54 protein-coding genes and 1 pseudogene are annotated in these 55,718 nt (G+C 71.8%); 31 read left to right on the top strand and 24 right to left on the bottom strand.

From position 1 onward, the window contains the following. Positions 1-86: 86 nt before the first annotated feature. The 3 genes and pseudogenes from ABZV94_RS16820 to ABZV94_RS16810 all read right to left on the bottom strand — a co-directional run. Positions 87-1,241, bottom strand: a pseudogene (locus ABZV94_RS16820) (ABC transporter permease); the annotation flags it as partial. 20 nt (positions 1,242-1,261) lie between these two features. After that, on the bottom strand, positions 1,262-2,014 hold the full coding sequence (locus ABZV94_RS16815) for an ABC transporter ATP-binding protein (protein ID WP_356341054.1): 753 nt from the start codon (positions 2,012-2,014) through the stop codon (positions 1,262-1,264). Next, positions 2,011-2,526 (bottom strand): PadR family transcriptional regulator, encoded by a 516-nt coding sequence (locus tag ABZV94_RS16810; RefSeq protein ID WP_225809135.1) that lies wholly within the window; start codon positions 2,524-2,526, stop codon positions 2,011-2,013. The genes ABZV94_RS16815 and ABZV94_RS16810 overlap by 4 nt, the downstream gene beginning before the upstream one ends. Before the next feature lie 123 nt (positions 2,527-2,649). Here ABZV94_RS16810 and ABZV94_RS16805 point away from each other — a divergent pair, with 123 nt between their 5' ends. The 5 genes from ABZV94_RS16805 to ABZV94_RS16785 all read left to right on the top strand — a co-directional run bounded on the left by ABZV94_RS16805 (position 2,650) and on the right by ABZV94_RS16785 (position 9,263). Next, positions 2,650-3,921, top strand: a complete 1,272-nt coding sequence (locus ABZV94_RS16805; protein WP_356341053.1) for an ABC transporter substrate-binding protein — start codon at positions 2,650-2,652, stop codon at positions 3,919-3,921. Between the two features lie 157 nt (positions 3,922-4,078). After that, positions 4,079-5,689: a glycoside hydrolase family 13 protein gene (locus ABZV94_RS16800; RefSeq protein ID WP_356341052.1), complete on the top strand. Its 1,611-nt coding sequence runs from the start codon at positions 4,079-4,081 to the stop codon at positions 5,687-5,689. 32 nt (positions 5,690-5,721) lie between these two features. Then, complete coding sequence (locus ABZV94_RS16795; RefSeq protein WP_356341051.1) at positions 5,722-7,047, top strand: ABC transporter substrate-binding protein; 1,326 nt, start codon at positions 5,722-5,724, stop codon at positions 7,045-7,047. 10 nt (positions 7,048-7,057) lie between these two features. Beyond that, the gene (locus ABZV94_RS16790; RefSeq protein WP_356341049.1) at positions 7,058-8,413 is read left to right on the top strand and encodes an ABC transporter permease subunit; all 1,356 of its coding nucleotides are present in this window, start codon (positions 7,058-7,060) and stop codon (positions 8,411-8,413) included. A gap of 10 nt (positions 8,414-8,423) precedes the next feature. After that, positions 8,424-9,263 (top strand): carbohydrate ABC transporter permease, encoded by an 840-nt coding sequence (locus ABZV94_RS16785; protein ID WP_356341047.1) that lies wholly within the window; start codon positions 8,424-8,426, stop codon positions 9,261-9,263. 47 nt (positions 9,264-9,310) lie between these two features. Here ABZV94_RS16785 and pgl read toward each other — a convergent pair whose 3' ends face one another. Genes pgl through tkt form a run of 5 tightly spaced genes read right to left on the bottom strand, consistent with a single transcriptional unit; the run spans position 9,311 to position 15,972 of the window. Next, positions 9,311-10,093, bottom strand: coding sequence for a 6-phosphogluconolactonase (pgl, locus tag ABZV94_RS16780; RefSeq protein WP_356341045.1), 783 nt, complete (start codon positions 10,091-10,093; stop codon positions 9,311-9,313). Next, positions 10,090-11,181: a glucose-6-phosphate dehydrogenase assembly protein OpcA gene (opcA, locus tag ABZV94_RS16775; protein ID WP_356341043.1), complete on the bottom strand. Its 1,092-nt coding sequence runs from the start codon at positions 11,179-11,181 to the stop codon at positions 10,090-10,092. Before opcA ends, pgl begins: the two co-directional genes overlap by 4 nt. Then, positions 11,178-12,716 carry a glucose-6-phosphate dehydrogenase gene (gene zwf / locus ABZV94_RS16770; RefSeq protein ID WP_356341042.1) on the bottom strand — a complete coding sequence of 513 codons (1,539 nt, stop codon included), beginning with the start codon at positions 12,714-12,716 and terminating at the stop codon, positions 11,178-11,180. Before zwf ends, opcA begins: the two co-directional genes overlap by 4 nt. A gap of 1 nt (position 12,717) precedes the next feature. Next, on the bottom strand, positions 12,718-13,836 hold the full coding sequence (tal, locus tag ABZV94_RS16765; RefSeq protein ID WP_356341041.1) for a transaldolase: 1,119 nt from the start codon (positions 13,834-13,836) through the stop codon (positions 12,718-12,720). Positions 13,837-13,869: 33 nt separating this feature from the next. Then, entirely contained in the window at positions 13,870-15,972 is a 2,103-nt protein-coding gene (gene tkt, locus ABZV94_RS16760; RefSeq protein ID WP_356341039.1) for a transketolase, read from the bottom strand. 379 nt (positions 15,973-16,351) lie between these two features. Between tkt and ABZV94_RS16755 the strand changes: the two genes are divergently transcribed. The 4 genes from ABZV94_RS16755 to ABZV94_RS16740 all read left to right on the top strand — a co-directional run bounded on the left by ABZV94_RS16755 (position 16,352) and on the right by ABZV94_RS16740 (position 19,739). Then, on the top strand, positions 16,352-17,308 hold the full coding sequence (locus ABZV94_RS16755; RefSeq protein ID WP_356341057.1) for a heme o synthase: 957 nt from the start codon (positions 16,352-16,354) through the stop codon (positions 17,306-17,308). Between the two features lie 69 nt (positions 17,309-17,377). Continuing rightward, complete coding sequence (locus ABZV94_RS16750; protein WP_356341038.1) at positions 17,378-17,698, top strand: hypothetical protein; 321 nt, start codon at positions 17,378-17,380, stop codon at positions 17,696-17,698. Between the two features lie 178 nt (positions 17,699-17,876). Beyond that, a complete protein-coding gene (locus ABZV94_RS16745; RefSeq protein ID WP_356341036.1) occupies positions 17,877-18,983 on the top strand; it encodes an amidohydrolase family protein in 1,107 nt (368 codons plus the stop codon). A gap of 18 nt (positions 18,984-19,001) precedes the next feature. After that, positions 19,002-19,739: a nucleotidyltransferase domain-containing protein gene (locus tag ABZV94_RS16740; protein ID WP_356341035.1), complete on the top strand. Its 738-nt coding sequence runs from the start codon at positions 19,002-19,004 to the stop codon at positions 19,737-19,739. Here ABZV94_RS16740 and ABZV94_RS16735 read toward each other — a convergent pair. Genes ABZV94_RS16735 through ABZV94_RS16720 form a run of 4 tightly spaced genes read right to left on the bottom strand, consistent with a single transcriptional unit; the run spans position 19,723 to position 23,353 of the window. Next, a complete protein-coding gene (locus tag ABZV94_RS16735; protein ID WP_356341033.1) occupies positions 19,723-20,751 on the bottom strand; it encodes a COX15/CtaA family protein in 1,029 nt (342 codons plus the stop codon). The genes ABZV94_RS16740 and ABZV94_RS16735 overlap by 17 nt on opposite strands. Positions 20,752-20,810: 59 nt before the next feature. Then, positions 20,811-21,527: an ABC transporter permease gene (locus ABZV94_RS16730; RefSeq protein ID WP_356341056.1), complete on the bottom strand. Its 717-nt coding sequence runs from the start codon at positions 21,525-21,527 to the stop codon at positions 20,811-20,813. A 56-nt stretch (positions 21,528-21,583) separates the two neighbouring features. Then, entirely contained in the window at positions 21,584-22,507 is a 924-nt protein-coding gene (locus ABZV94_RS16725) for an ABC transporter ATP-binding protein (protein ID WP_356341032.1), read from the bottom strand. A 30-nt stretch (positions 22,508-22,537) separates the two neighbouring features. Then, positions 22,538-23,353 (bottom strand): AAC(3) family N-acetyltransferase, encoded by an 816-nt coding sequence (locus tag ABZV94_RS16720; protein WP_356341031.1) that lies wholly within the window; start codon positions 23,351-23,353, stop codon positions 22,538-22,540. Positions 23,354-23,535: 182 nt separating this feature from the next. Here ABZV94_RS16720 and ABZV94_RS16715 point away from each other — a divergent pair, with 182 nt between their 5' ends. Genes ABZV94_RS16715 through ABZV94_RS16680 form a run of 8 tightly spaced genes read left to right on the top strand, consistent with a single transcriptional unit; the run spans position 23,536 to position 30,083 of the window. Beyond that, a complete protein-coding gene (locus ABZV94_RS16715; RefSeq protein ID WP_356341030.1) occupies positions 23,536-24,267 on the top strand; it encodes a metalloregulator ArsR/SmtB family transcription factor in 732 nt (243 codons plus the stop codon). Then, positions 24,264-25,685, top strand: a complete 1,422-nt coding sequence (sufB, locus tag ABZV94_RS16710) for a Fe-S cluster assembly protein SufB (RefSeq protein ID WP_208031589.1) — start codon at positions 24,264-24,266, stop codon at positions 25,683-25,685. Before ABZV94_RS16715 ends, sufB begins: the two co-directional genes overlap by 4 nt. Positions 25,686-25,743: 58 nt before the next feature. Further along, positions 25,744-26,928, top strand: coding sequence for a Fe-S cluster assembly protein SufD (sufD, locus tag ABZV94_RS16705; RefSeq protein WP_356341028.1), 1,185 nt, complete (start codon positions 25,744-25,746; stop codon positions 26,926-26,928). Continuing rightward, positions 26,925-27,245: a non-heme iron oxygenase ferredoxin subunit gene (locus ABZV94_RS16700; RefSeq protein ID WP_014671978.1), complete on the top strand. Its 321-nt coding sequence runs from the start codon at positions 26,925-26,927 to the stop codon at positions 27,243-27,245. The genes sufD and ABZV94_RS16700 overlap by 4 nt, the downstream gene beginning before the upstream one ends. 7 nt (positions 27,246-27,252) lie before the next feature. Then, a complete protein-coding gene (sufC, locus tag ABZV94_RS16695; protein WP_014671977.1) occupies positions 27,253-28,017 on the top strand; it encodes a Fe-S cluster assembly ATPase SufC in 765 nt (254 codons plus the stop codon). After that, positions 28,014-29,270 (top strand): cysteine desulfurase, encoded by a 1,257-nt coding sequence (locus ABZV94_RS16690; RefSeq protein ID WP_356341027.1) that lies wholly within the window; start codon positions 28,014-28,016, stop codon positions 29,268-29,270. Before sufC ends, ABZV94_RS16690 begins: the two co-directional genes overlap by 4 nt. Positions 29,271-29,286: 16 nt before the next feature. Beyond that, positions 29,287-29,754 (top strand): Fe-S cluster assembly sulfur transfer protein SufU, encoded by a 468-nt coding sequence (gene sufU, locus ABZV94_RS16685; protein WP_030642422.1) that lies wholly within the window; start codon positions 29,287-29,289, stop codon positions 29,752-29,754. Next, the gene (locus ABZV94_RS16680) at positions 29,751-30,083 is read left to right on the top strand and encodes a metal-sulfur cluster assembly factor (RefSeq protein ID WP_103812962.1); all 333 of its coding nucleotides are present in this window, start codon (positions 29,751-29,753) and stop codon (positions 30,081-30,083) included. The genes sufU and ABZV94_RS16680 overlap by 4 nt, the downstream gene beginning before the upstream one ends. A gap of 55 nt (positions 30,084-30,138) precedes the next feature. Here ABZV94_RS16680 and ABZV94_RS16675 read toward each other — a convergent pair whose 3' ends face one another. Beyond that, positions 30,139-30,882, bottom strand: coding sequence for an AbfB domain-containing protein (locus ABZV94_RS16675; RefSeq protein WP_356341025.1), 744 nt, complete (start codon positions 30,880-30,882; stop codon positions 30,139-30,141). 106 nt (positions 30,883-30,988) lie between these two features. On the opposite strand from ABZV94_RS16675, the gene ABZV94_RS16670 reads away from it, so the two are divergent. The 3 genes from ABZV94_RS16670 (at position 30,989) to dapD (ending at position 32,899) form a co-directional block, all read left to right on the top strand. Next, positions 30,989-31,312 (top strand): multidrug efflux SMR transporter, encoded by a 324-nt coding sequence (locus tag ABZV94_RS16670; protein ID WP_356341023.1) that lies wholly within the window; start codon positions 30,989-30,991, stop codon positions 31,310-31,312. Then, a complete protein-coding gene (locus ABZV94_RS16665) occupies positions 31,312-31,848 on the top strand; it encodes a TetR family transcriptional regulator (RefSeq protein ID WP_356341021.1) in 537 nt (178 codons plus the stop codon). The genes ABZV94_RS16670 and ABZV94_RS16665 overlap by 1 nt, the downstream gene beginning before the upstream one ends. 64 nt (positions 31,849-31,912) lie before the next feature. Further along, positions 31,913-32,899, top strand: coding sequence for a 2,3,4,5-tetrahydropyridine-2,6-dicarboxylate N-succinyltransferase (dapD, locus tag ABZV94_RS16660; protein ID WP_030642430.1), 987 nt, complete (start codon positions 31,913-31,915; stop codon positions 32,897-32,899). 44 nt (positions 32,900-32,943) lie between these two features. Here dapD and ABZV94_RS16655 read toward each other — a convergent pair whose 3' ends face one another. Beyond that, complete coding sequence (locus ABZV94_RS16655) at positions 32,944-33,447, bottom strand: hypothetical protein (RefSeq protein WP_356341020.1); 504 nt, start codon at positions 33,445-33,447, stop codon at positions 32,944-32,946. A gap of 137 nt (positions 33,448-33,584) precedes the next feature. Here ABZV94_RS16655 and ABZV94_RS16650 point away from each other — a divergent pair, with 137 nt between their 5' ends. Both ABZV94_RS16650 and ABZV94_RS16645 read left to right on the top strand, forming a co-directional pair. Then, positions 33,585-34,136 (top strand): SigE family RNA polymerase sigma factor, encoded by a 552-nt coding sequence (locus ABZV94_RS16650; RefSeq protein WP_356341018.1) that lies wholly within the window; start codon positions 33,585-33,587, stop codon positions 34,134-34,136. Beyond that, on the top strand, positions 34,133-35,344 hold the full coding sequence (locus ABZV94_RS16645) for a WD40 repeat domain-containing protein (RefSeq protein WP_356341017.1): 1,212 nt from the start codon (positions 34,133-34,135) through the stop codon (positions 35,342-35,344). The genes ABZV94_RS16650 and ABZV94_RS16645 overlap by 4 nt, the downstream gene beginning before the upstream one ends. Here ABZV94_RS16645 and dapA read toward each other — a convergent pair. Then, positions 35,331-36,233 carry a 4-hydroxy-tetrahydrodipicolinate synthase gene (dapA, locus tag ABZV94_RS16640; protein ID WP_356341015.1) on the bottom strand — a complete coding sequence of 301 codons (903 nt, stop codon included), beginning with the start codon at positions 36,231-36,233 and terminating at the stop codon, positions 35,331-35,333. The two genes, ABZV94_RS16645 and dapA, sit on opposite strands and share 14 nt — an antisense overlap. A 167-nt stretch (positions 36,234-36,400) precedes the next feature. Here dapA and ABZV94_RS16635 point away from each other — a divergent pair, with 167 nt between their 5' ends. From ABZV94_RS16635 to ABZV94_RS16620, 4 genes are read left to right on the top strand one after another with little or no spacing between them, the layout of a single operon-like run. After that, complete coding sequence (locus tag ABZV94_RS16635) at positions 36,401-36,550, top strand: hypothetical protein (protein WP_356341014.1); 150 nt, start codon at positions 36,401-36,403, stop codon at positions 36,548-36,550. After that, positions 36,547-37,242 (top strand): hypothetical protein, encoded by a 696-nt coding sequence (locus ABZV94_RS16630; protein ID WP_356341012.1) that lies wholly within the window; start codon positions 36,547-36,549, stop codon positions 37,240-37,242. The genes ABZV94_RS16635 and ABZV94_RS16630 overlap by 4 nt, the downstream gene beginning before the upstream one ends. 53 nt (positions 37,243-37,295) lie before the next feature. After that, positions 37,296-37,715 carry a phage holin family protein gene (locus ABZV94_RS16625; RefSeq protein ID WP_356341011.1) on the top strand — a complete coding sequence of 140 codons (420 nt, stop codon included), beginning with the start codon at positions 37,296-37,298 and terminating at the stop codon, positions 37,713-37,715. Then, the gene (locus ABZV94_RS16620; RefSeq protein ID WP_356341010.1) at positions 37,712-38,245 is read left to right on the top strand and encodes a DUF3618 domain-containing protein; all 534 of its coding nucleotides are present in this window, start codon (positions 37,712-37,714) and stop codon (positions 38,243-38,245) included. Before ABZV94_RS16625 ends, ABZV94_RS16620 begins: the two co-directional genes overlap by 4 nt. Positions 38,246-38,510: 265 nt before the next feature. Here ABZV94_RS16620 and ABZV94_RS16615 read toward each other — a convergent pair whose 3' ends face one another. Further along, complete coding sequence (locus ABZV94_RS16615; protein WP_356341008.1) at positions 38,511-40,337, bottom strand: endonuclease/exonuclease/phosphatase family protein; 1,827 nt, start codon at positions 40,335-40,337, stop codon at positions 38,511-38,513. Between the two features lie 265 nt (positions 40,338-40,602). On the opposite strand from ABZV94_RS16615, the gene ABZV94_RS16610 reads away from it, so the two are divergent. Both ABZV94_RS16610 and ABZV94_RS16605 read left to right on the top strand, forming a co-directional pair. Next, complete coding sequence (locus ABZV94_RS16610) at positions 40,603-42,030, top strand: hypothetical protein (RefSeq protein ID WP_356341007.1); 1,428 nt, start codon at positions 40,603-40,605, stop codon at positions 42,028-42,030. A gap of 188 nt (positions 42,031-42,218) precedes the next feature. Further along, positions 42,219-43,673 carry an alkaline phosphatase PhoX gene (locus ABZV94_RS16605; protein ID WP_356341005.1) on the top strand — a complete coding sequence of 485 codons (1,455 nt, stop codon included), beginning with the start codon at positions 42,219-42,221 and terminating at the stop codon, positions 43,671-43,673. A gap of 47 nt (positions 43,674-43,720) precedes the next feature. On the opposite strand, the gene ABZV94_RS16600 is transcribed toward ABZV94_RS16605, so the two are convergent. Next, on the bottom strand, positions 43,721-45,169 hold the full coding sequence (locus ABZV94_RS16600) for an MFS transporter (RefSeq protein ID WP_356341004.1): 1,449 nt from the start codon (positions 45,167-45,169) through the stop codon (positions 43,721-43,723). Positions 45,170-45,319: 150 nt separating this feature from the next. On the opposite strand from ABZV94_RS16600, the gene ABZV94_RS16595 reads away from it, so the two are divergent. Next, on the top strand, positions 45,320-45,892 hold the full coding sequence (locus ABZV94_RS16595) for a TetR/AcrR family transcriptional regulator (protein ID WP_356341003.1): 573 nt from the start codon (positions 45,320-45,322) through the stop codon (positions 45,890-45,892). A gap of 93 nt (positions 45,893-45,985) precedes the next feature. On the opposite strand, the gene ABZV94_RS16590 is transcribed toward ABZV94_RS16595, so the two are convergent. From ABZV94_RS16590 to ABZV94_RS16560, 7 genes are all read right to left on the bottom strand, one after another. After that, positions 45,986-47,191, bottom strand: coding sequence for a TerD family protein (locus ABZV94_RS16590; RefSeq protein ID WP_356341001.1), 1,206 nt, complete (start codon positions 47,189-47,191; stop codon positions 45,986-45,988). Positions 47,192-47,254: 63 nt separating this feature from the next. Continuing rightward, positions 47,255-48,244 (bottom strand): zinc-dependent alcohol dehydrogenase family protein, encoded by a 990-nt coding sequence (locus ABZV94_RS16585; RefSeq protein WP_356341000.1) that lies wholly within the window; start codon positions 48,242-48,244, stop codon positions 47,255-47,257. Next, positions 48,241-49,068 carry a carbohydrate ABC transporter permease gene (locus ABZV94_RS16580; protein WP_356340998.1) on the bottom strand — a complete coding sequence of 276 codons (828 nt, stop codon included), beginning with the start codon at positions 49,066-49,068 and terminating at the stop codon, positions 48,241-48,243. The genes ABZV94_RS16585 and ABZV94_RS16580 overlap by 4 nt, the downstream gene beginning before the upstream one ends. Continuing rightward, the gene (locus tag ABZV94_RS16575; protein ID WP_356340997.1) at positions 49,065-50,003 is read right to left on the bottom strand and encodes a sugar ABC transporter permease; all 939 of its coding nucleotides are present in this window, start codon (positions 50,001-50,003) and stop codon (positions 49,065-49,067) included. The genes ABZV94_RS16580 and ABZV94_RS16575 overlap by 4 nt, the downstream gene beginning before the upstream one ends. Continuing rightward, the gene (locus ABZV94_RS16570; protein ID WP_356340996.1) at positions 50,000-51,370 is read right to left on the bottom strand and encodes a sugar ABC transporter substrate-binding protein; all 1,371 of its coding nucleotides are present in this window, start codon (positions 51,368-51,370) and stop codon (positions 50,000-50,002) included. Before ABZV94_RS16570 ends, ABZV94_RS16575 begins: the two co-directional genes overlap by 4 nt. Positions 51,371-51,456: 86 nt before the next feature. Beyond that, a complete protein-coding gene (locus ABZV94_RS16565; protein ID WP_356340995.1) occupies positions 51,457-52,227 on the bottom strand; it encodes a DeoR/GlpR family DNA-binding transcription regulator in 771 nt (256 codons plus the stop codon). 284 nt (positions 52,228-52,511) lie between these two features. Continuing rightward, positions 52,512-53,321 (bottom strand): NAD(P)-dependent oxidoreductase, encoded by an 810-nt coding sequence (locus ABZV94_RS16560; protein WP_356340994.1) that lies wholly within the window; start codon positions 53,319-53,321, stop codon positions 52,512-52,514. A 240-nt stretch (positions 53,322-53,561) separates the two neighbouring features. On the opposite strand from ABZV94_RS16560, the gene ABZV94_RS16555 reads away from it, so the two are divergent. Together ABZV94_RS16555 and ABZV94_RS16550 are read left to right on the top strand one after the other, a co-directional pair. After that, on the top strand, positions 53,562-54,503 hold the full coding sequence (locus ABZV94_RS16555) for a 5-dehydro-4-deoxyglucarate dehydratase (RefSeq protein WP_356340992.1): 942 nt from the start codon (positions 53,562-53,564) through the stop codon (positions 54,501-54,503). A gap of 142 nt (positions 54,504-54,645) precedes the next feature. Then, positions 54,646-55,718 (top strand): hypothetical protein (locus ABZV94_RS16550; RefSeq protein ID WP_356340991.1); only part of this gene is annotated, 1,073 nt, incomplete at its 3' end.

The raw sequence follows: 55,718 nt of genomic DNA, 5'->3' as shown, positions 1-55,718 counted from the left end.
CTAGGGCTCGGTGCTGTTCCTTGGCCGGCACGTGGGCTACCCGGTGGCCCTCGAAGGCGCGCTCAAGCTGAAGGATCTGGCGACCGCCGGGCAGCCCCGCTCAGCCGCCCGCCCGTGGAGGCGGCCGGACGCGGTACCGGGACCGGCGGCACCCGTCCCGCCCGCCAGGCGGCGAGCCCCGTGGTCAGACCGATGAACAGCACCGCGCCCGCCGGTACCGCGCACAGCGCCAGGGTGTGCCCGGGCAGCCCCTGCCACACGCCCACCGCGTCGCCGAGCCGCCCCGGGACCCGGCTGCCCAGCCCCTCGGTGAGCGCGACCGCGCCCACCGCGCCGAGCAGCGCGTACGCCAGATGCTGGAGGAGGAAGATCCGTACGACCTGGCCGGGCGTGAAGCCGATCGCCTTCAGCACCGACAGGTCCCGCAGATGCCCGCGGATGCGGGTCGCGATGGCCCCGTGCACCGCGAACCCGGCGGCGATCAGCGCGCCCAGACCGAACAGGCCGAGCACCTGGCCGAGCAGCCGGTTGTCCCCCTGGGCCTCCGCGCGGGCCTGCTGCCAGGTGGAGACCTCGCCGACCGCTCCGGCGCCCAGCACGGTGACGGCACGCTGGACGGCGTAGTCGGTGTCGGACGGATCGGCGAGCCGCAGCCCGATGACCTGGCCGGCCGGGGCCCGCACGGCGGACGGCAGCGCCCACACCAGTCCCGGCTGCTCGCCGGGACGGTACGGGGGTTCGGTGCTGTCCGCGATGCCCTCGACGGTGAGGGTGCGCGCCGTGCCGGGCAGCGTCAGGATGTCGCCGGGCTCGGCCAGCAGGGCGCGGGCCAGGCTGCTCTCCAGCACCACGCCGTCCGGCGCGGCCGGGCGCAGCCAGCGCCCGGTGACGAGCACGGGCCGGCCGACGGAGGGCAGGTCGGGGGTGGCGCGCAGTTCGACGGCGGCGCGGGTGCCGCGGGCGGCGACGGTGGCGGACTCGGCGCGGTAGGGGCCGGCGACGCTGGTGACGCCGTCCAGCCGGGCCAGTGCGCGGGCGTCCGCGGACGGCGCGGTGTGCAGCCAGACGTGGGCGCCGCGCGCCTCGGCGAAGGTCCGCTGCCAGGGGTTCGTGGCGTAGCCGAACAGGGCCGCGGCGAGCAGCAGCGAGGCGACGACGCCCGCGGTGGCCAGGATCAGGAACAGTGCCTCGCCGCGGTGGGTGCGCAGGTCGGAGTGCGCCCAGCGCAGGGTGGCCCGCATGTCCCTCAGGTCCAGCACGGTCAGTCCCTCAGCTCCAGCACGCCGCATATGCCGCTCCGCCGGGGCGGCGGCGCGCCGTCCAGGGCCGCGTCGTCGGCGATGCGGCCGTCGAAGAAGCTGATCACACGGTCGGCGGCGCTGGCCAGCCGGGCGTCGTGGGTGACCAGCACGATGGTCTGGCCGCGCCCGTGGAAGCGGGACAGCAGGCGCATCACCTCGCGGGTGCCCTTGCTGTCCAGGCTGCCGGCGGGCTCGTCCGCGAGCAGCAGCGGCGGATGGTTGACCAGCGCCCGGGCGAGGGCGACCCGTTGCTGCTCGCCGCCGGACAGCTCGCCCGGCATGCTGCGCTCCTTGCCCTCCAGACCCAGCTCGGCGAGAAGCGCCTCCCGCTCGGCGCGGGCCTTCTTCGGCGGGACGCCGGCCAGCAGCGCGGGCAGTTCCACGTTGTCGGCGACCGACAGGTTCGACACCAGGTTGAAGAACTGGAAGACGATCCCGATGGCCTTCCTGCGCTCCACGGCCCAGCGGGCCTCGCTGAAGGAGTCCGTGCACCGGCCGTCGAGCCAGACGCTGCCCTCGTCCGGCCGCTGGAGCCCGCCGAGCAGGTGCAGGAGCGTGGACTTGCCCGCGCCGGACGGCCCGGTGATCGCGACGAACTCGCCCCGGGCGACCGCGAGGTCGACCCCGCGCACGGCGCGCGCGGGCGCGCCCTCGCCGTAGTGGGTCTTCACCAGCCCCTCGGCGCGCAGCACCGGAGCGTGGCCGTCACTCACTCCAGACCCTCCAGTTCCTCCTGGCACCGCTCCAGCCAGTCGAGGTCGGCCTGCAGGTGCAGCATCGCGCCCTCGATCAGCAGCTGGGCGATTCGGTTGTCCCGGCTCTCGGCCGCGGCCAGTTTCGACAGGTTGCGCATGGTGTTGAGGTACTGGCGCCGCTGCCGGTTGATGAGGGCGATCTGGTCGGCGAGACCGGTCTGCGGGGCGAGGGCGAGCTTCATGAAGAACTCGTCCCGCACCCGCGGCTCGTCCTCGGTCTCCTCGAACCAGGCGAGCAGCGCCTCGCGCCCGGCGTCGGTGAGGTGGTAGACCTTCTTGTTGGGCCGGCTGGACTGCTCGACGTCCTCGCCCTCGATCAGCCCGGACTTCTCCAGGCGGCCGAGGGTGACGTAGATCTGGCCGACGTTCGGCTGAGGGTACGCGGCGCCCAGCAGTTGCTCAAGGTCCTGCTTCAGCTCGTAGCCGTGGGCCGGGCCGCGGGCGAGGAGTGCCAGGAGGGGCAGGCGCACTCGTGCTGTCCTCCTGTCTGCTTCATGTGCTCCAGGCCCTAGTATCGCGCATACCTAACAGGTATACATGGCCTCTGTCCCCGGGCGAGGGTGCCCGTGGTGCCGGTGTACAGGGAGGAACCTATGCGGTGGATACGCACCGCCGGTAGGGGCCTTCTCGTTCTCGTCGTGGTCATGGCCGGGTACGTGGCCTCGGGCGCCCGTGCCGACGAGGGCGCGGGAGGCGGTCGCGGCCCGCTCACGCTGGCCACCGCCGGTGACCTCACCGGCTATCTCGGCCCGCTGCTCCAGGGCTGGAACCGCACCCACCCCGGCGAGAAGGTCACCCTGGTCGAGCTGCCGGACTCCGCCGACGAGACGCACGCGCAGATGACGACCGACCTGCGCGGCGGCGACCGGGGCCGGTTCGACGTCCTCAACATCGACGTCGACTGGACCTCCGAGTTCGCGGCGGCCGGCTGGATCCGCCCGCTGCCCCGCGACCGCTTCCCGCTGGACAGCTTCCTGCGGCCGGTCGTGGACACGGCGACGTACGACGGACGGCTGTACGCGGTCCCGTACGTCACGAACGCCGGACTTCTCCTGTACCGCAAGGACATCCTCGACAAGGAGGGCGTGCCCCCGCCGCGCACCTGGGCCGAGCTGGAGCGCGACGCGCGGACCATCGCGCCGAAGTACGGACTCGGCGGCTACGCGGGCCAGTTCCTGCCCTACGAGGGCCTCACCGTGAACGCGGCCGAGGCGGTGTACTCGGCGGGCGGCACCATCCTCGGCGGCGAGGGCACCCGGGTCACCGTCGACTCGGCCGCCGCCCGCGAGGGCATCGGCTTCCTCGCCCGCGGCGTCCGCGAGGGCTGGATCCCGAAGCAGGCGCTGACGTACAAGGAGGAGGAGTCCAAGCAGGCCTTCCAGGACGGCCGGCTGCTCTTCCTGCGCAACTGGCCCTACGCCTACGCCGTCGCCTCCGCCCCGGGTTCCCGGGTCGCCGGGAGGATCGGCGCCGTACCGCTGCCCGGGCCCGACGGGCCGGGCAGGAGCGTCCTCGGCGGCTCCAACCTCGCGGTCAACACCCACGCCCGGCACCCGGACTCCGCCGCGCGCCTGATCGCCTACCTCACCAGCGAGCCCGTGCAGCGCCAGGTGCTCACCCGGGGTGCGCTGCCGCCCGTGCGCGCCGGGCTCTACGAGGACCCCGCGCTCATCAAGCGGTTCCCCTATCTGCCGACCCTGCGCACCGCCGTGCTGACCGCCCGGCCGCGTCCGAAGAGTCCGCACTACGACCAGGTCAGCCTGGCCGTGCAGGCGGTCGTGCAGGACGCGCTCAGCGGGCGGCAGACGCCCGGACAGGCCGTGCGCCGGCTGGCGCGCGAACTCGACGCCATCGCCAGCCGATAACGGGCCGCCGGCCCGCTCCTAGTTACATGTTAGGTAACGCGGACATCTCAACTGGCGACGGACTGTCCAAGTAAGTCCGTGTTTGCCAGCCCAACTCATCGGTAGCTCCTGTTCTTTTCGTTGACACCGTCGCGACACGCCTACCTAACATGCATGCATGTTGAGTAAGTACCACTGGTGGCGGGACGCCGTGATCTACCAGGTGTACGTCCGCAGCTTCCTGGACAGCACCGGTGACGGCATCGGCGATCTGGCCGGCGTCCGGGCCGGGCTGCCGTACCTGAAGAAGCTCGGCGTCGACGGGATCTGGCTGAGCCCCTTCTACCCCTCGCCGCAGCACGACCACGGCTACGACGTGGCCGACTACCGCGGTGTCGACCCGCTCTTCGGCGACCTCGCCGAGTTCGACCTGCTGATGGCCGCCGCCCGGCGGCTCGGCATCAAGGTGCTCCTCGACATCGTCCCCAACCACTGCTCCAGCGAGCACCCGTGGTTCCGCGAGGCCCTGGCCGGCGAGCCCGGCAGCCCGGCCCGCGCCCGCTTCCACTTCGCCGACGGCCGCGGCCCCGACGGCAGCGAACCGCCCAACAACTGGCACTCCATGTTCGGCGGCCCCGCCTGGACCCGGGTCGCCGACGGCCAGTGGTACCTGCACATGTTCACGCCCGAACAGCCCGACTGGAACTGGCGCAACCCCGAGATCCCCGACGAGTTCGACCGGATCCTGCGGTTCTGGCTCGACCGGGGCGTCGACGGCTTCCGCATCGACGTCGCCGCCGGCCTGTTCAAGCACCCCGACCTGCCCGACTCCGACGACCCGGAGGCCGACGCCCGCACCCGCGACTCGGTCAACCCGCTCGCCTGGAACCAACCCGAGGTCCACGACGTGTGGCGCCGCTGGCGCGCCATCTGCGAGGAGTACGGCGCCCGGGACGGCCGGGAACGGCTGCTCGTCGGCGAGGTCTCCGTCCCCACCGCCCGCGAACACGCCCTGTACGTCCGCCCCGACGAGCTGCACCAGGCCTTCTTCTTCGACCTGCTCGGCGCCCCCTGGGACGCCGACGCCTTCCGCAAGGTCATCACCGAGGCCATGCAGGACATCGCCGGCACCGGCTCCACGGTCACCTGGGTCCTCAACAACCACGACCAGGTCCGCACCGTCACCCGCTACGGCGAACCCGCCACCGAGGGCAGCGGCCTCGGCGCCGCGCGCGCCCGCGCCGCCGCGCTGCTGATGCTGGCGCTGCCCGGAGCCGCGTACATCTACCAGGGCGAGGAACTGGGCCTGCCCGAGGTCGTCGACCTGCCGGACGACGTGCTCACCGACCCGATCTTCCGCCGCACCGGCAGCCGAGCCCGGATCCGCGACGGCTGCCGGGTGCCGCTGCCCTGGTCCGGGCAGGCCTCCCCGTTCGGCTTCACCTCCGGCGTGGAGGGCGCCAAGCCCTGGCTGCCGCAGCCGTCGTACTTCGCCGAGTACGCCACCGACCGCGCCCTCGCCGACACCCGCTCCTTCTGGCACCTGTACCGGGACGGCCTCCAACTGCGCAAATCCCTCCCCCAGTTGGGCGAGGGCACGCTGCGCTGGCTGGACACCCCGCCGGACGTCCTCGCCTTCGTCCGCGGCGACGGCCTGGTCTGCGCCGTCAACTTCGGGACCGCTCCCGCCCCCGCGCCGGTCTCCGGCACCCCCCTGCTCTCCAGCGGCCCCTGCCCGCCGGGCGTCCTGCCCGGCGCCACGGCGGCCTGGTGGCTGAACGACCTGTGAACACCCCGTCCCTGACGAAAGGTCCGTCAACGATGATGCGACGACGCACGACCCTGCTCACCGGCTGCACCGCCCTCGCCCTCGCCCTCGGCGCCACCGCCTGCGGCGGCGGACCCGTCTCCGCGGGCGGCGGCGACAAGGCGCTCAGCGGCCAGACCGTCACCGTGGCCGGTGTCTGGTCCGGCAGCGAGCAGAAGAACTTCCAGAAGGTGCTGGACGCCTTCACCGAGAAGACCGGCGCGAAGACCCAGTTCGTGTCGACCGGCGACAACGTCTCCACGGTCGTCGGCAGCAAGATCGAGGGCGGCAACGCTCCCGACGTCGTGATGGTCCCGCAGGTCGGCGTGCTGAAGCAGTTCGCGCAGAAGGGCTGGCTCAAGCCGCTCTCGCCGACCGCCCGGCAGACCGTCGACGCCGACTACGCGCCCGTGTGGAAGAAGTACGGCAGCGTCGACGGCACCCTCTACGGCCTCTACTTCAAGGCCGCCCACAAGTCCACCGTCTGGTACAGCCCCGACGCCCTCGCCCAGGCCGGGGTCAAGCCGCCGAAGACGTACGACGACCTGCTCAAGGCCGGGCACACCGTCTCCGACTCCGGCCTCGCCGCCTTCGCGGTCGCCGGACAGGACGGCTGGACCCTCACCGACTGGTTCGAGAACGTCTACCTCTCCCAGGCCGGCCCCGAGAAGTACGACGCCCTCGCCGCGCACCGGCTGAAGTGGACGGACCCGTCCGTCGTCAAGGCGCTCACCACCCTCGGCACGCTCTTCAAGGACAAGCAGCTCATCGCCGGCGGCCAAAACGGTGCCCTGAACACCGACTTCCCCGGCTCCGTGGAGAAGGTGTTCGGCCCCAAGCCCGAGGCCGGCATGGTCTACGAGGGCGACTTCGTCGCCGGCGTCGCCCACGACCAGTACGGCAAGGCGATCGGCAAGGACGCGGACTTCTTCCCGTTCCCGGCGGTCGGCGGCGGCACGGCACCCGTCGTCAGCGGCGGTGACGCGGCCGTCGTCCTCAAGGACGGCAAGAACGCCAAGGCCGGCATGAAGCTCCTGGAGTACCTGGCCACCCCGGAGGCCGCCGCCGTCTGGGCGAAGGCGGGCGGCTTCCTGTCCCCGAACAGGAAGCTGGACCTCTCCGCGTACGGCGACGACGTCACCCGCGCCACCGCCAAGTCCCTCGTCGGCGCCGGCGACTCGGTCCGCTTCGACATGTCCGACCAGGCACCGGCGGCCTTCGGCGGCACGAAGGGCACCGGCGAGTGGAAGCTCCTCCAGGACTTCCTGCGCGACCCCTCGGACCCCAAGGGCACGGCGGCGAAGCTCGAAGCCGCCGCGGCCAAGGCCTACCAGGGCTGAGCGGCACACCATGACCGCCACCACCGTCGTGAAACAGCAGGCGGGCCCGCGGCCCGCCGCCGGCCCGGCGCCCGCGCGCCGCGGCCGGCGGCGCGCCCGGCTGATCGCCCTGCTCTTCGTCTTCCCCGCGCTGCTCCTGCTCGGCGCGCTCGTCGTCTACCCGGTGCTGTTCTCCGTCGGCCGCAGCTTCTTCGACGCCTCGGGCACCCGGTTCGTCGGCGGCGACAACTACACCGAGATGTTCCGCGACCCGGCCACCCTCAAGGCCATCCGCAACACCACCATCTGGGTCGTCGTCGCCCCCGCCCTGCTCACCGGCCTCGGCCTGATCCTGGCCGTCCTGGTGGAGAAGGTCCGCTGGGCGACGGCGTTCAAGCTGCTCCTCTTCATGCCGATGGCGGTGTCCTTCCTCGCCGCCGGCATCATCTTCCGCCTCGCCTACGACGAGGACCCGGACAAGGGCGTGCTCAACGCGGCCGTCGTCTCCGTCCACGACGCCTTCCAGGGCGAGTCGACCTACCCGACGGCCCGGGGTCGCACCGGAGCGCTCACCCAGGACCGGGACGGCTCCTACCGCACGACCGCCTCCGCGGGCGACACGGTGACGCTGCCGATGGTCGGCGTGCTGCCCAAGGACCTGCCCGGCGACGCGTCGCCCGCCCGTCCGGCGGCCGACCGGAAAGCCGCGCCCGGCGAACTGCGCGGAGTCGTCTACCTGGACTTCACCCCCGGCGGGGGAGGGACGCAGGGCAAGGTCGACGCCAAGGAGAGCGGCCTGCCCGGCATGAAGGTCGAGGCGGTGCGCGACGGCAGGACGGTCGCGCGCGCGACCACCGCCGCCGACGGCTCCTTCCGCTTCTCGGGGCTGACGGCGGGCCCGTACACGGTGAAGCTGCCGGAGTCGAACTTCGCGCCGCCCTACCAGGGCGTCTCCTGGCTCGGTCCGACCCTCGTCACCCCGGCGATCATCGGCGCCTACCTGTGGATCTGGACGGGCTTCGCGATGGTGCTGATCGGCGCGGGACTGTCCACGCTCCCGCGCGACGCCCTGGAGGCCGCGCGGATGGACGGCGCCAACGAGTGGCAGATCTTCCGCCGGATCACCGTCCCGCTGCTCGCCCCCGTACTCACCGTGGTCTTCGTGACCCTGGTGATCAACGTGATGAAGGTCTTCGACCTCGTCTACATCATCGCGCCCGGTCCGGTGCAGGAGGACGCCACCGTCCTCGCCACCCAGATGTGGCTGGTGTCCTTCGGCGGCGGCAACGACCAGGGACTCGGCAGCGCCCTCGGCGTGCTCCTGCTGCTCCTGGTGATCCCCGCGATGGTCTTCAACGTCCGCCGTTTCCGCAGCAGTCAACGATGAGGAGTCAGCGATGAACGCGATCAGGCGCAGCCTCGGCAGCGGCCTGGTGCAGGCTTTCCTGGTGGTCATCGGCCTGGTCTGGCTGACCCCCCTGGCCGGCCTGTTCCTCTCCTCCCTGCGCTCGGCCCAGGACACGGCGAAGGGCGGCTGGTGGACGGCGCTGGCCGGCCCCGGCCAGCTGTCCTTCGACAACTACTCGGCCCTGCTGAAGAACGCGGGCATCACCCAGGCCTTCTGGAACACCGTGCTGATCTCGGTGCCGGCCACCACCCTGGTCGTCGTCATCGCGGCCCTCGCCGGATACGCCTTCGCCTGGCTGGACTTCCCGCTGCGGGAACCCCTCTTCCTGCTGGTGGTGGCCCTGTTGGTGGTGCCGGTGCAGATCGGTCTGCTGCCGGTCGCCAAACTCTTCGGCGCACTGGGCCTGTTCGGCACCATCCCCGGCGTCGTCCTCTTCCACGTCGCCTACGGCCTGCCCTTCGCCGTCTTCCTGCTCCGCAACTACTTCGCGGACATCCCGAAGGAGATGCTGGAGGCGGCACGGATGGACGGCGGCAGCGAATGGCGCATCTTCACGCGCCTCGTCCTGCCGGTGGGCCGCCCGGCGATCGCCTCGCTCGCCATCTTCCAGTTCCTGTGGGTCTGGAACGACATGCTGGTCGCCCTGCTCTTCGCCGACAGCTCGTCACAGCCCCTGACCGTGGAACTCCAGTCACAGATCCGCCAGTTCGGCAGCAACATCGACGTCCTCGCCCCGGGCGCGTTCCTGTCGCTGATCGTGCCGGTCGTGGTGTTCTTCGCCTTCCAGCGGCACTTCGTGCAGGGCGTGATGGCGGGGTCGGTGAAATAGCGGCGGCGGGGGCCGCAGCCCCCGCCGCCGTCACGCGGGCACGAGCGTCACGGAGACGCCGGCGGATACAGCGACCTCGGCAGCTGCGAAGCCGCCGCCGAGTCCAGCAGCCACAGCGTGCGCGAGCGGCCGTACGCGCCCGCCGCCGGGGCCTGGATCTCGCCCGCGCCCGACAGGGCGATGGCCACGGCCTCCGCCTTGTCGTCGCCGGCCGCGAGGAGCCAGACCTCGCGGGCCGCGCGGATCGCCGGGAGGGTGAGGGAGATCCGGGTGGGCGGGGGCTTGGGAGCACCGTGGACGCCGACGACCGTGCGCTCGGTCTCCCGTACCGCGGGCAGCTCCGGGAAGAGCGAGGCCACGTGGGTGTCCGGGCCGACGCCCAGCATGAGGACGTCGAAGGTGGGCACCGCGCCGTGGTTCTCCGGTCCGGCCGCCTTCGCCAGCTCCGCCGCGTACGCCTCCGCAGCCGCCTCCACGTCCGCGCCGTACGGGCCGTCGGAGGCGGGCATGGCGTGCACGCGCTCCGGGTCCACCGGTACGGAGTCCAGCAGCGCCTCGCGGGCCTGCGTGACATTGCGCTCGGGGTCGCCCTCGGGGAGGTAGCGCTCGTCGCCCCACCACAGGTCGAGGCGGCCCCAGTCGATGGCGTCCCGGGCGGGAGCCGCCGCCAGCGCGGCCAGCAGACCGTTGCCGTTGCGGCCGCCCGTGAGGACCACGGACGCGGTGCCCCGGGAGGCCTGCGCGTCCACGATCTTCGTGATCAGGCGGGCCGCGGCGGCCTGCGCCATCAGTTCCTTGTCGCGGTGGACGACCAGCTGCGGAGTGCTCACTTCGCCGTCGCCTTCCTCGCCGGTGCCTTCTTCGCGGTCTTGGCCGCCGCCTTCTTCGCGGGGGCCTTGGCCGCTTCCTCGACCGGTTCCGGTACGGCGGCCGGCTCGGCCGCGGGCTCCTCGCCCGCCGCCCCGGCCGCCGCCTCGGACGCCTGCCGCGGAACCGTGTGCAGCCGCTCCACGCCGTAGCGCAGCGCCGACGCGTAGGTGTCGTCCGGGTCCAGCCGGCGCAGCTCCTCCGCGATCAGCTCGGCGGTGTCCCGCCGCTTCAGCGCCACCGCGCGGGCCGGCTGGCCCTCGATGGACAGCGTGGCCAGCGAGCCGTCGGCCCGGTCCAGCACGATCGGGCCGCAGTCGGTGTCCATGCGGACGGCCGTCAGCCCCGGGCCGGACGACAGGGAGCGCTTCACCGGCACGTCCAGCCGGTCCGCGAGCCACATCGCCAGCAGCTCACAGCTCGGGTTGAACTCCTCGCCCTCCACCTCGACGGCCTTCACCTCGCAGGTGACCTGGTCGAGCGCCGCCGCGAGCATGGAACGCCACGGCGTGATCCTCGTCCAGGACAGGTCGGTGTCGCCGGGCGTGTAGGCCGCGGCGCGGGCCGACAGCTCGCGCACCGGCTCCTCGGCCGCGTAGGTGTCGGTGACCCGGCGCTGGGCGAGCGCGCCCAGCGGGTCCTTCGCCGGGTCGAGCGGGGCGTTCACCGGCCACCACACGACGACGGGCGCGTCCGGCAGCAGCAGCGGCAGGACCACCGAGTCGGCGTGGTCCGCGGCCTCCCCGTACAGACGCAGGACGACCGTCTCGCCGGTGCCCGCGTCCGCGCCCACCCGCACCTCGGCGTCCAGACGCGAGGACGTGCGGTCGCGCGGGGAGCGGGAGACCCGCTTGATGACCACGAGCGTGCGCGAGGGGTGCTCGCGCGAGGCGTCGTTGGCGGCCTTCAGGGCGTCGTAGGCGTTCTCCTCGTCGGTGACGATGACGAGGGTCAGCACCATGCCGACGGCGGGTGTGCCGATGGCGCGGCGGCCCTGCACGAGCGCCTTGTTGATCGCTCCGGCCGTGGTGTCGGTCAGGTCTATCTTCATGGCCGGCGCCAGCTCCGTCCGTCTCGTGCGAGCATCTCGTCCGCCTCCACGGGACCCCAGGTGCCGGACCTGTACTGCGCGGGCCTGCCGTGCGTGTCCCAGTACTCCTCGATCGGGTCGAGGATCTTCCAGGACAGCTCGACCTCCTCCGTGCGCGGGAAGAGGTTGGCGTCGCCGAGCAGCACGTCCAGGATCAGGCGCTCGTACGCCTCCGGGCTGGACTCCGTGAACGACTCGCCGTAGGCGAAGTCCATGGAGACGTCCCGGATCTCCATCGAGGTGCCGGGCACCTTGGAGCCGAAGCGGACGGTGACGCCCTCGTCGGGCTGGACGCGGATGACGATCGCGTTCTGGCCCAGCTCCTCGGTCGCCGTCGTGTCGAACGGCGAGTGCGGGGCCCGCTGGAAGACGACCGCGATCTCGGTGACCCGGCGGCCGAGGCGCTTGCCGGTGCGCAGATAGAAGGGGACACCCGCCCAGCGGCGGTTGTCGATCTCCAGCTTGACCGCGGCGTAGGTGTCGGTCTTCGACTTCGGGTCGATGCCCTCCTCTTCGAGGTAGCCGATGACCTTCTGGCCGCCCTGCCAGCCCGCCGCGTACTGCCCGCGCACGGTGTCGGCGCCCAGGTCCTTCGGCAGCCGGACGGCGCCGAGCACCTTCTCCTTCTCCGCGGCCAGCGCGTCCGCGCCGAAGGAGGCGGGCTCCTCCATGGCCGTGAGGGCCATGAGCTGGAGCAGGTGGTTCTGGATGACGTCCCGGGCGGCGCCGATGCCGTCGTAGTAGCCGGCCCGGCCGCCGATGCCGATGTCCTCGGCCATGGTGATCTGGACGTGGTCCACGAAGGACCGGTTCCAGATCGGCTCGAACATCGTGTTGGCGAAGCGCAGCGCCAGGATGTTCTGGACGGTCTCCTTGCCGAGGTAGTGGTCGATCCGGAACACCTGCTCCGGCTCGAACACCTCGTGCACGACCTTGTTCAGCTCCTCGGCCGACTTCAGGTCGTGCCCGAACGGCTTCTCGATGACCGCTCGCCGCCAGGAACCGCCGCTCTGGTCGGCCAGACCGTGCTTCTTCAGCTGCTGGATGACCACCGGGAAGGAGCGCGGCGGCACGGACAGGTAGAAGGCGAAGTTGCCGCCCGTGCCCTGTGCCTTGTCCAGCTCCTCGATGGTGGCGCGCAGCCGCTCGAATGCCTCGTCGTCGTCGAAGGTGCCCTGGACGAAGCGCATCCCCTGGATGAGCTGCTGCCAGACCTCCTCGCGGAACGGAGTACGCGCGTGCTCCTTGACCGCGTCGTGGACGACCTCGGCGAAGTCCTCGTGCTCCCAGTCGCGGCGGGCGAAGCCCACCAGTGAGAAGCCCGGCGGCAGCAGACCCCGGTTGGCGAGGTCGTACACCGCGGGCATCAGCTTCTTGCGCGACAGGTCGCCCGTGACGCCGAAGATGACCAGGCCCGACGGCCCCGCGATGCGCGGGAGCCGCCGGTCGGCCGGGTCACGAAGCGGATTCGCTCCGGAACCGGAAACGGGTGACAACTCAGCCCTCCGTAGGGGCGAGGCGCTCGAGCTCCGCCTGGGTGGACTTCAGCAGGTCGGTCCAGGACGCCTCGAACTTCTCGACGCCCTCGTCCTCCAGCACCTGCACGACGTCGTCGTACGAGATGCCGAGCTTCTCCAGCGCGTCGAGGTCGGCGCGCGCCTGCTCGTAGGTGCCGGCGACCGTGTCGCCGCTGATCTGGCCGTGGTCCTCGGTGGCCTCCAGCGTGGCCTCCGGCATGGTGTTGACCGTGTTCGGGGCGACCAGCTCGGTGACGTACAGGGTGTCCGGGTACGCCGGGTCCTTGACGCCGGTCGACGCCCACAGCGGACGCTGCTTGTTGGCGCCCGCGTTCTCCAGCGCGCTCCACCGGTCCGAGGAGAAGACCTCCTCGTACGCCTGGTAGGCGAGACGCGCGTTGGCGACGGCGGCCTTGCCGCGCAGCGCCTTCGCCTCGTCGGTGCCGATGCCGTCCAGCCGCTTGTCGATCTCGGTGTCCACGCGGGACACGAAGAAGGACGCCACCGAGTGGATCTTCGACAGGTCGAGGCCGCGCTCCTTGGCCTTCTCCAGACCGGTCAGGTACGCGTCCATGACCTTGCGGTAGCGCTCGAGGGAGAAGATCAGCGTGACGTTGACGCTGATGCCGAGGCCGATCGTCTCCGCGATCGCCGGCAGACCCGCCTCGGTGGCCGGGATCTTGATCAGGGTGTTGGGGCGGTCCACCAGCCAGGCCAGCTGCTTGGCCTCGGCGACGGTCGCCTTGGTGTTGTGCGCGAGGCGCGGGTCGACCTCGATCGAGACCCGGCCGTCCTGACCGTCCGTCGCGTCGAAGACCGGTCGCAGGATGTCGGCGGCGTCCCGGACGTCCGCCGTCGTGATCATGCGGATGGCCTCTTCGACGGTGACCTTGCGGGCGGCGAGGTCCGACAGCTGCTGGTCGTAGCCGTCGCCCTGGGAGATCGCCTTCTGGAAGATCGTCGGGTTGGTGGTGACGCCCACGACGTGCTGCTGGTCGATCAGCTCGGCGAGGTTGCCGGACGTGATCCGCTTGCGCGACAGGTCGTCCAGCCAGATCGCGACGCCTTCCTCGGAGAGGCGCTTGAGTGCGTCTGTCATGGAATTACATCTCCTACGTGTCGTATATGAGCGTCAGCGCTGAGCGTCGGCGAGGGATTCCCGCGCCTTCGCGGCCACGTTCTCCGCGGTGAAGCCGAACTCCTTGAAGAGCACCTTGGCGTCGGCGGAAGCACCGAAGTGCTCCAGCGAGACGATGCGGCCGGCGTCTCCCACGTACTTGTGCCAGGTCAGTCCGACACCCGCCTCGACCGAGACGCGGGCCTTCACGGACGGCGGCAGCACGGAGTCCCGGTACCCCTGGTCCTGCTGCTCGAACCACTCCACGGACGGCATGGAGACGACACGCGTGGGCACGCCCTCGGCCTGGAGCTGCTCACGCGCCTCCACGGCCACGTGCACCTCGGAACCGGTGGCGATCAGGATCACCTGCGGCTCCGTGCTCTGCCCCTCGGACCCTTCGGCCTCGAACAGCACGTAGCCGCCCTTGGCCGCGTCCTCGTTCGGCTCGTACACCGGCACGCCCTGGCGGGTGAGCGCGAGGCCGTGCGGCTGGCCCTTGCCGAACTCCTTGGTCCAGCGCCTGAGGATCTCGCGCCAGGCGATGGCGGTCTCGTTGGCGTCCGCCGGACGCACGATGTTCAGGCCCGGGATCGCGCGCAGCGAGGCCAGGTGCTCGACCGGCTGGTGGGTGGGGCCGTCCTCGCCGAGGCCGATGGAGTCGTGCGTCCACACGTACGTCACCGGCAGGTGCATCAGGGCCGACAGGCGCACCGCGTTGCGCATGTAGTCGGAGAAGACGAGGAAGGTGCCGCCGTAGACACGGGTGTTGCCGTGCAGCGTGATGCCGTTCAGCTCCGCGCCCATGGAGTGCTCGCGGATGCCGAAGTGGATCGTGCGGCCGTACGGGTTGGCCTCCGGCAGCGGGTTGCCCTCGGGCAGGAACGAGCTGTCCTTGTCGATGGTCGTGTTGTTCGACCCGGCGAGGTCGGCGGAGCCGCCCCACAGCTCGGGGATCACCGCGCCGAGCGCCTGGAGCACCTTGCCGGACGCGGCACGCGTCGCGACGCCCTTGCCGGGCTCGAAGACCGGGAGCTTCTCCTCCCAGCCGGTGGGCAGCTCGCCCCTGCTGATCCGGTCGAACTCGGCGGCCCGCTCCGGGTTGGCCTCCCGCCACTGCTGGAGGGACTTCTCCCACTCGGCCTTCGCCTGGGCACCGCGCTCCAGCGCCTTGCGGGTGTGGGTGATGACCTCGTCGGCGACCTCGAAGGACTTCTCCGGGTCGAAGCCGAGGACGCGCTTGGTGGCCGCGACCTCGTCCTCGCCCAGCGCCGAACCGTGGGCGGCCTCGGTGTTCTGGGCGTTCGGGGCCGGCCAGGCGATGATGGAGCGCATGGCGATGAAGGACGGCCTGTCCGTGACCTTCTTCGCCTCCTGGATCGCGGCGAAGATCGCCTGCGGGTCCAGGTCGCCGTTCTCCTTGGCCTCCACGCGCTGCACGTGCCAGCCGTACGCCTCGTACCGCTTGACGGTGTCCTCGGAGACGGCCGTCTCGGTGTCGCCCTCGATCGAGATGTGGTTGTCGTCCCACAGCAGGATCAGGTTGCCGAGCTTCTGGTGGCCGGCGAGCGAGGACGCCTCGGCGGAGATGCCCTCCTGGAGGCAGCCGTCACCGGCGATGCAGTAGATGAAGTGGTCGAAGGGGGACTCGCCGGCCGGGGCCTGAGGGTCGAACAGACCGCGCTCGTAGCGGGCGGCCATCGCCATGCCCACCGCGTTGGCGACACCCTGGCCCAGCGGGCCCGTGGTGGTCTCGACGCCCTTGGTGTGCCCGTACTCCGGGTGACCGGGGGTCTTGGAGCCCCACGTCCTGAACGACTTCAGATCGTCCAGCTCCAGGCCGAAGCCGGCCAGGTAGAGCTGGGTGTAGAGGGTCAGGGACGAGTGTCCGGCGGACAGCACGAAGCGGTCGCGGCCGACCCACTCCGGATCCGCCGGGTCGTGCCGCATCACCTTCTGGAAGAGGGTGTAGGCGGCCGGGGCCAGGCTCATCGCCGTACCGGGATGGCCGTTGCCGACCTTCTGTACGGCGTCTGCGGCCAGGACACGGGCGGTGTCCACGGCCCGCTGGTCCAGCTCGGTCCACTCAAGGTCTGTGGTGGTCGGCTTGGTGCTCACCCTGGGTCAGGGCTCCTCTCCACATGTCGGTCGCCGGTCGTCGGGGCATGCGCCCACCCGGCCGCCGGCGCGCTTGTCGCCCGCCGGCCGCTGTCGAGCCTACCCCCGTGAGGACGTGCATTTTTTCGAGTGTTTACAGACTGCCGGGAGTCCGTCCGATCCGCCTCCCGACTGGCCGGGAACGGCATTTGGCACATGAATACGGAGGCGGTCATCTGAGCGCTCAATCGAGTGCCGGGACCCCTCTTATGGGGCCTGCGTCAACACGACCCCACCCCCGCGAAGGGCGAGGTATGGGCAACGTCTAAAGTGGCGTGGTACGCGCGAGCCTTTACCGGCACTTCACACGGGGAGGCTCGCTGGGATGTCTCTGTCAGGGGTGTGCGTGACGGCCGTCGAATCCCGTCCAGCGGGTGTACTGGCTGGTGCGAGCCAGGGCCCGGTCCACCGGCCGTTCGGGGCCCGTGTCAAGGCGTTCGTGGCGCTGACCAAGCCGCGGATCATCGAGCTGCTGCTCATCACCACCGTTCCGGTGATGTTCCTGGCGCAGCAGGGCGTGCCCGACCTCAAGCTGGTCCTGCTCACCTGCGTCGGCGGCTACCTGTCGGCGGGCGGCGCCAACGCGCTGAACATGTACATCGACCGGGACATCGACGCCCTGATGGACCGCACCTCGCAGCGGCCCCTGGTGACCGGCATGGTCAGCCCGGCCGAGTGCCTGGTCTTCGGCATCACGCTCGCGGTGGTCTCGACACTGCTGTTCGGCCTCACCGTCAACTGGCTGAGCGCCTGGCTCTCGCTCGGCGCGCTCCTTTTTTACGTCGTCGTCTACACGATGCTCCTCAAACGACGTACGTCGCAGAACATCGTGTGGGGCGGCATCGCGGGCTGCATGCCCGTGCTCATCGGCTGGTCGGCCGTGACGAACTCGCTGTCCTGGGCGCCGGTCATCCTGTTCCTGGTGATCTTCTTCTGGACCCCGCCGCACTACTGGCCGCTGTCCATGAAGGTGAAGGACGACTACGCGCGCGTGGGCGTGCCGATGCTGCCGGTCATCGCCTCCAACAAGGTCGTGGCCCGGCAGATCGTCCTGTACAGCTGGGTCATGGTCGCCGTCTCCCTGCTCCTCACCCCCCTCGGTTACACCGGCTGGTTCTACACGTCCGTCGCACTGGCCGCCGGCGGATGGTGGCTGTGGGAGGCGCACGCGCTGCAGAACCGGGCCAAGGCCGAGGTCACGGGCGCGAAGCTGAAGGAGATGCGGCTGTTCCACTGGTCCATCACCTATGTGTCGCTGGTGTTCGTGGCGATCGCGGTGGACCCGTTCCTGCGCTGAGGCACCCCGGGCGTATGTCACAGAGCCCTGATCTCGCCAGCTGATCTACCCGTCGGTAGCATCCTGGGCATGGCAGACACGCAGCAGGTTGACGCGCGGGCCGAGCGCAAGGCGGCCAAGCTCGCCCGGGAGATCAGCGCCTTCTCCAAGGCCCACGGCGGTGCCGAGGGCCAGGTGGCCCACATCGGCGAACGCGGCGCCCGCATCGTCCTCGTCGGCGAGGACGGTGGCTGGGGCGACCTGGTGGCCCCCACGCACGAGATCGCCGAGAAGGCCGTCGAGAAGGCGGGCATCACCGTCCACGAGTCCTTCGACGGCGAGTTCGCCGCCAAGGTGCGGACGGGCCCGTACGAGTGGAAGCGGATGGCCGGCATCCAGGTGGGCGGCTGAGCAACGCCCGCCCCGCGGGGCCGCGGGCGTGCAGGGACGTACGGTTCCCCGCGCGGGCGCGGCCGGCCGCACAGCGGTCCGCGGCCGCCTCCTCGCCCGCGGCCGCGAGGTCATCCGCGACCTCGGACCCCGTTCACCCGTTAGGCCGGTCAAAGCCAGCGCACGCGGGGAGGCCGGGATGATCGAGACGCCGTCCCTCGTGGACCAGTACTGCCACGGCGTACTGCGCACGGAACTGGGCCTCGGCACCTTCGAGGCCCAGCTGGCCCGTACCGAGGGGCCCCCGGCCCCGGGCACCACCCTCTTCGACACCCAGACCGGCTTCGCCGTCCGGCGCTGGTGCCCGCCCCTGCTCGGCCTCGAACCGCACTGCCCGCCCGCCCGCTATCTGGCCCGGCGCCGGGAACTGGGGGTCTGGGAGTCGGGCCGCAGGCTGCTGCGCGGCAGCGGTATCACGACGTACCTGGTCGACACGGGGCTGCCCGGCGATCTCACCGGCCCCGCCGAACTGGCCTCCGCGGCGGCGGCCCAGGCCCGCGAGATCGTCCGGCTCGAACCGCTCGCGGAGCAGGTCGCCGACACCTCCGGCACCGTCGAGTCCTTCCTCGCCAACCTCGCCGAGTCGGTGCACGGAGCCGCGGCCACCGCCGTCGCCTTCACCTCCGTCGCGGGCCTCAGACACGGCCTGGCCCTCGCGCCCGAGCCGCCGGGGCCGGGGGAGGTGCGCGGCGCGGCGGGCCGCTGGCTCGCCGGCCGGCGCGTCGGCGGCGCCCTCACCGACCCCGTCCTGCTCCGGCACCTGCTGTGGATCGCCGTCGCCTCGGGCCTGCCCCTGCAACTGCACGCGGGCCTCGGCGAGCCCGGCTCCCGCATCGACCGCACGGACCCGGTGCTGCTCACCGACTTCGTCCGGGCCACCGCCGGGCTCGGCACCGACCTGATCCTGCTGCACGGCTATCCGTACCACCGCCACGCCGCCCACCTGGCCGGTGTCTTCCCGCACGTCTACGCCGACTCGGGCGCCGCGCTGGTCCGCACCGGCGCCCGGGCGGCCACGGTCCTCGCCGAGATCCTGGAACTGGCCCCCTTCGGCAAGATCCTCTTCTCCACCGGCGCGCGGGGCCTGCCCGAGCTGCACGTCGTCGGCGCCCGCCTCTTCCGGGAGGCACTGGGCCGGGTGCTGGGCAACTGGGTCGCCGAGGGCGCCTGGTCCCTGGAGGACGCCCAGCGGGTGGCGAGGATGATCGCGGCGGGCAACGCGCGACGGGTGTACGGGCTCGGGTGAGCCGTACAGACTGAGCGGATGACGACCGCGTCCCTGCTCGACGGATTCCTGCGCGCCCTGCTGCCCCTGCGGCCCCGCGCCGTCTGGGCGCACGGCTCACTGGCCGGCGGCGACTACCAGGAGGGCCGCAGCGACCTCGACCTGATCGCCGTCCTGCCGGACCCGCTGACCCTGGGAACGGTACGACGGATCGTCGCGCTGCACCGCAGGCAGCGGGGGGAACCCCTCGCGGCCAAGCTGCACTGCGGCTACCTCACGCCGGCCACCCTGGGCGACGTGGACCGCGCCCACCTCGCCTGGGCGCACGGCCGGGTGACGCGCCGCCCGGTCACCCCCGTCACCCGGCGCGAACTGCACGCCTTCGGACGCGTGCTGTACGGCGAGGCCCCGGCGGGGCTGCTGCCGCCGGTACCGGAGCGGGAGCTGGCCGACTTCGTCGTGCGCGACCAGCGGGACTTCTGGCGGCCCGCGGTGGACAAGGCCCGGCTCTGGCGGCAGGACATCTGGGTCGACCTGGGCCTGCTGACCTTCGCCCGGGCCACCGTCACCCTGCGCGAGGGCCGGCTGATGTCCAAGCGGGAGGCCCTCGGCGAGCTGGGGGCGCTGGGTGCTCCGGCGAAGGTCGTGGAGGACATCACCCTGCGCCGCTACGGCAACCCCGCCCCTGCCCCCACCGACTGGCTCGCCCGGCGGGCCGAGCTGACCCGCGCCTATCTGGGGCCGGCGATCGACGCCCTGGTCACCGAGTACGGGTGAAGCACGCGTGGGTGCCGACCGGTACCTCGGCCGACGGGCCCGGCAGGTCCAGGCCTGCTTCCGGGCGTTCGCGCAGGGAGAGCAGGACGCGCAGGGTGCCGATCCAGATCAGGCACGAGCCCAGCATGTGCAGGGCGACCAGGACCTCGGGCAGGTGCGTGAAGTACTGCACGTAACCGATCACGCCCTGCGCCAGCAGCACGATGAACAGTTCACGCGTCCGGGCGAGGGGGCCCTTCGGCGCGTCGACCGCCTTCAGCACGAACCACAGGGCGAACGTCAGCGTCACCACGATCCAGGCGAGCACCGCGTGCAGCTTGGCGACCGTCTCCCAGTCGATCGGGATGCGGTCGACCTCGCTGGAGTCGCCGGCGTGCGGCCCGGCCCCGGTCACCACCGTGCCGACCGCGATCAGCAGCACGGACGCCAGCACCAGGAACCACACCAGCTGCTGCACCGCCTTGCCGACCAGCGGACGCGGCGCCGCGTCACCCTCCCGTGCGCGCTGCCACATCACCGTGGCGATGGCGATGAGGGCGGTGGACAGCAGGAAGTGCGCGGCGACGGTGTACGGGTTCAGGCCGACCAGGACGACGATGCCGCCGAGCACGGCGTTGCCCATGACCACCCAGAACTGGGCCCAGCCCAGCCGGGTCAGGCCGCGCCGCCACGGCTTCTGGGCGCGGGCCGCGATGATGGCCCAGCCGACGGCCGCGCACAGCACGTACGTCAGCATGCGGTTGCCGAACTCGATGACCCCGTGGAAGCCCATGGCCCGGGTGGTGGTCAGCGAGTCGTCGGTGCAGGTGGGCCAGGTCGGGCAGCCGAGGCCGGAGCCGGTCAGGCGGACGGCGCCGCCGGTCACGACGATGACCACCGACATCACGAGCGCGGCGAGCGCCGCCCGCCGGACGGTCCGGGGATCCGGGGTCCAGCGGTCGGCGATGAAGGCGAGCGGGTTGCGCAGGGCGGCTTCGGCGTCGGCGCGGTTCAGCTTGGGCACGCGCACCATCGTAGGCCGCCGCTTGTGCACGCGTTCACGAGGGTCCGCCCCGACGCGTGCGGCTTCCGTCACTCCCAGCGGAAGAACCTGCCGGCCGCGGCCAGTCCGGCCACCGCCCAGACGGCGAGAACGCCCAGGTCGCCCCAGGGCGTGCCGGCGCCGTGCTGGAGCACGTCCCGCAGGCCGTCCGACAGCGCGGAGATCGGCAGCAGGCCGAGGACCTGTTCACCCGTCGAGCCGAACTTCTCCAGCGGCACGACGACCCCGCCGCCGACGAGCAGCAGCAGGAAGACCAGGTTGGCGGCGGCCAGCGTCGCCTCCGCCTTCAGCGTGCCCGCCATCAGCAGGCCGAGCCCGGAGAACGCGGCGGTGCCGACGACGAGCAGCAGCAGGACCGCGGCGGGGTTGCCGTGCGGGGACCAGCCCAGCGCGAAGGCGATGACGGTCAGCAGGACGACCTGGAGGACCTCGGTGACCAGCACGGACGCCGTCTTCGCGGTCATCAGGGCCCAGCGGGGCAGCGGCGAGGAGGCGAGCCGCTTCAGGACGCCGTAGCGGCGCTCGAAGCCGGTGGCGATGGCCTGGCCGGTGAACGCCGTCGACATCACCGCCAGGGCCAGGATGCCGGGGGCGAGGAAGTCGACCGCCTCGCCCTTGCCGGTGTCCACGATGTCGACCGAGCTGAAGAGCACCAGCAGCAGGGTCGGGATGACGACCGTCAGCAGCAGCTGCTCGCCGTTGCGCAGCAGCATCTTCGTCTCCAGCACCGCCTGCGCCGCGATCATGCGGGGGAGCGGGGCGGCTCCCGGCTTCGGGGTGTACGTACCCGTCGTGGTCGTGGTCACGAGCGCAGCTCCTTGCCCGTCAGCTCCAGGAAAACGTCCTCCAGCGTGTGCCGTTCCACCGAGATCCGGTCGGGCATCACCCCGTGCTGGGCGCACCAGGAGGTCACGGTGGCCAGCAGCTGGGGGTCGACCTTGCCGACGACCCGGTAGGAGCCCGGGGTCAGCTCGGCGGCCGTGCAGTCGGCCGGGAGGGCCTTGAGCAGGGAGCCGACGTCGAGGCCGGGCCGGCCGGTGAAGCGCAGGGTGTTCTCGGCGCCGCCCCTGCACAGTTCCTCCGGGGAACCCTGGGCGATGACCCGGCCGCCGTCGATGATCGCGACGTCGTCGGCGAGCTGCTCGGCCTCGTCCATGTGGTGCGTGGTGAGGATCACCGAGACGCCGTCGGCGCGCAGGTCCCGCACCAGGTCCCAGGTGGCCCGGCGGGCCTGCGGGTCGAGTCCGGCGGTCGGCTCGTCCAGGAACACCAGTTCCGGACGGCCCACGACGGCCATGGCGAGGGCGAGCCGCTGCTGCTGGCCGCCGGACAGCCGGCGGTAGCCGGTCCGGCCGCAGGAACCGAGGCCGAGGCGTTCGACGAGGGCGTCGACGTCCAGCGGATGCGCGTGCAGCTTCGCCATGTGGCGCAGCATCTCCTCGGCCCGGGCGCCGGAGTACACGCCTCCGGACTGGAGCATCACGCCGATACGGGGACGCAGCTCGGCGGACTGCCGTACCGGGTCGAGGCCCAGGACGCGCACCGTGCCGGAATCCGGCTTCCGGTACCCCTCGCAGGTCTCGACCGTGGTCGTCTTCCCCGCCCCGTTGGGACCGAGGACGGCGGTCACCCCCGGCTGGGCCACCAGGTCGAGGCCGTCCACCGCGGTCTTCGCGCCGTACCGCTTCACCAAGGCCTCGACCTGGACCACGGGCTCACTTCGCATGGTCCAGAGTCTAGGTACGCCGTCCGGCCCTCAGGCGCGGGGGTGGTGGAAGTCCTCCTCGCGGGGCCGGTGCAGCGGCAGCCACCGTTCGGCGTAGGCGACGGCGTCCGCCAGCGGGAACAGCCGGACGTCCGCCGCACCGACCTTTCCCCGTACGACGGGACGGTCCCGTTCGAAGTCGTGCCCCAGCTCGTCGAACCGGTCCGAGGTGATCGAGACCTCGGTCACCGTCTCCCAGCCGCCGCCGGCAGCGGGCCGGCCGACCTCCACGCGGGGCGCGGGTATCCGGTACTCGGCGAGGTGGAAGGCGGTGCAGGAGTCGTAGCCGGCGCCGAGCAGCAGCACCCGGGCCCCCAGCCGCTCCAGCCGGGCGAGCGGGCTGAGCTCGCCGAGCCGGCAGTCGGGGGCGTGGCCGTCGGTGATCTCCCGCGCGCGGGGGCCGACGGCCGCGAAGGAGGTCTGCGGGTGGGCGCTGCGCGCGGCGCCCGGCCAGGTGCGCACGGCCTCCGGGATCACGCCGACCCCGAGGGAGGGGGTGATCAGCGGGTCGTACGGCGGCATGGTGGCGCGGATCCGGTCCCACCACTCCTCGGGCACCGGCGGGTTCCCCCAGACGGCCGGATCGGACTGGGCGCCCGTCTGGGTGGGAACGACGAGGGTCCCCGACGGACCGAGCGCGTCCAGGAGCCCTTGGACGACCGCGACGGCGCCTCCGTTCACCCAGCCGAGGGAGCTGAGCGAGGAATGTACGAGGAGGGTCTCACCGGCCTTGACACCGAGCAGTCTCAGCTGTGAGGCGATGGCGTCCCGGGTGACAAGTGGGCCGGTCGGAGGGGGTGTGGGCATGGCCCGGGAGTCTTGCGGACGGGCGCGCGGCGCGCCACCGGATTGTCCTGGCCGGCGGGGCCGATGATCGATCAGATGATCGTTTCCGCAGGTCACATTAGGTATGCCTAAGTGACGCAGGGCACCACGGTTGATCCGGACGGCGCTTGTCAGCCTCCGCGGAATTACGCAACAATGGCGTTGTGAAAAACGTCGGCGAGGCTCGGGAGACCCCCACGGGGGCCCCTCAGGAGGAGCTAGCGACCGGTGAGCGCTCGACGCGCAACCGGGTCGCGCGCTCCATCCTGGACCATGGGCCGTCGACCGTCGCCGAACTCGCCGGCCGGCTGGGACTGACCCAGGCGGCCGTCCGGCGCCACCTGGACGCGCTGGTCGCCGACGACGTCGTGGAGGCCCGCGAGCAGCGGGTGTACGGCACGCGCACGCGTGGCCGCCCCGCGAAGGTCTTCGCGCTCACCGACTGCGGCCGGGACGCCTTCGACCAGTCGTACGACAAGCTCGCCGTGGACGCGCTGCGCTGGATCGCCGAGCAGGGGGGCCCCGAGGCGGTCGCCGCCTTCGCCCGCGCCCGGATCGCCGCCCAGGCGAGCGCGTACCGCAAGGCGATCGAGGCCGTGACCCCGGACAAGCGCGCCGAAGCGCTGGCCAAGGCCTTGAGTGCCGACGGGTACGCTGCTACGGCGCGCAGCGCACCGGTCGGCGAGCAGCTCTGCCAGCACCACTGCCCGGTCGCCCACGTCGCGGAACAGTTCCCGCAGCTGTGCGAGGCGGAGACGGAGATCTTCGCCGAGCTGCTGGGCACCCACGTCCAACGACTGGCGACCATCGCGCACGGCGACGGCGTCTGCACGACGTTCATCCCCGAGATTTCCACTGACGCACCTGCAAGCACGGCCGGGAGGAACCCCGCATGACTCTCCCCACGGAGACTGCCCACCCTGAGCTGGAGGGCCTGGGCAAGTACGAATACGGCTGGGCCGACTCCGACGTGGCCGGTGCCTCCGCCAGGCGCGGCCTCAACGAGGACGTCGTCCGCGACATCTCGGGCAAGAAGTCCGAGCCGGAGTGGATGACCAAGCTGCGCCTGAAGGGCCTGAAGCTCTTCGAGAAGAAGCCGATGCCGAACTGGGGCTCCGACCTCTCGGGCATCGACTTCGACAACATCAAGTACTTCGTGCGCTCCACGGAGAAGCAGGCGGAGTCCTGGGAGGACCTGCCCGAGGACATCAAGAACACCTACGACAAGCTGGGCATCCCGGAGGCCGAGAAGCAGCGCCTCGTCGCCGGTGTCGCCGCCCAGTACGAGTCCGAGGTCGTCTACCACCAGATCCGCGAGGACCTGGAGGAGCAGGGCGTCATCTTCCTGGACACCGACACCGCCCTGAAGGAGCACCCCGAGCTCTTCAAGGAGTACTTCGGCACCGTGATCCCGGCCGGTGACAACAAGTTCGCCGCGCTGAACACCGCCGTGTGGTCCGGCGGCTCCTTCATCTACGTCCCGCCGGGCGTCCACGTCGAGATCCCGCTCCAGGCCTACTTCCGCATCAACACGGAGAACATGGGCCAGTTCGAGCGGACCCTGATCATCGTCGACGAGGGTGCCTACGTCCACTACGTCGAGGGCTGCACCGCGCCGATCTACAAGTCGGACTCGCTGCACTCCGCGGTGGTCGAGATCATCGTCAAGAAGAACGCCCGCTGCCGTTACACGACCATCCAGAACTGGTCGAACAACGTCTACAACCTGGTCACCAAGCGCGCCGTGGCCTACGAGGGCGCGACCATGGAGTGGATCGACGGCAACATCGGCTCCAAGGTGACGATGAAGTACCCGGCCGTCTACCTGATGGGCGAGCACGCCAAGGGCGAGACCCTGTCCATCGCCTTCGCGGGCGAGGGCCAGCACCAGGACGCCGGCGCCAAGATGGTCCACATGGCGCCGAACACGTCGTCCAACATCGTCTCCAAGTCGGTGGCGCGCGGCGGCGGCCGTACGTCCTACCGCGGTCTGATCGAGATCGGCGAGGGCGCCGCCGGGTCGAAGTCGAACGTGCTGTGCGACGCGCTGCTGGTCGACACGATCTCCCGGTCGGACACGTACCCGTACGTCGACGTCCGCGAGGACGACGTGTCCATGGGCCACGAGGCCACCGTCTCCAAGGTCTCCGAGGACCAGCTCTTCTACCTGATGAGCCGCGGCCTCTCCGAGGACGAGGCCATGGCGATGATCGTGCGCGGCTTCGTCGAGCCGATCGCCAAGGAACTGCCCATGGAGTACGCGCTGGAGCTCAACCGGCTGATCGAGCTGCAGATGGAGGGCGCGGTCGGTTAATCACCGGTCCGCACTCCCCGTCAAGCCCACACGTAAGAAAGCGAGCATTACGACAGCCATGGCTGAGGCCCAGAACATCCCGGTGGGTTCCACCACCGCCGGCTCGATCGCGGTCGCCGCGGAGTCGACCGTCGTCTCGCGCATGAGCGCGCCCCCGTCCTTCGACGTGGCGGACTTCCCGGTCCCGCACGGCCGTGAGGAGGAGTGGCGGTTCACCCCGCTGGAGCGCCTGCGCGGGCTGCACGACGGCACCGCCGTCGCGAACGGCGACGGCGTGAAGGTCGACGTCCAGGCCCCCGAGGGCGTCACCGTCGAGACCGTCGGCCGCGACGACGCGCGCCTCGGCAAGGCGGGCACCCCGGTGGACCGCGTCGCCGCCCAGGCGTACTCCGCCTTCGAGAAGGCCTCGGTCGTGACCGTCCCCAAGGAGACCGTCCTCACCGAGCCGATCCGCATCGCCGTGCACGGCCAGGGCGGCACCGCCTTCGGCCACCAGGTGATCGAGCTGGGCGCCTTCGCCGAGGCCGTCGTGGTCATCGACCACACCGGTGACGCGGTGCTCGCCGCCAACGTCGACTACGTCCTCGGTGACGGCGCCAAGCTGACCGTCGTCTCCGTCCAGGACTGGGACGACAAGGCCGTCCACGTCGCCCAGCACAACGCGCTGGTCGGCCGGGACGCCTCCTTCAAGTCCGTGGTCGTGACCTTCGGCGGCGACGTGGTCCGCCTGCACCCGCGCGTGGAGTACGCCGGCCCCGGCGGCGAGGCCGAGCTGTTCGGCCTGTACTTCACCGACGCCGGGCAGCACCAGGAGCACCGCCTGCTGGTCACCCACAACACCCCGCACTGCAAGTCGAACGTCGTCTACAAGGGCGCGCTCCAGGGCGACGACGCGCACGCGGTCTGGATCGGTGACGTGCTCATCGAGGCCAAGGCCGAGGGCACGGACACCTACGAGATGAACCGCAACCTGGTCCTCACGGACGGCGCGCGCGTCGACTCGGTGCCGAACCTGGAGATCGAGACCGGCGAGATCGTCGGCGCCGGGCACGCCTCCGCCACCGGCCGCTTCGACGACGAGCAGCTCTTCTACCTGATGGCCCGTGGCATCCCGGAGCACGAGGCCCGCCGCCTGGTGGTCCGCGGCTTCTTCGCCGAGCTGGTCCAGCAGATCGGCGTCGCCGACATCGAGGAGCGCCTGCTCGCCAAGATCGAGGAGGAGCTGGAGGCTTCGGTCGCATGACGTCGTTCGTACGCGCCTGTGGACTGAGCGAGCTGGAGGAGGACACCCCGAAGCGGGTGGAACTCGACGGCACGCCGGTCTCGGTCGTGAAGACCGAGGGCGAGGTGTTCGCGATCTACGACATCTGCTCCCACGCGAACGTCTCCCTCTCCGAGGGCGAGGTGGAGGACTGCCAGATCGAGTGCTGGCTGCACGGCTCCGCCTTCGACCTGCGCACCGGCAAGCCGTCCGGCCTCCCCGCGACGCGCCCCGTCCCCGTATACCCCGTAAAGATCGAAGGGGACGACGTTCTCGTCTCCCTCACCCAGGAGTCCTGAGGCACCCATGGCAACGCTTGAAATCCGAGACCTGCACGTCACCGTCGAGGCCGACAACGCCACGAAGGAGATCCTCAAGGGCGTCGACCTCACCGTGAAGCAGGGCGAGACGCACGCCATCATGGGCCCCAACGGCTCCGGCAAGTCGACCCTCGCCTACTCCCTCGCGGGTCACCCGAAGTACACGATCACCGGCGGCACCGTCACCCTGGACGGCGAGGACGTCCTGGAGATGTCCGTCGACGAGCGCGCCCGCGCGGGCCTGTTCCTGGCGATGCAGTACCCGGTCGAGGTCCCCGGCGTCTCGGTCTCCAACTTCCTGCGCACCTCCGCCACCGCCATCCGCGGCGAGGCCCCCAAGCTGCGCACCTGGGTGAAGGAGGTCAAGGAGGCCATGGAGCGCCTCAACATGGACCCGTCCTTCGCCGAGCGCAACGTCAACGAGGGCTTCTCCGGCGGTGAGAAGAAGCGCCACGAGATCCTTCAGCTGGAGCTGCTCAAGCCGAAGGTCGCGATCCTGGACGAGACCGACTCCGGCCTGGACGTCGACGCGCTGCGCATCGTCTCCGAGGGAGTCAACCGCGTCCGTGAGAGCGGCGAGGTCGGCACCCTGCTGATCACGCACTACACGCGCATCCTGCGCTACATCAAGCCCGACCACGTCCACGTGTTCGCCGGCGGCCGCATCGTCGAGTCCGGCGGCCCGGAGCTCGCGGACAAGCTGGAGAACGAGGGCTACGAGGCATACGTGAAGGGTGGCGCATCCGCGTGACACAGCTGCCGGGCCTCCTCGACACCGAGGCGATCCGCAAGGACTTCCCCGTCCTGGACCGAGTCGTCCACGACGGCAAGAAGCTCGTGTACCTGGACAACGCGGCGACCTCGCAGAAGCCGCGCCAGGTGCTGGACGCCCTGAGCGAGTACTACGAGCGCTACAACGCCAACGTCCACCGCGGTGTGCATGTGCTCGCCGAGGAGGCCACGGCGCTGTACGAGGGCGCGCGCGACAAGGTCGCCGCGTTCATCAACGCGCCGAGCCGCGACGAGGTGATCTTCACCAAGAACGCCTCCGAGTCGCTGAACCTCGTGGCGAACATGCTGGGCTGGGCCGACGAGCCCTACCGCGTGGACCACGAGACCGAGATCGTCATCACCGAGATGGAGCACCACTCCAACATCGTGCCGTGGCAGCTGTTGGCGCAGCGCACGGGCGCGAAGCTGAAGTGGTTCGGCCTCACGGACGACGGCCGGCTCGACCTGTCGAACATCGACGAGATCATCACCGAGAAGACGAAGATCGTCTCCTTCGTGCTGGTGTCCAACATCCTGGGCACGGTCAACCCGGTCGAGACGATAATCCGCCGCGCCCAGGAGGTCGGCGCCCTCGTCTGCATCGACGCCTCCCAGGCCGCGCCGCACATGCCGCTGGACGTACAGGCGCTGCAGGCCGACTTCGTGGCCTTCACCGGCCACAAGATGTGCGGCCCGACCGGCATCGGCGTCCTGTGGGGCCGCCAGGAGCTGCTGGAGGACCTGCCCCCGTTCCTCGGCGGCGGCGAGATGATCGAGACGGTCTCGATGCACTCCTCGACGTACGCCCCGGCCCCGCACAAGTTCGAGGCGGGCACCCCGCCGATCGCCCAGGCGGTCGGCCTCGGCGCGGCGATCGACTACCTCCAGTCGATCGGCATGGACAGGATCCTCGCCCATGAGCACGCGCTGACGGAGTACGCGGTGCGGCGCCTGGCGGAGGTTCCCGACCTGAGGATCATCGGTCCGACGACGGCCGAGGACCGCGGGGCGGCGATCTCCTTCACCCTCGGGGACATCCACCCGCACGACGTGGGCCAGGTCCTGGACGAGCAGGGCATCGCGGTCCGTGTCGGCCACCACTGCGCCCGTCCGGTCTGCCTGCGCTACGGAATTCCTGCGACCACGCGAGCGTCGTTCTACCTGTACTCCTCGCCGGCCGAGATCGACGCTCTGGTCGACGGTCTGGAGCACGTACGGAACTTCTTCGGCTGAGAGGCGAGTCGACACCGTGAAGCTGGATTCGATGTACCAGGACGTCATCCTGGACCACTACAAGAACCCGCACGGGCGTGGTCTGAGGGATGGCGACGCCGAGGTGCACCATGTGAACCCGACCTGCGGCGACGAGATCACCCTGCGCGTGAAGTACGACGGCACGAAGATCGAGGACGTCTCGTACGAGGGCCAGGGCTGCTCGATCAGTCAGGCGAGCGCCTCCGTGCTCAACGAGCTCCTCGTCGGCAAGGACCTGGCCGAGGCGCGGAAGATCCAGGAGACCTTCCTGGAGCTGATGCAGTCCAAGGGCAAGATCGAGCCCGATGACGCGATGGAGGAGGTCCTGGAGGACGCGGTCGCGTTCGCCGGTGTCTCCAAGTACCCCGCGCGGGTCAAGTGCGCCCTCCTGAGCTGGATGGCGTGGAAGGACGCGACGGCCCAGGCGCTGGGTGGCGCCGACGCCGAAAGGAAGACGGCATGACCGACACCGCAGAGATGAAGCCGGTCTCGGAGGAGGAACTCCGCGAGGCCCTGATGGACGTGGTCGACCCCGAGCTGGGCATCGACGTCGTCAACCTCGGCCTGATCTACGGCATCCACATCGACGACTCCAACGTGGCCACGGTCGACATGACCCTGACCTCGGCGGCCTGCCCGCTGACGGACGTCATCGAGGACCAGGCCAAGTCCGCCACGGACGGCCTCGTCAACGAACTCCGCATCAACTGGGTCTGGATGCCGCCGTGGGGCCCCGACAAGATCACGGACGATGGCCGCGAGCAGCTCAGGGCGCTCGGGTTCAACGTCTGATCCCACCGTGTGCGTGAAGCGGCGGCACCTGCCGGGTGCCGCCGCTTCCGTCTGTTCAGGCCAGCCCGTCGACCAGCAGGAAGGCCGAGTCGGACCGGTACAGGTCCGTGTTCCGGTACGGGTCCAGCCGCAGCTGGAAGTTCTGGTGGCGCAGGAGGCGGCCGGGGTAGTTCAGCGACTCCAGGGCGACGGCACCGGTGCGGGCGGAGGGGCGGGGGCAGAACGTGGCGTCCCGGGCGAACAGGCGGGAGCCGTCGTCGCGTTCGGCGCGGAGCAGGAAGTCGCGGTGGCGCAGATAGCCGCCGTCGGCCGTGGTGAACGACCAACAGCGGGCGTCGGCAAGGCCCTTGACGCGGGTGAAGGTGGCCGCGCGGCGGTCCGCGGCCGAGCCGACGGGGTCGAGCTTCACCAGGCCGCCGCTGAGGTGCCAGTAGCGGTCGGGGTAGTTGACGGAGCGGACGGACGTCCCGTGCTCCGCCGGGCGCTGTGAACCGGCCGTGGGCGTCGGGGACTTCGAGGGCGTGCGCTGCGGAGGGGCGGGGGACTCGGGGGCGGCGGACGAGGGCGGCGACGGAGCCGTGCGGTTCCGCTCGGGAGCGGGTGTGTGCGCCGGCGGGGCGGACGGGGAGGCGAAGGACAGCAGGCCGGGGCCGTCGTCGGGCGGCCTCGCCGGTGCGGTGGCCTTCGTCTCGGTGGGGCGGTCGCTCATCGCGGTCACGGTCACGCAGGCGGCGACTGCCGCCAGCGCCAGTGCGGCGGCCAGCCCGAGTCTTCGGGTGCGGGGGGTGTTTTCGAGCACGGGCCCGCACAGTAGTGGAGGCGGCACCGACTGCGAGCTTTTTCTATGAAAGTGAAACTTTCTCGTTGTGTACGGCCGTACGCAATCGTTGTGTACGCTCGTACACATGGGATACCTGCTGCTCGCCGGCGCCATCGCCGCCGAGGTCGCCGCCACGACGGCGATGAAGTACAGCGAGGGGTTCAGCCGGCTCGGACCCTCGCTGGTGACGGCCCTCGGCTACGTCGTCTCCTTCGCGCTGCTCGCCCGGACGCTGAAGACCGTCCAGATCGGCACGGCGTACGCGATCTGGTCCGGCGTGGGCACCGCGACCATCGCCGTCCTCGGACTGCTGCTGTTCGGCGAGGGGCTGAGCCCCACCAAGGTCGCCGGGATCCTGCTGATCATCGCGGGAGTGGTGGTGCTCAACCTCGGCGGGGCGACGCACTGATGCCGCGCCGCCACGACCCCGAGCGCCGGCAGCGGATCATCGACGCCGCGATCCGCGTGGCCGGCCGCGACGGCATCGCCGGGCTGAGCCACCGGACGGTCGCCGCCGAGGCCGACGTACCGCTCGGCTCCACGACGTACCACTTCGCCACCCTCGAAGAGCTGCTGGTGGCCGCTCTGCGGCAGGCGAACGAGGGGTTCGGCACCGTGCTGGCCGAACTGCTGCCGGAGGACGGCGGCGACGGCGACCTCGCCGCGGACCTCGCCCGGGTGCTCGGGCAGTGGCTCGCGGGGGAGCGCACCGGCGTGGAGCTGGAGTACGAGCTGTACCTGGCCGCGCTGCGCCGCCCGGCGCTGCGTCCCGTCGCCGCCGAGTGGACCGAGCGGGGGGCCGCGCTGCTGGCCCGCCGCACGGACCCGGTGACGGCGCGGGCCCTCCTCGCGCTGATGGACGGCATCTGCCTCCAGGTGCTGCTGACGGGCGGTTCGTACGACGAGGAGTACGCGCGCGCCGCGCTGGCTCGGCTGATCCCCTGAACCCGCGCCCGGCACGTGAGACGCGGTTCGCCCTCACCACCCCGCCCACGTTAGGTTTTCTCCCATGACCGAGTCTGCAACCCGTACCACCGGCGCCGTCGCCGCCGGCCTCGCCACGATCGCCTCCGACGGCACCGTTCTCGACACCTGGTTCCCGGCCCCCGAGCTGGTCGAGGAGCCGGGACCGGCCGGCACCGAGCGGCTGACCGCCGAGCAGGCGGCCGAGCTGCTGGGCGGCGGCGCGACCGCGGCGACCGGCCCGGACGCCCGCCGGGGCGTCGAGGTGGTCGCGGTCCGCACGGTCATCGCCTCGCTGGACGAGAAGCCGCTCGACGCCCACGACGTCTACCTGCGCCTGCACCTGCTCTCGCACCGCCTGGTCAAGCCGCACGGCCAGAACCTGGACGGCATCTTCGGCCACCTCGCCAACGTCGCCTGGACCTCGCTCGGCCCGGTCGCCGTGGACGACATCGAGAAGGTCCGCCTGAACGCCCGCGCGGAGGGCCTGCACCTCCAGGTGACCTCGATCGACAAGTTCCCGCGCATGACCGACTACGTCGCCCCGAAGGGCGTCCGCATCGCCGACGCCGACCGGGTCCGCCTCGGCGCCCACCTCGCCGCGGGCACCACCGTCATGCACGAGGGCTTCGTCAACTTCAACGCCGGCACCCTCGGCACCTCCATGGTCGAGGGCCGGATCTCCGCCGGGGTCGTCGTCGGCGACGGCTCGGACATCGGTGGCGGCGCCTCCACCATGGGCACCCTGTCCGGCGGCGGCAACGTGATCATCTCCATCGGCGAGCGCTGCCTCGTCGGCGCCGAGGCGGGCGTCGGCATCGCGCTCGGTGACGAGTGCGTGGTCGAGGCCGGCCTGTACATCACCGCGGGCACCCGCATCACCATGCCCGACGGCCAGATCGTCAAGGCCCGCGAGCTGAACGGCGCCTCCAACATCCTCTTCCGCCGCAACTCGGTCACCGGCACGGTCGAGGCCCGCCCGAACAACGCGGTCTGGGGCGGCTTGAACGACATTCTGCACAGCCACAACTGATCACCGCCGCGACAGCGCCCTTCGCCCTGGCGAGGGGCGCTTCGTCATGCGGGCAGGCCGGCCGCGAACGCCCGCAGGGCCGTGAAGTCGCCCTCGCGCAGCCCGCGTCGCGGGTCGACCTGGTGCAGCAGCGCCGGGCCGGGGTGCCGGGCGGCCACGTACGCGGTGTCCGCCGGGCTCTGCTCGTCGTCCACCCAGGCGAACGGGCGGCCCCCGGCGTACGCCACGATCGCCTCCGTCTTCCAGTGGACGCCGTCCGGCCGCACCGCGAACAGGCCCGCGCCGAAGTCGACGTACGGCAGCTCGGGCAACCCGACGACGGGCGCGATCCAGCGGTTGGCCTCGGCCATCCAGGTCGTCGCCCAGCAGAGCTCGTAGCCGAGCGCGAGCAGGGCCTGGCCGTGGGACGGGTTCAGCCAGACCCGCAAGGGGCGGCCGGGGACCACGGACGCCCGGATCGTCGTGTAGCCCTCGGGCCGGCGCTCCGGCTGGGCCGCGTACGGGTTGAGGGGGCCGTCGACGTCGAGGAACAGCAGGGGGCGACTCACCAGAACACCGTACGGCGGTGTCCGGGCCGGCCGGAGATTGTTTTCGCGCGGGCAGGCATAGCGGGGCGCGGCGGCGCGCGTCTCGAGGGGTACAAGGGCCCGGACACCAGACCGGCCCGGGGGAAGAGAAGGTGACGATGGATGCCGAAGCGCAGGAGAGTTTTCGACAGTTCGTGGCCGGCAGGTCCTCGGCGCTGTTGAGGACGGCCGTCCTGCTGACCGGCGGCGACCGGCACGCGGCCGAGGACCTGCTGCAGAACGCGCTGGTCAGGGCGGCCGGACGGTGGCAGCGGATCGACGAGCCGGAGGCGTACGTACGGCGCGTCCTGTACCGGCAGCAGATCAGCCGCTGGCGATTGAAGTGGCCGCGCCGGGAGGTGTCGGTCGCCGAGCTGCCGGAGGCCGGTACGGCCCCGGACGCCGCCGGCCGCGCGGAGCTGCGCCTGCTGCTGCGCACCGCCCTGTCCCGGCTCACCCCGCGCCAGCGCACCGTGCTGGTGCTGCGCTACTTCGAGGACCTGCCCGAGGCCGACGTGGCCCGGCTGCTGGGCTGCTCCGTCGGCACCGTACGGTCCACCACCCACCGCTCCCTGGCCCGGCTGCGCACGCTCGCACCCGAGCTGGCCGCTCTCGACAGCGGCGGCGGGCGGCCGTCCCGTGACTTCTCGCCCATGGAGGTGCGTCCGTGAACGTCGAGGAACTGGTGCGCGACTCCCTGCGGGAGATGGCGCTGGAGGCGCAGCCGGCGGCCGCGAACCTCGCCGACCGGGTGCTGGTGCTGCGCCGCAGGCGCCGTACCCGCCGGATCGCCGCTGTCGCCGTGTCCGCCGCGGCCGTGGTGACCGTCGCCGCGGCCGTGCCGCTGCTGGACGGCGGCGGGCGGGACGTACGGCCGGCGCACCTCACGCCCGGCCCGGTCGTCGCCCACGCCGACCAGTCGCCGCCGCGCCAGATGATCGGTGCCGGCAATGCCCTCGTGGCGGGGTACAGCACCCAGAGGCGGGTCGAGCAGCCCAACAAGGACGAGATCACCACGCGGACCTACCGGCTGCTGGACTCCCGCACCGGCACCTACAAGAAGGACGACCGCTGGTCCTTCGTGACCGTCGCGCCGGGCGCCCGCACGGCCGCGGTGCTGGAGCGCGAGCTGCCGGCCGCCCGGGTGGGGCTGCTCGACCTGTCCGACGGCCGGGTCAAGCGGTGGATCCCGGTGCCGCAGGGCGCGGGCGGGGCCGCCTTCTCGCCCGACGGGAGCAAGCTGGTCGTCACCACGTACGCCAAGAACCCCGACCGGGCCTTCTGGAGCGCCAAGATCCCGGTGAACGACAAGGTGGAGCCGCAGCAGGTGCCCAGCCGGACCGGTTTCACCGTCGTCGACGTCGCCTCCGGAACGGCGCACTGGCACGAACTGCCTTACTGGAAGGACAAGATGGGCTTCGGGGGCAACGCACGCGCGGATCTGCAGTTCAGCCGCGACGGCAAGTCGCTGTGGGAGCCGCTGCCGATGCGTCCGGGCCGCAAGTACCACGCCCTGGACGGCACGAACGTCCCGGCGCCCGCCGCCGAGAAGCACGTGCAGCCCTGGGTCGAGGCCGGTCTGTCGCCCGACGGCAGGCTCGCCGCGGGCGACTTCGCCGGGGAGGGCGACGAGATCGCCTCCGCCGTCGACGACGCCGTCACCGGCAAGGTCGTCACCAAGGTGCCCGGTCAGCAGCTGCTCGCCTGGGCGGACAACAAGCGGCTGATCGCCTGGGGCATCGGCGGCGACGGCAACGAGTTCCACCAGCGGCTGGTGCTCGTCACCATCGGCAGCAAGAAGGTCCAGCCGCTCAGCGGCTTCCGCTCGCCGAAGGACGACACCGGCGGTCGCTGGGAGCCGCTGTTCACGACCCGCTGACCAGCTCCTCGTACAGCGCCCGCAGCCCGTCGGCCGTCTCCCGGCCGGCGGGGAGCAGTGGGGGGCGGACCGGGCCCGCGGGCAGGCCGAGGTGGGCGAGGAGGGCCTTCGCGGTGACCGTGCCGGGCAGGCCCGCGCCCATCATCGCTTCCGTCAACGGGGTCACGGCCAGCTGGAGTTCGGCCGCGCGAGTGGTGTCGCCGGTGTCGAACGCCGCCAGGATCGCGGCGATCCGGTCCGGTACGGCGTTCGCGACCGTGCTCACGCAGCCCGCCGCTCCAACCGCGTACAGCGCCAGTACGTGCTCGTCGCAGCCCGCGTAGTACGCCAACTCGGTTCGCGCCAGCACCTTCTGGGTGCCGAGGAAGTCGTAGGAGCAGTCCTTGACGGCCACGATCCGGGGGTGCTCCGCGAGGCGGATCATCGTGTCGGGCTCGATCCGGGTGCCGGTGCGGCCCGGGATGTCGTAGAGCATCACCGGCAGGTCGCTCGCGTCGGCGACCTGGAGGAAGTGGGCGGCCACGGCCTCCTGCGGGGGCCGGCTGTAGTACGGCGTCACCACCAGGACCCCGTCGGCGCCCGCCTTCGCGGCCGTCAGCGCCAGCTCCACGGTGTGCCGGGTGTCGGCCGTGCCCACGCCGGTGACCAGCGCGGCCCGGTCGCCGACCGCCTCCCGCACGGCCGCGACCAGCCGTGCCTTCTCCTCGTCGGTCGTGGTGGGCGACTCGCCGGTGGTGCCGTTGAGGACCAGGCCGTCGCAGCCCTGCGCCACCAGGTGCGCGGCCAGCCGCTGGGCGCCGTCCAGGTCGAGGGCGCCCTCCCCGGTGAACGGCGTGATCATGGCGCAGAGGGTGCGGCCGAAGGGAGTGGGCCTATGGGTACTCGTCATGGGAGTAGTCTCGGCAGCACGTCCGTGAAGCTCTACTTAATTCTTCTACGAGGTGTCGGCAAGAATCTCTAATGAGTCAGGGGTGCGGGCGGAGGCCCTATGTCCAACTCGGCCCCTCATGGGTCACTATGGCCGGAGGGTCACCGACGTTCGTCATGGGAGGCACCATGAAGCTCGGCAAGGCACTGGCCACCGGCATCGCGGAGGAGCGGCCACTCGTCCGGGAGGAGAAGCCGCAGGTCGCCGAGGAGACCGTCCGCGCGGACGCGGCCGAACCGGCAGGCCCGGCCCGCGAAGAGGTCCCGGCCGCCCGATGAGGCTGCGGCTCCCGGCGGAACGCCCGACGGAGCCGCCGACCGGCTACAAGATCGCCCACCCGGTGCTGTCCCAGGACGGCACCCGGGCCGGGTTCACCGGAGTGTCGCTCGGCGGCGCACGGCCGTACGGCGTCCTGGACGACGCCTCCTGCGTCTACGGCTTCCGGCACCGACCGCCCGCGCGCCGGTGCGACTGCGGTTTCCACTGCGTGCACGACCGGGCGGCGGCCGAGGCCCTGCTGTGCACCGCCGACCACCGGGCGGCCGTCCTGCTGGAGGTCTCCGTCCTCGGCGCCTACATCCGCTTCGAACGCGGCTTCCGCTACGCCCGGCAGCGGGTGCGCACGGCCACGGCCGGGCCCTGCGGCTGCGGCGCCGGTGCCGTCGCGCTGGCCGACGCCGGCTGGGGCCGTCCGGGCTGGCGGGTCCTGGCCCCCGTCTGCGCCGCCTGCGTGCGCAGGCGCACGTCCGTCTCGCTCCCGGGCTTCGCCCGGCTGGCCGGGCACGGGCTGCGAATGATCGCGGGCGCCGGCGGCACGGCCCCCGCAGGCGCCGGGTTGACCGCCGGCGATGAGCTGGGCGTACCCGAACTCGTCGCCGAAGCGGCCCTGTTGCAGGCGCGTCTGGACTGGTTCCAGTCCCAACTCGCACGCCTCGGCGAACGCGGGACCGGCGGCGCCGGGCAGGGCTAACGACCTTCGGCAGGGGTACCCGGAGGTTCCGCACTGAGAGGAGGCGGAACGCCGTGACCGTGACCCCGAACACCCGGCCCGCGGCCGACGGGCACCCCTCCACGGGCGAACTCGTCGGCCGGGCCACCGAACAGCTCTCCCGGCTGCTGCGGCAGGAGGTCGCCCTCGCCAAGGAGGAACTGGCCGAGAAAGGGCGCCGCGCCGGACGGGGCGGCGGCCTGCTGGGCGCCGCAGGCGCCGTCGGCTACGTCGGGCTGATCACCCTGGCCGGAGCGGCCACCGCCGCCCTCTCCCTGGCGCTGCCCGTGTGGGCGGCGGCGCTCATCGTGGCAGCGGTGTTCTTCGCCGTCGCCGGCCTGCTGGCCGCGACTGGCCGCGCCCAGCTGCGCCGCGCCGCCCCGCCCACGCCCGAGAAGACGCTCGGCAGCGTCAGGGCGGACGTCGACGCCATCAGGGAAAGGGCACACCGATGACGCACAGGAACCCGCACGGCTCGGGCGCCAAGGGCCCCGACGAGTTGCGGCGGCAGATCGAACAGACCCGGAGCCAGCTGGGCGACACCGTCGCCCAGCTGGTGGACCGGGTCGATGTGAAGGGCCGGGCCCGGGCGCGCGCCGCCGACCTGAGGGACAAGGCCGGCGCCATGACCGTCCAGCTGCGCGCCGGCGCCGCCCAGGCGGGGCACGAAGTGCAGGACCGGGCGGCCAAGGCGGGCCACCTGGTCCAGGACCGCGCCGCGCGGGCCGGCCACACCGCGCAGGAACGGATGACCAAGGCCGGTCACCTGGTGCAGGAGCGGGCCGGGCACAGCCGGCACGCCCTGCGGGACCGGGCGGCCCACGCCGGTCACACCGCGGAGCACGACCTGCGGGTGCCGCGCCCGGTGCGGTCCGCCGTGAGCGCCGCGATGCGGCATCCCCGGCCGGCGCTGGTCATCGGCGCGGCCGGCGCCGCCGTCGTCGGCGCGGCCCTGATCTGGCGCCGGATGGACCGCTGCCAGTGAGTCGCTGCTGGTGAGGCGCCGTCGGTGAGTTGCTGCTGGTGAGCCGCTGCCGGTGAGCCACCGCCGGTGGCCCGCTGTCTGTGAGGCGCCGCGCGGGTGAGCCACCGCCAGTGGGCCGCTGCCGGTGCGGCGGCGCCGGTGAGTCGCTCCTGGTGAGGCGCTGCGAGTGAGGCGCCGCCGGCGAGTCACCGCCGGTGAGCCGCCGCCAGGAGCATCGGACGGCGGGACCGGCCGGGCGTGGAGCCGGGCCGGTCCCGCCGTCGTGTCACGGACGGAACCGCAGCACCTGCGGGTCGTGGTCGCTGATCTGGTCGTTGAACTCCGAGTTGATGTGCACGCTGTCGTACTCGAAGTCGCAGCCGCGGCGGATCGCCGGGCTGATCAGGATCTGGTCCAGGACCTGCTGGTTGCCCTGGTAGTCATAGGTGTACCGCTCGCTCTTCGGCAGCGACTTGATCGCCGACCACAGCTCGCCGTCCCCCTCCAGGATCCGCGCGGTCTCGGAGAACTCGAAGTCGTTCATGTCGCCGAGCGCGATGACGTTCGCGTTCTTGTCCGTGGCCAGGATGTCCTTGACGAACGCGTTCACCTCCGTCGCCTGGGCGTGCCGCTGGATCTCCGAGCTGCGCACCGGCGGCTGGTACTGCGAGGTCAGACCCTGGTCGCCGCCCTTGGAGTTGAGGTGGTTGGCGATCACGAAGACGGTCTTGCCGCGGAAGACGAACTCGCCCGCGAGCGGCTTGCGGCTGTTGCTCCAGGCCGCGTTCGCGGGGTCGATCCGGCCCGGGGAGACCGTCAGCTGCGCCTTGCCGTGCACCTTGGTGACGCCGACGGCGGTGGTCGAGTCGCCGCCCGCGCGGTCCACGAAGGAGACCCGCTCCGGGTTGAACAGGAACACCTGGCGGATGTTGCCGCCGGGCTCGCCGCCGTCCTGGTCGTTGACCGGGTTGACCGAGCGCCAGTCGTAGCGGGGGCCGCCGGCCGCGACGATCGCGTCGATCAGTTTGGTCACGGTCTGGTCCGCGTCGACCGTGCCGTCGTCCTTGGCGCCGTTGTTGTCCTGGATCTCCTCCAGGGACACGATGTCCGGCGACTGGAGGTTGTGCACGATCGCGGAGGCGTGCTGGTCGAAGGTGGCGTCCGACGGGTCGAGGTTCTCGACGTTGTACGTCGCCACCGCCAGTTCGCGGCTCGACTGCTTCTCGGTCGTCTCGCGCTCCAGGCCGGCGCTCCTCAGCGTGCCGAGCCGGCTCGCGACGAGGGTGTAGCCGCCGTACTGGTTGAAGTCCAGCGGGCCCGCGGTGGTGCCTTCCAGGGTGTCGCCGACGTTCGCCTTCGGGAAGTCGGCGGTCGGGCCCAGCGACTGGATCTGAAGCCGGCCGGTGTTCTGGGAGTCGTAGGAGCCGTAGACCGTGCCGCCGCGGCGGCTGCGGTGCTCCCACGGCTTCACCGTGACCCACAGCTCGCTGTACGGGTCGGTCGCGGTGACCACGCGCGCGTCGGCGACCTGGACGTTCATGCCCTCCAGGGACTCGTAGTAGTCCAGCGCGTACGCCGACGGGTCCAGCGGGAGGCCGTTGATCGAGTTGGCCGCGGCGGCGTCGCCGGTGGGCGCGTAGGCGTCCGGCACCGCGTCCTCGTCGACGACGACCGGCGCCGGGACCGCGTTGCCGGCGGAGACGGTGGTGATCACCGGCTTGGTGATCTCCGTCAGCGACTGGTTGCCGGAGGAGGTGCCGCCCGGGACGTACTCGGAGACCGTGCCGGTCACCTTCACCGCGTCACCGACCGCGACCTTCGGCGTGGAGCTGGTGAAGACGAACACGCCCTCGCTGGTGGCCGGGTTGTCGTCCGGGGTCGGGTCCTGGAGCCAGAAGCCTCTGGAGGAGCCGTACGTGCGCGTGGCCGTGACGATGCCGGGCACGTCCGTCACCTTCTGCCCGGCGAACGGGGATATCCGGGTCGTGCCCTGGATGTCGTGGACGCGCACCGAGTCGGCGTGCGCGGGCGCCGTGAGGACGACGGTGGAGGCCGCGCTGCAGACGGCGGCGACGGTGAGCGCGGCGAGGCGCGCGGAAGACCTGCTCGGCAAGGGATCCCTCCGGGGACGTGACGATGCGCCGGGACGAGGGTGGAACGGGAGCGTGTGGAGGTCGTAGCCCTCTGTGACACGCATAGAGCCGAGTGAACAGTTGTCCCCCCAACTTCTACGCGCGTCAATCTCCTGCCTGGCCCGGGGAGTTGTCAAGGTTTCGGCCATGGACGGCCGCTTACGGGGAGATGAACCGGGCGGCATGGGTGGAAATCCGTCTAGGCTGAGCGGCTGAGCCCGTTCACGGTCCGAGGAGAACCAGCCGATGTCAGACAGCTCCCCCCTGCCGCCCGTACGGCTGCATCCCGAAGCGGAGCTGGCGCGCGCCGCGCTGTCCACGCCGTTGCTCTCCCGGGCGGCCCGCCTCGCCCGCTGGGCCGGACCCGGCACCCGCGTCGACGCCGGCGGCGGACTGGTCGAGGAGCAGCTGCCGGCCGCCGTCGAACTGCTCGGACTGACCGGCGACGACGCCGTCGCGTACGCCAGCGAGGCCTGGCGGGTCGCCGTGGACGCCGGTCTGGTCGAGATCGTGGACGAGGAGGCCGGCACCGTCCGGGCCGGCGAGGAGCTGAAGCTGCTCACGGCGGGCTCCCCGAGGGACGTGCTCACCGTGTGGCTGGCCGCGCTGGAGACCGTCATCGCCGACGCGACCGTCCCCGACCTGGACGACCTGGTCGACGCGCTGGACGAGGGCGGCGAGGTCGATTTCTCGTCACTCGGCTGGGACCCGGAGGCCGAGGCGGAGTTCCTCGACGGCGTCCTCGGCAACCTCTACCTGCTGACGGTCAGTGAGGACGGCCCCGGCGACGGCACCGTCCCGCTGCCCGCGCTCGCCGCCTCCATGCTCGTGCCCGACGGCATGGGCGAGCCCACCAACGACGTCCTGGAGCAGGTCTCCGACGCGATGATGCGGCTGGACGACCAGTTCCGGGTGCTGGAGCCGGTCGGACTCGTGGACTACCGGCCGGTGGACGAGGCACTGATGGCCGACACCGACGAGGAGCCCGCCGCGACCGTGGACGACACGGACGTCGCCCGCTACGGCATGGTCCGCCTCACCCCGCTCGGCGTGTACGGGCTGCGGGCCCGTCTGCTGGAGGCCGGGTTCGCGGCCCCGGCTGTCGGCGACCTGGCCGACAAGGGCGCGGACGTCCTGCTCGACGGCACCGCCCGGTTCGGCCGGTCCGCCGCCCGGGCCGAGACCGAGCAGTGGCTGGCCCGCCGCGAACCGCTCGCGGCGGCACGCGAGTTGCTGGCGGCGGCCCGCGGCTCCGATGACGGGGCCCCGCTGCGCAGGCTCCGCTGCCAGCAGGCGCTGTCGCTGGTCGGCGCCGAGGCCGAACCCGCGCTGCGCGAGGTGCTGGACGACCCCGAGCTGGGCGGGCTCGCCCGGGTGTGGCTGAGCGAGCGGGGCGCCGCCGAGGTGCCGGCGCCGTCCGAGGACATGGTCTTCTGGCTGACCGTGGACACGCTGGCCGCACAGCTGGCGGCCGAGGGCAACTCGGAGGAACTCCAGGCCCTCGTGGAGGGGCTGGCCGCCCAGCACAGCGGGTTCTTCACGGCCGCCTGGCGGGTGGAGCACCCGGCCACCGCCGAGGTGCTGGACGCGATGGGGCGGCTGCACCCGGACAAGAAGGTGGCCAAGCAGGCCCGGAAGGCGGCCTTCAAGGCGCGTTCGCAGCAGGGGAGTTGAGGGCCCGTCCGGTCGGCGGCCCGACCGGTGCCTTTTGCTGGCGATGGGGTGGTGCGTACGGATTCTTGAACAAGGACCGGTGAAGTAGTCCGGCGTTCAACTCGCGTTCACAAGTGGGCGGGAGCGTGTGCGCCGAACCGAGGCCCCCCACCCTCCACGGCACTACCACCGTCGTCACAGGAGACACCATGTCGCTCACCCGCAGGGACTTCGCCAGAACATCCGCGATCACCGGTGCCGGGGTCGCCCTGGCGGGCAGCGTCGGCGCCCTCGCCACCGCGCCGAACGCCCTCGCCGCCACGGACACCGAGAGCACCGAGGCCGGGTCCGGGCACGGGGGCCACCACCACGGCGTCGGCTACGGCCCGCTGATCGCCGACCCCAAGGGCATCCTCGCCCTGCCCGCCGGCTTCTCGTACAAGATCATCACGTACAGCGGCAAGACCAAGCTGGAGTCCGGCGAGTTCACCCCGTCCAACCACGACGGCACCGCCACCTTCGAGGGCCCCCGCGGCACCACCCTCCTCGTCAACAACCACGAGCTGGCCGGCGCCCGCGCCCAGTGGCCGTACCCGGTGCCGCTCACCGAGGGCCTGGTCTACGACCCGGCGGCGGCCGGCGGCTGCACCGTCGTCGAGGTCCGCCGCGGCGGCGAGGTCGCCGAGTGGGTGGGCATCGCCGGCACCGCCACCAACTGCGCCGGTGGCAGCACCCCGTGGGGCACCTGGCTGACCTGCGAGGAGACCGAGGACAAGGCCGGAAAGAACGGCTTCACCAAGGACCACGGCTACGTCTTCGAGGTCGACCCCGAGGACCGCCGGGCCAACCGCGACCCCAAGCCCGTCAAGGCGCTGGGCCGCTACGCCCACGAGGCCGTCGTGGTCGACCCCAAGCGCGGTCACGTCTACCTCACCGAGGACGCCTCCGGCCCCAACGGCCTGTTCTACCGCTGGACCCCGCCGGAGGGCTTCCGCCACGGCCGTGGCAAGCTGCGCACCCTCGCCGACGACGCGGGCGTGCTCCAGGCGTTCAAGTGCTTCGACTCCGGCGGCAAGTTCGTGGACGACCTGTCGCGCGCCACGAAGATCGGCACCGTGTACGGCGTCGACTGGGTGGACGTCCCCGACCGCGACGCCAGGACGGTGTCGGTGCGCAAGCAGTTCACCGACGGCCAGGTCACCCGCGCCCGCAAGCTGGAGGGCATGTGGTGGGGCGACGGCGGCGTCTACGTCGTCTCCTCCTACGCCCGCCAGGAGAGCCCGGTGCAGCACGACGGCCAGGTCTGGTTCTACGACCCCAAGCGCCGCACCCTGACCCTGAAGGTGCTGCTCGGCGTGAACCCGGACCCGGCGAAGGACGGCGCCTTCGACGGCCCCGACAACATCACCGTCTCCCCGTACGGCGGCCTGGTCATCGCCGAGGACGGCGAGGGCGTCCAGCACCTGTTCGGCGCCACCGACAGCGGCCGGACCTACCCGATCGCCCGCAACGAGCTGAACATCGGCACGGCGGAGGCGCCGGAGTACAGCGAGTTCACGGGCGTCACCTTCTCGCCCGACGGCAAGACCCTGTTCGCCAACATCCAGACGCCGGGCATCATGCTGGCCATCACCGGCCCCTGGAAGCGCCAGAAGTGCGGCTGAGCCCTGCTGGGTGACTGACGCGCCCTTCACCGGGCGGGCGGCGGCGGTCACTTCACCGGCCCGCGTCGGCCGGTCAGGACCACCGCCGCCACAAGCAGGCCGGCCAGGGTGATCAGGGCGCCGGCGGCGAAGGCGTGGGCGGCGCCGTGGGTGAGGACGGCGCCGGGGGAGCCGGTGGTGTGCCGGGTGGCCGTGCCGTACACCGTGACCAGCACCGACAGGCCGACCGTGCCGCCCAGCCACTGCACGGTCTGGAGCAGTCCGGAGGCGGCGCCCGCGTCTTTCGGGGTGACGGCGGACAGGATCGTGGCGTTGAGCGGCATGAAGCTCAGGCCGAGGCCCAGGCCGACCAGCAGCAGCGGCCCGAGCAGCCCGGCCGCGTAGCCGTCCCCGGGCTCCAGCCGGGCCAGCCAGCCGGTGCCGAGCGCGGCCAGGGACATGCCGGTCAGCAGCACCGGCTTGGTGCCGAACCGGGGCAGCAGCCGGGGCACCAGCCGTACGGTCGTGAACATCACCAGGGTCATCGGCAGGAACGCGAAGCCCGCGCGCAAGGGGCTGTAGCCCAGCACCCGCTGGCCGAACAGGGTGAGGAAGTAGAAGGCGCCGAACATGCCCGCGGGCAGCAGCAGGATGCTCGCGTACCCGCCGGCCCGGTCGCGGTCCGCGAACAGGCGCAGCGGCAGCACCGGCTGGTCCGCGCGGGACTCCACCAGCAGGAAGCCGGCGAGCAGGACGGCCGCCGCGGCGAAGCCGAGCAGCGCCCGGGTGTCGTCCCAGCCGCCCTGCGAGACCTGGATGAACGCGTACACCAGCGAGGTCGTGGCGGCCGTCCCGGTCAGCGCGCCCGGCAGGTCGAAGCGGCCCGTGTGGCGCGGGGTCTCGGGCACGAAGCGGGGCAGGGCGAGGGCCAGGACGAGGCCGATGGGGACGTTGACGAGCAGCGCCCAGCGCCAGGAGGCCCACGAGGTGAGCATGCCGCCGAGGACCAGACCGACGGAGCCGCCGACGCCGGCCATGGAGGAGTAGACGCTCAGCGCGCGGTGCCGGCGCGGGCCGTCGGGGAAGCCGGTGGTGATCAGGGCGAGGGTGTTCGGGGCGATCAGGGCCGCGCCCACACCCTGCAGCGCGCGGGCGACGAGCAGTCGGCCGCCCTCGGTGGCGAGGCCGCCGAGCAGGGAGGACAGGGCGAACAGCAGGACGCCCGCGGTCAGGGTGCGCCGGCGGCCGAGGAGGTCGCCGACGCGTCCGCCGAGCAGCAGCAGGCCGCCGAAGGCGAGGGTGTAGGCGTTGAGGACCCAGGACAGGCCGGTGCCGCTGAAGCGCAGGCCCCGTTGGATGTCCGGCAGCGCCACGTTGACGACGGTGGAGTCGACGCCGACCATCAGGTAGGCGGTGACGATGACGAGCAGTGTGGTGCCGGGCCGCGCCGGTGGCGCGGATCTGGCGGAGGAGGCTTCCGTGGTGGGCGGGGCGGACGGTGCGGACGGGGTGGACATGGCGGTCTCCCGGTCTGGGCGCCCCCGGGCATGCGGGTTTCCGGGCAGGGGTGAGCCGCCCACGGAACACCACGGCAATAAGCGGGGACTGTCTCCGTTTAGTGCTCGATAAGATACGGAGAGGGTCCCCGGTTTGCAAGGAGTGAGTGGATGACGCAGGGCAGGCCCATGCGCGCGGACGCTCGGCGCAACTACGAGCGGCTGCTGAAGGTGGCCGCGGAAGCCTTCGCGGAGCACGGGGAGAACGCCTCGCTCGACGACATCGCCAAGCGGGCGGGCGTCGGATCGGGCACGCTCTACCGGCACTTCCCGACCCGGCAGGCGCTGCTGGAGGCGGCGTACGTGGACCGCATCGAGGCGCTCGGGGCGCGCGCCGACGAGCTGGCGCAGGAACGGCCGCCCGGCGAGGCCCTCACGGAGTGGCTGTACGAGCTGGCGGTCCGCACCCTCCAGGTGCGGGGCATGAAGGCCCTGCTCAGCTCGGCGGTGACGGAGCACGGCAGCGCGGCGGCGCTGACGGCGTGCGGGAACGTGGTGAAGGGTGCGGTGACCAAGCTCGTGGAGGCGGCGCAGGCCGAGGGGGCGCTGCGGGGGGACGTGGCGCCGATCGAGGTGCTGCGCCTGGCCCACGGAGTGGCCTCGGCGGCGGAGCTGGCCGGGGTGGGGGAGCCGGAGATCCGGCGCTATCTGGGGCTGTTGACGGAGGGGCTGCGGGCCGGCTGAGGTGACGGCCCGGCCACGGCGGAGCCACGGGCCGGGGGACCGCCGCCAGGACGGCGGCGAGTCCCCGGCCCGACTGCGCCGGCCCCTGCCGGGCTACAGGGCGCGCGCCCCCGGCTCGACCATGTTCCGTACGGTGCGGGCCTTCACGAACTCGCCCAGCGCCGTCATGTCCCACTCGCCGGAGAACTGGCGGATCAGCTTGGCCATCATGACGCCGGTCCGCGGCTCCGCGCCCGTCAGGTCGAAGCGGACCAGCTCCTCGCCCGAGGAGGCGTCGACCAGGCGGCAGTACGCCTTGGCGACCTCCGTGAACTTCTGGCCGGAGAAGGAGTTCACGGTGAAGACGAGCCCGGTGACCTCCTGGGGCAGCCGGCCGAGGTCGACGGTGATGACCTCGTCGTCGCCCGCGCCCTCGCCGGTCAGGTTGTCCCCGGAGTGCCGGACGGCGCCGTTCAGGATCGTCAGCTTGCCGAAGTAGCAGCTGTCGATGTGGTTGCGCTGCGGGCCGTAGGCGATGACCGAGGCGTCCAGGTCGATGTCCTTGCCGCGGAACGCCGGCTCCCAGCCGAGGCCCATCCGCACCTGGGAGAGCAGCGGCCGGCCGCCCTTGACGAGGGACACGGTCTGGTTCTTCTGGAGGCTGACCCGGCCCTTGTCCAGGTTGATCTTCCCGGCGCCGGGCGCGGGAGCGGGCGGCGGGGTCACCGGCTGCGGCGGTGCGGCGGGGGCGGCGGCCGGCTGCGGGGGAGCCACGGGGGCGGCGGCCGGCTGCGGCGGGGCGGCCTGCGCGGCAGGAGCCGCGGCCGGTTCCTCCACCGTCACGCCGAAGTCGGTCGCGATGCCCGCGAGCCCGTCGGCGTACCCCTGCCCGACGGCCCGCGCCTTCCACTGGCCGCCCCGGCGGTAGATCTCCACGACCACCAGCGCGGTCTCGCTGCCGAGCTGCGGCGGGGTGAACGTCGCCAGCACGGCGCCGCCGTCGGCGTCCCGGATGGTGGCCGTCGGCTCGATGCCCTGGAAGGTCTGGCCGGCCGCGTCCGGGCTGGCCGTGACGACGATCTTCTCGATCTCCGGCGGCACGGCGGCCGTGTCGACCGTGACCGCGTCCGGCGCCGTACCACCGCCCGACCGGTACGTCACGCCCGGCCCGGTGGGCTGGTTGTAGAAGATGAAGTCGTCGTCGGAGCGCACCTTGCCGTCACCGGTGAGCAGCAGGCCCGACACGTCGAGCCGCACCGGAGCGGAGACGTCCACCGTCACGCGCGCGGCCGACAGAGGGACGTTCGAGCCAGGGGTCATAGCTGTCATGCCGGGAGAACGAACGACACCGCTTTACCGTTCCCTTACCCGCCCCCGATCGGCTCAGGGCACCACCACGATCTTGCGTCCCACGCCCGCCGCGAACTGCTCCAGCGCCTGCGGGTACCGCTCCAGCGGGATCCGGTCGCTGATGAAGACGCCCGGGTCCAGCACGCCGTTCGCGAACAGTTCGGCCGCCCGCTCGAAGCTGTGCAGCACGGCCATGGAGCCGGTGATGGTGATCTCCTGGTTGTAGATCCGGTACGGGTCGATCGTCACGCGGGTCGCGTAGTCCGCCACCCCGAACTGGAGGAACGTGCCCGCCTTCGCGACCCGGTCCAGGCCGTCCTGGATCGCCGCCGCGTTGCCGGTGGCGTCGATCACGACGTCCCAGCCCTGCGGGCGGTCCAGTTCGTCGGCGTTCGCCGCGGACGCCGAGATGCCGAGCAGGCGGGCCGTCTCCAGACGGGCGGGATTGACGTCGACCACGTCCACGCTCGCCGCACCGGTCCGCTTGGCCAGCTCCAGCATCATCAGGCCCATGGTCCCGGAGCCGTAGATCAGCACGTGGGCGCCCAGCCGGGACCGGAGCACGTCGTAGCCGCGCACCGCGCAGGACAGGGGTTCCACCAGGGCCGCGTCCTCGGTGCGGACGTGGTCGGGCAGCTTCACGCAGTTGGCGACCGGGGCGAGCGCGTACTGTGCCGCACCGCCCGCCGTCGTCACGCCGATCGCCGCCCACCGCTCGCACAGGTTGTTGTGTCCGGTACGGCAGTACCGGCACTCGTGGCAGTACAGGGACGGGTCCACGGCCACCCGGTCGCCGACGGCCACCTCGGTGACCTGGGTGCCGGTGCCGACGACCGTGCCCGCGAACTCGTGCCCGGGGACGATCGGCAGCTTGGGCGCGAACTCGCCCTGGAGGATGTGCAGGTCGGTGCCGCACAGACCGCAGGCCGCGACCTCCACGACCACCTCGCGGGGGCCCGGTGTCGGGTCGGGCACCTCGGTGACGACGGCGCGGCCCACGGACTCGATGACGGCGGCCTTCATTTCACGGCTCCCAACGACAGGCCCTGGACCAGCTTGTCCTGGGCGGCGAACCCCGCGGCGAGCACCGGCAGGGAGATGACGAGCGACGCGGCGCACACCTTGGCCAGGAACAGGCCCTGGCTGGTGATGAAGCCGGTCAGGAAGACGGGGGCGGTCTCGGCGACCACGCCCGTCAGGACTCGGGCGAAGAGCAGTTCGTTCCAGCTGAAGATGAAGCAGATCAGGGCGGTGGCGGCGATGCCGGGCAGGGCGATCGGGGCCACCACGCGCGCGAGGATCACCGGGAGCCGGGCGCCGTCCACCCGCGCCGCCTCGATGACCGCGACCGGCACCTCGGCGAGGAAGGACTGCATCATCCACACGGCGATCGGCAGGTTCATGGAGGTGTACAGGACGACCAGCAGCCAGATGTTGTCGAGCATCCCGGCGTTCTTGGCGAACAGGTAGACCGGCAGCAGGCCCGCCACGGCCGGCAGCATCTTGGTGGACAGGAAGAAGAACAGGACGTCGGTCCACTTCCGCACCGGCCGGATCGACAGCGCGTAGGCCGCCGGGAGGGCCAGCAGCAGCACCAGGAGCGTCGAGGCGACCGACGCCACCGTGGAGTTGACCAGCGCGGGCCACGGGCTGGCCCCGCCGCCGCTGCCGAAGAACTCGCGGTAGCCGTCGAGCGTCAGCGACGCGGCGAAGGACGGCGGGTTGGTCGCCGCGTCCGCCTCGGAGTGGAAGGACGTCAGGGCCATCCACGCGATGGGCAGGAAGAAGACGATGCCGGCCAGCCAGGCCACCAGGCCGAGACCACCCCGGCGCAGTACGGCGGTCATGCGCGGGACACCTCCTCGCGGAACAGGGACGACACCACGCGCAGGGCGAAGGTCGCGATGACGATGGAGCCGATGACCACCAGGACTCCGGCGGCCGAGGCCAGCCCGTTCTCGTGGGCCTGGTAGAAGCTCTGGTAGACGGTGTAGGGCAGGTTGGCGGTGCCCAGGCCGCCGGACGTGATCGTGAAGACCGCGTCGAAGTTCTGGACGATGTAGATCGACCCGAGCAGCGCGCCCAGTTCCAGGTAGCGGCGCAGGTGAGGCAGGGTCAGATGGCGGAAGATCTGCCAGTCGCTCGCGCCGTCGACCCGCGCGGCCTCGATCTGCTGCTGGTCCCGGCTCTGCAGCCCGGCCAGCAGGATCAGCATCATGAACGGCGTCCACTGCCACACCAGGGAGGCCTCGACCGCGAGCAGCGGGGTGCGGGAGACCCAGTCCGGCTGGGGGCCGCCCACATAGTGCAGCAACCCGTTGAGCAAGCCGTACTCGGGGTTGTAGAGCACGTGCTTCCAGAGCAGCGCGGCGGCCACCGGCACCACCAGGAAGGGGGCGATGAGCAGGGTGCGGACGATGCCCCGGCCGCGGAACCGGCGGTCCAGCAGTAGTGCCAGCGCCAGCCCGAGGACCAGGCTGGCCAGCACCACGGCCGCCGTGAGCAGCACGGTCGTCCACACCGAGTGGCGCAGGTCGGCGTCGGTGAGCACCTGACGGTAGTTGTCCAGGCCGGTGAAGCGGCGGGCCTTGGGGTAGAGGGCGTTCCAGTCGAAGAAGGAGATCACCAGCGTGGCCACGAAGGGCAGCTGGGTCACCACGATCATGAAGACGAGGGCCGGCAGCAGCGGGGCGCGGGTGGCCCAGGCGCGCAGCCGGGCCGAGGGCTGCCTGACCGTCCGTGCGGGTGTGGCCGCGAGGGGGGCCGTGGTCGTCGCTGTCATCGTCCCTCGTACTCCTCGGAGATCTTCTCGGCGAGTGCCTGCGACTTCTTCAGGGCCGAGCCGACGGACTGGCGTCCGGCGATGGCCGCGCTGATCTCCTGGGAGACCTTGGTGCCGAGGTCGGTGAACTCGGGGATGCCGACGAACTGGATGCCGGGCGCGGGCCGCGGCTGCACGCCGGGGTCGTTCGGCCGGGCGCTCTCGATGGCCTCCTTGGTCATCTCCTGGAACGCGGCGGCCGACTTGCGGTAGTCGGCGTCGGTGTAGGTCGACGCCCGCTTGCCCGCCGGGACGTTCGACCAGCCGCTGGTCTCGCCGACCAGCCGCTCGTAGTCCTTGCCCGACGCCCAGGAGACGAACTTCCAGGCCTTGTCGGGGTTGCGGGAGGCCTGCTGGATGCCCCAGGCCCAGGTGTAGAGCCAGCCGGAGGACGCGGTGCGCTCGACGGGGGCGGGGGCGTAGCCGAGCTTGCCCTTGACCGGGGAGCCGGCCGCCTCCAGCAGCCCGGCCGCGGAGGTGGCGTCGTACCACATGGCGACCTTGCCCTGGGTCATGTTGTTCAGGCACTCGGCGAAGCCGGACTGGGCGGCGCCGGACTCGCCGTGCGCGCGGACGAGGTCGACGTAGAACTTCGTCGCCTTCTCGAAGGCCGGGGAGTCCAGGCGCGCCTTCCAGTCCTTGTCGAACCAGGTGCCGCCGAAGGTGTTCACGACCGTGGTCAGGGGTGCCATCAGCTCGCCCCAGCCGGGCAGCCCGCGCAGGCAGATGCCCCGCATGCCCGGCCGGGCGCCGTCCGCCTTCGCGGCCAGGTCGGCGACCTGCCGCCAGGTGGGGCGCTCGGGCATGGTCAGGCCCTTCGCCGCGAACACGTCCTTGCGGTACATGAGGAAGGACGACTCGCCGTAGAAGGGCTGCCCGTAGAGCTTGCCGTCGTCGCCGGTGAGGGACTGGCGCATCGGCTTGAGCACGTCCTGCTCGTCGTACGACGGGTCCTTCGCGACGTAGGAGTCCATCTCGTGCAGCCAGCCGTTGCGGGCGTAGATCGGTATCTCGTAGTTGGACAGGGTGGCCACGTCGTACTGTCCGGCCTGGTTGGCGAAGTCCTGGCTGATCTTGTCGCGGACGTCGTTCTCGGGCAGGACCGTGAAGTTGACCTTGATGCCGGTGTCCTTGGTGAAGTGGGCGGCGGTCAGCTTCTGCAGCTCGGTCATCTGCGGGTTGTTGACCATCAGGACGTTGATGGAGTCGCCGCCGGAACCGGTCCCGCCGGCACCGGCCCAGCAGCCGGAGAGCAGCGGGGCGAGCAGCGTCCCTGCGGCGGCCAGGGCGAGCGTGGCTCGCGGCCTCCGTCGGCTCGGGGTGCGCATGGATCGCTCCAGGAGATATGCGAAAGGGGGACATAAGGGGTGCTCGGGGGTGAGGAACACCCCAGGACGGGGGAGGAGTCGGAGAATCAGACCCGGATGACCTGCGGGCCCAGCAGGGAGTAGCGGTGCGCCTCGGCGGCCGGGAGCAGGGTGCTGGTCACGATCGCCTCCAGCGCGCCGATCTCCGCGAACCGGCAGAAGCTGACCGCGCCGAACTTGGTGTGCACGCCCGCGAAGACCGTGCGGCGGGCGGCCCGGACAGCCTGTGCCTTCACCTCGCTGACCGCCGGGTCCGGCGTGGTCAGGCCGTGTTCGCGGGAGATGCCGTTGGCCCCGATGTAGGCCAGGTCGATCACGAACCCGGCCAGCATCTTCGTCGTCCAGTGGTCGACGGTGGCCAGCGTGCCCGGGCGGACCCGGCCGCCGAGCAGCAGGACGGAGACCTGGCCGGCCTCCGCGAGCGCGCCCGCGACCGGCAGGGACGCGGTGACCACGGTCAGCGGCCGGTCCCTGGGCAGCGCCTCGGCGATGAGCTGCGGGGTGAAGCCCTCGTCGACGAAGACCGTCTCGGCGTCCCCGAGCAGCTCGGCCGCCGCGGCGGCGATCCGGCGCTTCTCGGGTACGTGGCTGGTGGCGCGGAAGGCGAGGGTCGTCTCGAACCCGGCGCTCTCCACCGGATAGGCGCCGCCGTGGGTGCGGCGGACCAGGCCGTGGTCCTCCAGGGCGCGCAGATCGCGCCGGATGGTCTCCTTGGCCACGCCCAGGTCGGCGGCGAGCGCGGTGACGTCCACCGAGCCGGTGGCGCGGGCGGCCCGCACGATCTCGCGCTGGCGTTCTTCCGCCGACCTGATGGTCATGTCGTCACCCACTTCCCTGTGGACCTGCCCGTTCGGGCCCTTGGGGGAAGTTCTACCGTCGGTGCGCGACGCTGACCAGGCCTGTTGCGGGCCCGATACTGCCCGCTTGTGCCCGCTTCGCGCGGGCCGTGCCCGGCGCGGACCTGCGCGGCTGCCGGGGGCGGGGTGGGATCGGGCACGGCGGATGCCCGGACACGGCGGCGGGCGGGCCCGTTCGGTGCCCGCCCGCGCGCGTGGACGATCGTTTCCGGCCGCCGGGAGCCCCCGGGGACCCGGCGAAGGGGTCAGTACGGCCAGATCGGCGGGTCGTTCACGAAGTGGCCGCCGAGGTGGCTGTGGGCCGGGTTCTCCGGGTCCAGCTCGCCCTGCTCGGCGAGGAGCTTCTCGGCGTACGGCTCGGAGTCGTCCTGGGGGTCGTAGCCGAGCGCCCGCGCGGTGGTCAGGTCCCACCACAGGCGGGTGTTGGCGGAGGAGCCGTAGACGACCGTGTGGCCGACCTCCTCGGCGGTCAGGGCCGCGTGGAAGAGCCGGGCGCCGTCGGCCGGGCTCATCCACACCGAGAGCATGCGGACGCTGGTGGGCTCCGGGAAGCAGGAGCCGATGCGCACGGAGACGGTCTCCAGGCCGTGCTTGTCCCAGTAGAGCTGGGCCAGGTCCTCGCCGAAGGACTTCGACAGGCCGTAGAAGGTGTCCGGGCGGCGCGGGGTGTCGACGGGGATCAGCGGCTCGCCCGCGCGCGGGGCGGGGGTGAAGCCGACGGCGTGGTTGGAGGAGGCGAAGACGATCCGCGGCACGCCCTCCTGGCGGGCGGCCTCGTACAGGTTGTAGGTGCCCTCGATGTTCGACCGCAGGATCTTCTCGAAGGGTGCCTCCAGGGAGATCCCCGCGAGGTGCAGGACCGCGTCCACGCCCCGCACCGCTTCGCGCAGCGCCTCCTTGTCACCGAGGTCCGCGGTGATCGCGTCCGGCTCGCCCTCGACGGGCCGCACGTCGAACAGGCGCAGCGTGTAGCCGTACTCCGGCAGCAGGGACCGCATCAGGGTGCCGAGCCCGCCGGCCGCGCCGGTGAGCAGGAGGGTGCGGGGAGCGGGCATCCTTCGAATCTCCTTGGGGTCCTGGGGTCCTGGGGTCAACGGCCGCATGGATGGACAGTATTCACATTCGTGGACACGCTAGGGAGGGGTGCCGCGCCCCGTCAAGTGTGCCGTGACAGGCGGAAATCCGCTCCGGTGTTGCCCGTTCGGGCGCTTGACCCGCTCCAATGGCGGCCCGTAGCGTGAAGTTGTTCAGAAATATAGACACCGATCAGAAACATGCACCGACAGGGAGCGCTTGTGACGCCAGCCCCTCTCGCCGCCCGGCTCCGCGATCCCAGCGGGCCGCTCTTCTTCCCCGTCACGGCCTACGGCCCCGGCGGCTCACTCGACCTGGACGTCTACCGCACCCATGTGCGCCGCGGCGTCGCGGCCGGTGCCGCCGCCGTCTTCGCCTGCTGCGGCACCGGGGAGTTCCACGCGCTGCTGCCGGAGGAGTTCGAGGCCTGCGTCCGGGTGGCCGTCGAGGCGGCCGAAGGGCGCGTCCCGGTCGTCGCGGGCGCCGGCTACGGCACTGCCCTCGCCGTCCGCTACGCGCGTCTCGCCGCCGGCGCGGGCGCCGACGGCCTCCTCGCCATGCCGCCGTACCTCGTGCTGGCCGGGCAGGAGGGGCTGCTGCGGCACTACCGGGAGGTCGCCGCCGCCACCGACCTGCCCGTCATCGTCTACCAGCGCGACAACGCCCTGTTCACCCCCGCGACCGTGGTCGAACTGGCCCGCACCGACGGCGTCATCGGCCTCAAGGACGGCCTCGGCGACCTGGACCTCATGCAGCGGACCGTCAGCGCCGTCCGCACCGAGGTGCCCGGCGACTTCCTGTACTTCAACGGCCTGCCCACCGCCGAGCAGACCCAGCTCGCCTACCGCGCCCTCGGCATCACCCTGTACTCCTCCGCGGTGTTCTGCTTCGCGCCGGAGATCGCCCTCGCCTTCCACCGCGCCCTGGAGACGGGCGACCTGCCCACCGCCCACCGGCTCCTGGACGGCTTCTACCGCCCCTTCGTCGAACTGCGCGCCCAGGGCCGCGGATACGCCGTCTCCCTCGTCAAGGCCGGGGTACGGCTGCGCGGCCTCGACGTCGGCGAGGTCCGGCCCCCGCTGCACGAGCCGGCCGAGGACCACGTCAAGCAACTCGCCCGGCTCATCGAACGCGGCCACGAACTGCTGGCGGAGCAGGCGTGAGCGAACACGGCCGCCGCCCGCCGGAGGGATGTGTGAGGGAGTACGGCTTCCCCCGGCGGAAGCGATGCGTGAAGGCGTGCGGCCACCCCCTCCCCGAGCAACCCGTGAACACGTACGGTCAGGCCCTGTCGAAGGAGGACACGTGAAGGCGTCGGCGTTCGTCTACCCCTGGGACGTCAACGGGGACCCCGCCGCCCCGGAGCGGCTCGCCGGACTCGGCGTGGAGCAGGTGACCCTGGCCTCCGCGTACCACTCCACCCGTGCCCTCACCCCCCGCCACCCCCGCCACCGCATCGTCACCGCCGAGTACGCGGCCGTCCTCTACCCGCCGGGCGACCGCTGGGCGGGCCGCGGCCTGCGCCCCTATCCCGCCGGCCGCTGGGCCCCCGGCAACGCCTACGGCGAGGCCGCCGAAGCCCTCGCCGCGGCCGGTCTGGAGGTGCACACCTGGGTCGTGCTCGCCCACAACTCCCGCCTCGGCGCCGAACACCCGGACACCTCGGTGGTCAACGCGTACGGCGACCGCTACCCGTGGGCCCCCTGCGTCGCCCAGCCCGCCACCCGCGCCTACCTGGTCGACCTGGCCGCCGAGGCCGCCGTACGCCCCGGCGCGCACGGCACCGAACTGGAGTCCCTCGGCTGGTACGGGCTCCAGCATCTGCACGCCCACGACAAGACCGCCGGCGTCGGCCTCGGGGACGCCGGGCAGTACCTGATGTCCCTGTGCTTCTGCCCGTCCTGCCGCACCGGCTACGGCGAGCGGGGACTGGACGCCGACGCGCTGGCCGGGTCCGTGCGCGAGGCGCTGGAGCCGCTGTGGCGGGGCACGGCGGACGACGAGGGCTGGCCGACGGTGGAGAAGCTGCTCGGCGGGGACACGGCCGCCGCCACGCGCGCCTGGCGGGACACCACCGCCCGCACCCTCCAGGAGGAGGCCGTCACCGCCGTACGCGCCGCCGCGCCGGACGGCTTCCAGGTCCTGCTGCACGCCGACCCGGTCCCGTACCACTGCGGAGCCAACGCGGGCGTCGACCCCGCCCACATCCTGTCCGTGGCCGACGGCGTGGTGGTGCCCTGCACCGGCGGTACGGCCCTGCTGGCGCCCTTCGCCGGGCAGGCGCAGAAGCTGCAGCGCGGGATCAATGACCCGCGGCTCGGCTCACACGTCACCATCACGGACACCCGGGTCACGGGTGACCTCCGGGAGGCGACCGT

The organism is Streptomyces sp. NPDC004658, assembly GCF_040609555.1.
Taxonomy (GTDB): domain Bacteria; phylum Actinomycetota; class Actinomycetes; order Streptomycetales; family Streptomycetaceae; genus Streptomyces.
This window is presented reverse-complemented; position numbering and strand designations above follow the sequence as displayed.

Bases quoted from the DNA above. Each gene is read 5' to 3' on its own strand.
- ABZV94_RS16805 (WP_356341053.1), top strand. From the start codon at position 2,650: ATGCGGTGGATACGCACCGCCGGTAGGGGCCTTCTCGTTCTCGTCGTG.
- ABZV94_RS16700 (WP_014671978.1), top strand. From the start codon at position 26,925: ATGACGTCGTTCGTACGCGCCTGTGGACTGAGCGAGCTGGAGGAGGAC.
- dapA (WP_356341015.1), bottom strand. From the start codon at position 36,233: ATGACGAGTACCCATAGGCCCACTCCCTTCGGCCGCACCCTCTGCGCC.
- ABZV94_RS16600 (WP_356341004.1), bottom strand. From the start codon at position 45,169: ATGTCCACCCCGTCCGCACCGTCCGCCCCGCCCACCACGGAAGCCTCC.
- ABZV94_RS16680 (WP_103812962.1), top strand. From the start codon at position 29,751: ATGACCGACACCGCAGAGATGAAGCCGGTCTCGGAGGAGGAACTCCGC.
- ABZV94_RS16575 (WP_356340997.1), bottom strand. From the start codon at position 50,003: ATGACAGCGACGACCACGGCCCCCCTCGCGGCCACACCCGCACGGACG.
- ABZV94_RS16630 (WP_356341012.1), top strand. From the start codon at position 36,547: ATGAGGCTGCGGCTCCCGGCGGAACGCCCGACGGAGCCGCCGACCGGC.
- ABZV94_RS16730 (WP_356341056.1), bottom strand. From the start codon at position 21,527: ATGATCGCGGCGCAGGCGGTGCTGGAGACGAAGATGCTGCTGCGCAAC.
- ABZV94_RS16580 (WP_356340998.1), bottom strand. From the start codon at position 49,068: ATGACCGCCGTACTGCGCCGGGGTGGTCTCGGCCTGGTGGCCTGGCTG.
- sufB (WP_208031589.1), top strand. From the start codon at position 24,264: ATGACTCTCCCCACGGAGACTGCCCACCCTGAGCTGGAGGGCCTGGGC.
- ABZV94_RS16610 (WP_356341007.1), top strand. From the start codon at position 40,603: ATGTCAGACAGCTCCCCCCTGCCGCCCGTACGGCTGCATCCCGAAGCG.
- ABZV94_RS16635 (WP_356341014.1), top strand. From the start codon at position 36,401: ATGAAGCTCGGCAAGGCACTGGCCACCGGCATCGCGGAGGAGCGGCCA.
- ABZV94_RS16620 (WP_356341010.1), top strand. From the start codon at position 37,712: ATGACGCACAGGAACCCGCACGGCTCGGGCGCCAAGGGCCCCGACGAG.
- ABZV94_RS16595 (WP_356341003.1), top strand. From the start codon at position 45,320: ATGACGCAGGGCAGGCCCATGCGCGCGGACGCTCGGCGCAACTACGAG.
- ABZV94_RS16560 (WP_356340994.1), bottom strand. From the start codon at position 53,321: ATGCCCGCTCCCCGCACCCTCCTGCTCACCGGCGCGGCCGGCGGGCTC.
- opcA (WP_356341043.1), bottom strand. From the start codon at position 11,181: ATGAAGATAGACCTGACCGACACCACGGCCGGAGCGATCAACAAGGCG.
- ABZV94_RS16745 (WP_356341036.1), top strand. From the start codon at position 17,877: ATGATCGAGACGCCGTCCCTCGTGGACCAGTACTGCCACGGCGTACTG.
- ABZV94_RS16735 (WP_356341033.1), bottom strand. From the start codon at position 20,751: ATGGTGCGCGTGCCCAAGCTGAACCGCGCCGACGCCGAAGCCGCCCTG.
- ABZV94_RS16590 (WP_356341001.1), bottom strand. From the start codon at position 47,191: ATGACCCCTGGCTCGAACGTCCCTCTGTCGGCCGCGCGCGTGACGGTG.
- ABZV94_RS16570 (WP_356340996.1), bottom strand. From the start codon at position 51,370: ATGCGCACCCCGAGCCGACGGAGGCCGCGAGCCACGCTCGCCCTGGCC.
- sufD (WP_356341028.1), top strand. From the start codon at position 25,744: ATGGCTGAGGCCCAGAACATCCCGGTGGGTTCCACCACCGCCGGCTCG.
- ABZV94_RS16795 (WP_356341051.1), top strand. From the start codon at position 5,722: ATGATGCGACGACGCACGACCCTGCTCACCGGCTGCACCGCCCTCGCC.
- ABZV94_RS16605 (WP_356341005.1), top strand. From the start codon at position 42,219: ATGTCGCTCACCCGCAGGGACTTCGCCAGAACATCCGCGATCACCGGT.
- ABZV94_RS16790 (WP_356341049.1), top strand. From the start codon at position 7,058: ATGACCGCCACCACCGTCGTGAAACAGCAGGCGGGCCCGCGGCCCGCC.
- ABZV94_RS16670 (WP_356341023.1), top strand. From the start codon at position 30,989: ATGGGATACCTGCTGCTCGCCGGCGCCATCGCCGCCGAGGTCGCCGCC.
- tal (WP_356341041.1), bottom strand. From the start codon at position 13,836: ATGACAGACGCACTCAAGCGCCTCTCCGAGGAAGGCGTCGCGATCTGG.
- ABZV94_RS16650 (WP_356341018.1), top strand. From the start codon at position 33,585: ATGGATGCCGAAGCGCAGGAGAGTTTTCGACAGTTCGTGGCCGGCAGG.
- ABZV94_RS16665 (WP_356341021.1), top strand. From the start codon at position 31,312: ATGCCGCGCCGCCACGACCCCGAGCGCCGGCAGCGGATCATCGACGCC.
- ABZV94_RS16785 (WP_356341047.1), top strand. From the start codon at position 8,424: ATGAACGCGATCAGGCGCAGCCTCGGCAGCGGCCTGGTGCAGGCTTTC.
- ABZV94_RS16740 (WP_356341035.1), top strand. From the start codon at position 19,002: ATGACGACCGCGTCCCTGCTCGACGGATTCCTGCGCGCCCTGCTGCCC.
- ABZV94_RS16725 (WP_356341032.1), bottom strand. From the start codon at position 22,507: ATGCGAAGTGAGCCCGTGGTCCAGGTCGAGGCCTTGGTGAAGCGGTAC.
- dapD (WP_030642430.1), top strand. From the start codon at position 31,913: ATGACCGAGTCTGCAACCCGTACCACCGGCGCCGTCGCCGCCGGCCTC.
- ABZV94_RS16585 (WP_356341000.1), bottom strand. From the start codon at position 48,244: ATGAAGGCCGCCGTCATCGAGTCCGTGGGCCGCGCCGTCGTCACCGAG.
- ABZV94_RS16720 (WP_356341031.1), bottom strand. From the start codon at position 23,353: ATGCCCACACCCCCTCCGACCGGCCCACTTGTCACCCGGGACGCCATC.
- ABZV94_RS16800 (WP_356341052.1), top strand. From the start codon at position 4,079: ATGTTGAGTAAGTACCACTGGTGGCGGGACGCCGTGATCTACCAGGTG.
- ABZV94_RS16565 (WP_356340995.1), bottom strand. From the start codon at position 52,227: ATGACCATCAGGTCGGCGGAAGAACGCCAGCGCGAGATCGTGCGGGCC.
- sufC (WP_014671977.1), top strand. From the start codon at position 27,253: ATGGCAACGCTTGAAATCCGAGACCTGCACGTCACCGTCGAGGCCGAC.
- ABZV94_RS16750 (WP_356341038.1), top strand. From the start codon at position 17,378: ATGGCAGACACGCAGCAGGTTGACGCGCGGGCCGAGCGCAAGGCGGCC.